52 protein-coding genes and 1 pseudogene (2 of these 53 cut by a window edge) are annotated in these 57,671 nt (G+C 43.8%); 25 read left to right on the forward strand and 28 right to left on the reverse strand.

Features of this window, described 5'->3' with window-relative positions:
* The 9 genes from C7457_RS04130 to rlmB all read right to left on the reverse strand — a co-directional run.
* A protein-coding gene (locus C7457_RS04130) for an EAL domain-containing protein (RefSeq protein ID WP_121170269.1) crosses the window boundary here: on the reverse strand, window positions 1-39 show its 5' end (the start). The gene continues 1,182 nt to the left of window position 1, outside the view; 39 of the gene's 1,221 nt are visible here — the first part of the coding sequence; it begins with the start codon at window positions 37-39; its stop codon lies beyond the left edge, outside the window.
* Window positions 33-1,241, reverse strand: coding sequence for a tryptophan synthase subunit beta (gene trpB, locus C7457_RS04135; RefSeq protein WP_121170271.1), 1,209 nt, complete (start codon window positions 1,239-1,241; stop codon window positions 33-35). The genes C7457_RS04130 and trpB overlap by 7 nt, the downstream gene beginning before the upstream one ends.
* A 15-nt stretch (window positions 1,242-1,256) precedes the next feature.
* Complete coding sequence (locus C7457_RS04140; RefSeq protein ID WP_121170273.1) at window positions 1,257-2,051, reverse strand: GltB/FmdC/FwdC-like GXGXG domain-containing protein; 795 nt, start codon at window positions 2,049-2,051, stop codon at window positions 1,257-1,259.
* A gap of 11 nt (window positions 2,052-2,062) precedes the next feature.
* Window positions 2,063-3,187 carry a class II glutamine amidotransferase gene (locus C7457_RS04145; protein ID WP_121170275.1) on the reverse strand — a complete coding sequence of 375 codons (1,125 nt, stop codon included), beginning with the start codon at window positions 3,185-3,187 and terminating at the stop codon, window positions 2,063-2,065.
* Entirely contained in the window at window positions 3,187-4,476 is a 1,290-nt protein-coding gene (locus C7457_RS04150; RefSeq protein ID WP_121170277.1) for an NAD(P)/FAD-dependent oxidoreductase, read from the reverse strand. The genes C7457_RS04145 and C7457_RS04150 overlap by 1 nt, the downstream gene beginning before the upstream one ends.
* Window positions 4,477-4,503: 27 nt before the next feature.
* Window positions 4,504-4,959 carry a 4Fe-4S dicluster domain-containing protein gene (locus C7457_RS04155; RefSeq protein ID WP_121170279.1) on the reverse strand — a complete coding sequence of 152 codons (456 nt, stop codon included), beginning with the start codon at window positions 4,957-4,959 and terminating at the stop codon, window positions 4,504-4,506.
* A gap of 10 nt (window positions 4,960-4,969) precedes the next feature.
* On the reverse strand, window positions 4,970-6,487 hold the full coding sequence (locus C7457_RS04160) for a glutamate synthase-related protein (protein WP_121170281.1): 1,518 nt from the start codon (window positions 6,485-6,487) through the stop codon (window positions 4,970-4,972).
* 39 nt (window positions 6,488-6,526) lie between these two features.
* Window positions 6,527-8,149 carry a chloride channel protein gene (locus C7457_RS04165; protein WP_121170283.1) on the reverse strand — a complete coding sequence of 541 codons (1,623 nt, stop codon included), beginning with the start codon at window positions 8,147-8,149 and terminating at the stop codon, window positions 6,527-6,529.
* A gap of 84 nt (window positions 8,150-8,233) precedes the next feature.
* Window positions 8,234-8,944, reverse strand: coding sequence for a 23S rRNA (guanosine(2251)-2'-O)-methyltransferase RlmB (gene rlmB, locus C7457_RS04170; protein ID WP_211321812.1), 711 nt, complete (start codon window positions 8,942-8,944; stop codon window positions 8,234-8,236).
* Window positions 8,945-8,995: 51 nt separating this feature from the next.
* On the opposite strand from rlmB, the gene C7457_RS08760 reads away from it, so the two are divergent.
* Both C7457_RS08760 and C7457_RS04175 read left to right on the forward strand, forming a co-directional pair.
* Window positions 8,996-9,133 carry a hypothetical protein gene (locus C7457_RS08760; RefSeq protein ID WP_170137348.1) on the forward strand — a complete coding sequence of 46 codons (138 nt, stop codon included), beginning with the start codon at window positions 8,996-8,998 and terminating at the stop codon, window positions 9,131-9,133.
* A gap of 7 nt (window positions 9,134-9,140) precedes the next feature.
* Window positions 9,141-9,491 (forward strand): hypothetical protein, encoded by a 351-nt coding sequence (locus C7457_RS04175; protein ID WP_121170285.1) that lies wholly within the window; start codon window positions 9,141-9,143, stop codon window positions 9,489-9,491.
* Here C7457_RS04175 and C7457_RS04180 read toward each other — a convergent pair.
* Complete coding sequence (locus C7457_RS04180; RefSeq protein ID WP_121170287.1) at window positions 9,457-11,229, reverse strand: ABC transporter substrate-binding protein; 1,773 nt, start codon at window positions 11,227-11,229, stop codon at window positions 9,457-9,459. The genes C7457_RS04175 and C7457_RS04180 overlap by 35 nt on opposite strands.
* Window positions 11,230-11,346: 117 nt before the next feature.
* On the opposite strand from C7457_RS04180, the gene C7457_RS04185 reads away from it, so the two are divergent.
* From C7457_RS04185 to C7457_RS04195, 3 genes are all read left to right on the forward strand, one after another.
* Window positions 11,347-11,949 (forward strand): Rad52/Rad22 family DNA repair protein, encoded by a 603-nt coding sequence (locus tag C7457_RS04185; protein WP_121170289.1) that lies wholly within the window; start codon window positions 11,347-11,349, stop codon window positions 11,947-11,949.
* Between the two features lie 94 nt (window positions 11,950-12,043).
* The gene (gene gyrB, locus C7457_RS04190) at window positions 12,044-14,458 is read left to right on the forward strand and encodes a DNA topoisomerase (ATP-hydrolyzing) subunit B (protein WP_121170291.1); all 2,415 of its coding nucleotides are present in this window, start codon (window positions 12,044-12,046) and stop codon (window positions 14,456-14,458) included.
* Window positions 14,451-14,852: a gamma-glutamylcyclotransferase family protein gene (locus tag C7457_RS04195; RefSeq protein WP_121170293.1), complete on the forward strand. Its 402-nt coding sequence runs from the start codon at window positions 14,451-14,453 to the stop codon at window positions 14,850-14,852. The genes gyrB and C7457_RS04195 overlap by 8 nt, the downstream gene beginning before the upstream one ends.
* On the opposite strand, the gene C7457_RS04200 is transcribed toward C7457_RS04195, so the two are convergent.
* Complete coding sequence (locus C7457_RS04200; protein WP_121170295.1) at window positions 14,849-15,430, reverse strand: FAD-dependent oxidoreductase; 582 nt, start codon at window positions 15,428-15,430, stop codon at window positions 14,849-14,851. The two genes, C7457_RS04195 and C7457_RS04200, sit on opposite strands and share 4 nt — an antisense overlap.
* An 82-nt stretch (window positions 15,431-15,512) precedes the next feature.
* Here C7457_RS04200 and C7457_RS04205 point away from each other — a divergent pair, with 82 nt between their 5' ends.
* Genes C7457_RS04205 through purB form a run of 4 tightly spaced genes read left to right on the forward strand, consistent with a single transcriptional unit; the run spans window position 15,513 to window position 19,553 of the window.
* Window positions 15,513-15,926: a secondary thiamine-phosphate synthase enzyme YjbQ gene (locus C7457_RS04205; RefSeq protein ID WP_121170297.1), complete on the forward strand. Its 414-nt coding sequence runs from the start codon at window positions 15,513-15,515 to the stop codon at window positions 15,924-15,926.
* A gap of 1 nt (window position 15,927) precedes the next feature.
* Window positions 15,928-16,866, forward strand: a complete 939-nt coding sequence (hemH, locus tag C7457_RS04210; RefSeq protein WP_121170299.1) for a ferrochelatase — start codon at window positions 15,928-15,930, stop codon at window positions 16,864-16,866.
* Window positions 16,863-18,218 (forward strand): protoporphyrinogen oxidase, encoded by a 1,356-nt coding sequence (gene hemG / locus C7457_RS04215; RefSeq protein WP_121170301.1) that lies wholly within the window; start codon window positions 16,863-16,865, stop codon window positions 18,216-18,218. Before hemH ends, hemG begins: the two co-directional genes overlap by 4 nt.
* Window positions 18,219-18,227: 9 nt before the next feature.
* Window positions 18,228-19,553 (forward strand): adenylosuccinate lyase, encoded by a 1,326-nt coding sequence (gene purB / locus C7457_RS04220; RefSeq protein WP_121170303.1) that lies wholly within the window; start codon window positions 18,228-18,230, stop codon window positions 19,551-19,553.
* Here the strand turns inward: purB and rsmA are convergent.
* Window positions 19,550-20,311 (reverse strand): 16S rRNA (adenine(1518)-N(6)/adenine(1519)-N(6))-dimethyltransferase RsmA, encoded by a 762-nt coding sequence (gene rsmA / locus C7457_RS04225; protein WP_121170305.1) that lies wholly within the window; start codon window positions 20,309-20,311, stop codon window positions 19,550-19,552. The genes purB and rsmA overlap by 4 nt on opposite strands.
* Before the next feature lie 144 nt (window positions 20,312-20,455).
* Here rsmA and groES point away from each other — a divergent pair, with 144 nt between their 5' ends.
* The 8 genes from groES to bioF all read left to right on the forward strand — a co-directional run bounded on the left by groES (window position 20,456) and on the right by bioF (window position 28,946).
* Entirely contained in the window at window positions 20,456-20,746 is a 291-nt protein-coding gene (groES, locus tag C7457_RS04230; RefSeq protein ID WP_013537972.1) for a co-chaperone GroES, read from the forward strand.
* 26 nt (window positions 20,747-20,772) lie between these two features.
* Window positions 20,773-22,419 (forward strand): chaperonin GroEL, encoded by a 1,647-nt coding sequence (groL, locus tag C7457_RS04235; protein WP_121170307.1) that lies wholly within the window; start codon window positions 20,773-20,775, stop codon window positions 22,417-22,419.
* A gap of 89 nt (window positions 22,420-22,508) precedes the next feature.
* Entirely contained in the window at window positions 22,509-22,646 is a 138-nt protein-coding gene (locus C7457_RS08765) for a hypothetical protein (protein ID WP_170137349.1), read from the forward strand.
* Entirely contained in the window at window positions 22,633-25,284 is a 2,652-nt protein-coding gene (locus tag C7457_RS04240) for a plasma-membrane proton-efflux P-type ATPase (RefSeq protein WP_121170309.1), read from the forward strand. Before C7457_RS08765 ends, C7457_RS04240 begins: the two co-directional genes overlap by 14 nt.
* A gap of 47 nt (window positions 25,285-25,331) precedes the next feature.
* On the forward strand, window positions 25,332-26,717 hold the full coding sequence (dnaX, locus tag C7457_RS04245) for a DNA polymerase III subunit gamma/tau (protein ID WP_121170311.1): 1,386 nt from the start codon (window positions 25,332-25,334) through the stop codon (window positions 26,715-26,717).
* A complete protein-coding gene (locus tag C7457_RS04250; protein WP_245939580.1) occupies window positions 26,695-27,258 on the forward strand; it encodes a response regulator in 564 nt (187 codons plus the stop codon). Before dnaX ends, C7457_RS04250 begins: the two co-directional genes overlap by 23 nt.
* Window positions 27,242-27,877 carry a trimeric intracellular cation channel family protein gene (locus C7457_RS04255; protein WP_121170313.1) on the forward strand — a complete coding sequence of 212 codons (636 nt, stop codon included), beginning with the start codon at window positions 27,242-27,244 and terminating at the stop codon, window positions 27,875-27,877. The genes C7457_RS04250 and C7457_RS04255 overlap by 17 nt, the downstream gene beginning before the upstream one ends.
* Complete coding sequence (bioF, locus tag C7457_RS04260; RefSeq protein ID WP_121170315.1) at window positions 27,861-28,946, forward strand: 8-amino-7-oxononanoate synthase; 1,086 nt, start codon at window positions 27,861-27,863, stop codon at window positions 28,944-28,946. The genes C7457_RS04255 and bioF overlap by 17 nt, the downstream gene beginning before the upstream one ends.
* Before the next feature lie 13 nt (window positions 28,947-28,959).
* Here bioF and C7457_RS04265 read toward each other — a convergent pair whose 3' ends face one another.
* From C7457_RS04265 to C7457_RS04280, 4 genes are all read right to left on the reverse strand, one after another.
* Window positions 28,960-30,810: a citrate/2-methylcitrate synthase gene (locus C7457_RS04265; protein WP_121170317.1), complete on the reverse strand. Its 1,851-nt coding sequence runs from the start codon at window positions 30,808-30,810 to the stop codon at window positions 28,960-28,962.
* A gap of 12 nt (window positions 30,811-30,822) precedes the next feature.
* Window positions 30,823-32,124 carry an ATP citrate lyase citrate-binding domain-containing protein gene (locus tag C7457_RS04270; RefSeq protein ID WP_121170319.1) on the reverse strand — a complete coding sequence of 434 codons (1,302 nt, stop codon included), beginning with the start codon at window positions 32,122-32,124 and terminating at the stop codon, window positions 30,823-30,825.
* A gap of 90 nt (window positions 32,125-32,214) precedes the next feature.
* On the reverse strand, window positions 32,215-34,422 hold the full coding sequence (locus tag C7457_RS04275) for an NADP-dependent isocitrate dehydrogenase (RefSeq protein WP_121170322.1): 2,208 nt from the start codon (window positions 34,420-34,422) through the stop codon (window positions 32,215-32,217).
* A gap of 55 nt (window positions 34,423-34,477) precedes the next feature.
* Window positions 34,478-36,433: an aconitate hydratase gene (locus C7457_RS04280; RefSeq protein WP_121170324.1), complete on the reverse strand. Its 1,956-nt coding sequence runs from the start codon at window positions 36,431-36,433 to the stop codon at window positions 34,478-34,480.
* Between the two features lie 221 nt (window positions 36,434-36,654).
* Between C7457_RS04280 and C7457_RS04285 the strand changes: the two genes are divergently transcribed.
* The gene (locus tag C7457_RS04285; RefSeq protein WP_121170326.1) at window positions 36,655-37,815 is read left to right on the forward strand and encodes an RtcB family protein; all 1,161 of its coding nucleotides are present in this window, start codon (window positions 36,655-36,657) and stop codon (window positions 37,813-37,815) included.
* A gap of 5 nt (window positions 37,816-37,820) precedes the next feature.
* Here C7457_RS04285 and C7457_RS04290 read toward each other — a convergent pair whose 3' ends face one another.
* The 3 genes from C7457_RS04290 to C7457_RS04300 form a co-directional block, all read right to left on the reverse strand.
* On the reverse strand, window positions 37,821-38,831 hold the full coding sequence (locus tag C7457_RS04290) for a nitrate- and nitrite sensing domain-containing protein (RefSeq protein ID WP_121170328.1): 1,011 nt from the start codon (window positions 38,829-38,831) through the stop codon (window positions 37,821-37,823).
* 61 nt (window positions 38,832-38,892) lie between these two features.
* Entirely contained in the window at window positions 38,893-39,966 is a 1,074-nt protein-coding gene (locus tag C7457_RS04295; RefSeq protein WP_121170330.1) for a DUF445 domain-containing protein, read from the reverse strand.
* Window positions 39,967-40,023: 57 nt separating this feature from the next.
* The gene (locus tag C7457_RS04300; RefSeq protein WP_121170332.1) at window positions 40,024-41,967 is read right to left on the reverse strand and encodes a DUF505 domain-containing protein; all 1,944 of its coding nucleotides are present in this window, start codon (window positions 41,965-41,967) and stop codon (window positions 40,024-40,026) included.
* A 107-nt stretch (window positions 41,968-42,074) separates the two neighbouring features.
* Here C7457_RS04300 and C7457_RS08925 point away from each other — a divergent pair.
* The 7 genes and pseudogenes from C7457_RS08925 to coaBC form a co-directional block, all read left to right on the forward strand.
* Window positions 42,075-43,328, forward strand: a pseudogene (locus C7457_RS08925) (chloride channel protein); the annotation flags it as partial.
* A gap of 123 nt (window positions 43,329-43,451) precedes the next feature.
* On the forward strand, window positions 43,452-43,817 hold the full coding sequence (locus C7457_RS08995) for a CBS domain-containing protein (protein ID WP_338065552.1): 366 nt from the start codon (window positions 43,452-43,454) through the stop codon (window positions 43,815-43,817).
* The gene (gene mutL, locus C7457_RS04310; RefSeq protein ID WP_121170334.1) at window positions 43,818-45,245 is read left to right on the forward strand and encodes a DNA mismatch repair endonuclease MutL; all 1,428 of its coding nucleotides are present in this window, start codon (window positions 43,818-43,820) and stop codon (window positions 45,243-45,245) included.
* Window positions 45,242-46,420 (forward strand): NCS2 family permease, encoded by a 1,179-nt coding sequence (locus C7457_RS04315; RefSeq protein WP_245939581.1) that lies wholly within the window; start codon window positions 45,242-45,244, stop codon window positions 46,418-46,420. Before mutL ends, C7457_RS04315 begins: the two co-directional genes overlap by 4 nt.
* 59 nt (window positions 46,421-46,479) lie before the next feature.
* Complete coding sequence (locus C7457_RS04320; protein WP_121170336.1) at window positions 46,480-47,385, forward strand: zinc metalloprotease HtpX; 906 nt, start codon at window positions 46,480-46,482, stop codon at window positions 47,383-47,385.
* A 4-nt stretch (window positions 47,386-47,389) separates the two neighbouring features.
* The gene (locus tag C7457_RS04325) at window positions 47,390-48,724 is read left to right on the forward strand and encodes a chloride channel protein (protein ID WP_121170338.1); all 1,335 of its coding nucleotides are present in this window, start codon (window positions 47,390-47,392) and stop codon (window positions 48,722-48,724) included.
* Window positions 48,714-49,904, forward strand: coding sequence for a bifunctional phosphopantothenoylcysteine decarboxylase/phosphopantothenate--cysteine ligase CoaBC (gene coaBC, locus C7457_RS04330; RefSeq protein WP_121170340.1), 1,191 nt, complete (start codon window positions 48,714-48,716; stop codon window positions 49,902-49,904). Before C7457_RS04325 ends, coaBC begins: the two co-directional genes overlap by 11 nt.
* An 11-nt stretch (window positions 49,905-49,915) precedes the next feature.
* Here the strand turns inward: coaBC and metG are convergent, their stop codons facing one another.
* The 9 genes in view from metG to C7457_RS04375 are tightly spaced (at most 34 nt apart) and all read right to left on the reverse strand, a layout consistent with a single transcriptional unit that may run on beyond the window.
* Window positions 49,916-51,493 (reverse strand): methionine--tRNA ligase, encoded by a 1,578-nt coding sequence (metG, locus tag C7457_RS04335; protein ID WP_121170342.1) that lies wholly within the window; start codon window positions 51,491-51,493, stop codon window positions 49,916-49,918.
* A gap of 10 nt (window positions 51,494-51,503) precedes the next feature.
* Window positions 51,504-52,322 (reverse strand): 2,3,4,5-tetrahydropyridine-2,6-dicarboxylate N-succinyltransferase, encoded by an 819-nt coding sequence (locus C7457_RS04340; RefSeq protein ID WP_121170344.1) that lies wholly within the window; start codon window positions 52,320-52,322, stop codon window positions 51,504-51,506.
* Entirely contained in the window at window positions 52,322-53,113 is a 792-nt protein-coding gene (gene xth, locus C7457_RS04345) for an exodeoxyribonuclease III (RefSeq protein ID WP_121170346.1), read from the reverse strand. The genes C7457_RS04340 and xth overlap by 1 nt, the downstream gene beginning before the upstream one ends.
* A 3-nt stretch (window positions 53,114-53,116) precedes the next feature.
* Window positions 53,117-53,740 (reverse strand): MotA/TolQ/ExbB proton channel family protein, encoded by a 624-nt coding sequence (locus C7457_RS04350; RefSeq protein ID WP_121170348.1) that lies wholly within the window; start codon window positions 53,738-53,740, stop codon window positions 53,117-53,119.
* On the reverse strand, window positions 53,734-54,531 hold the full coding sequence (locus tag C7457_RS04355) for a tRNA (adenine-N1)-methyltransferase (RefSeq protein WP_121170350.1): 798 nt from the start codon (window positions 54,529-54,531) through the stop codon (window positions 53,734-53,736). Before C7457_RS04355 ends, C7457_RS04350 begins: the two co-directional genes overlap by 7 nt.
* On the reverse strand, window positions 54,524-55,579 hold the full coding sequence (locus C7457_RS04360) for a lytic transglycosylase domain-containing protein (RefSeq protein ID WP_121170352.1): 1,056 nt from the start codon (window positions 55,577-55,579) through the stop codon (window positions 54,524-54,526). Before C7457_RS04360 ends, C7457_RS04355 begins: the two co-directional genes overlap by 8 nt.
* Entirely contained in the window at window positions 55,572-56,315 is a 744-nt protein-coding gene (locus tag C7457_RS04365) for a YebC/PmpR family DNA-binding transcriptional regulator (RefSeq protein WP_121170354.1), read from the reverse strand. The genes C7457_RS04360 and C7457_RS04365 overlap by 8 nt, the downstream gene beginning before the upstream one ends.
* Before the next feature lie 34 nt (window positions 56,316-56,349).
* Window positions 56,350-56,757 carry a nickel-responsive transcriptional regulator NikR gene (gene nikR / locus C7457_RS04370; protein WP_121170356.1) on the reverse strand — a complete coding sequence of 136 codons (408 nt, stop codon included), beginning with the start codon at window positions 56,755-56,757 and terminating at the stop codon, window positions 56,350-56,352.
* On the reverse strand, window positions 56,745-57,671 hold the 3' portion of the coding sequence (locus tag C7457_RS04375; RefSeq protein ID WP_121170358.1) for a TatD family hydrolase. 468 nt of this gene lie beyond the right edge of the window; only the last 927 of its 1,395 coding nucleotides appear in the window; its start codon lies beyond the right edge, outside the window; its stop codon occupies window positions 56,745-56,747. Before C7457_RS04375 ends, nikR begins: the two co-directional genes overlap by 13 nt.

Raw genomic sequence — 57,671 nt, forward strand, 5'->3', positions numbered from 1 at the left:
GGCCTTCCTTGAGGGAAGCTGAGTTATCTCATCTAACATAGACGCATATCCCTGTTTTCCTCAAGTAAATCTCTAACCTGACTTACGTCTTTATCTCCTCTTCCTGATAAATTAATTATTACAGTCTTGTCCTTTAACCTATCAGCGTTCTTTATAACCCACGCTACAGCATGGGAGCTCTCAAGGGCTGGTATTATCCCTTCAGTCCTTGAGAGAATCTGAAAGGCCTTTACCGCCTCCTCATCTGTAACAGCATCGTACTTTGCCCTGCCTATCTCCTTTAATAGAGAGTGTTCGGGGCCAACTCCCGGGTAGTCAAGACCGGCAGAAACAGAGTGAGTAGGAGTAACCTGACCGTCTTCATTCTGAAGGAGGTATGACTTAGCGCCGTGAAAGACTCCAACCTTTCCTGCACAGAGAGTAGCAGCGTGTTTTCCTGTATCTATTCCGTAACCTCCTGCCTCAACGCCAATAAGCTCAACTTCCTCGTCCTCAATAAACGGATAGAAAATTCCTATAGCGTTACTTCCACCACCAACGCAGGCAACTATAACGTTTGGAAGACTTCCAGTCTCCCTTAAAATCTGCTCCTTTGCTTCCTTTCCTATAACGGACTGGAAGTCCCTAACAATCATGGGGTAAGGGTGAGGGCCTACAACCGAACCGATTATGTAGTGAGTTGTCCTTACGTTTGTAACCCAGTCCCTAATAGCCTCGTTAACTGCGTCTTTTAAAGTCCTGCTTCCGCTCTTTACAACCTCAACTTTGGCTCCCAGGAGCTCCATCCTAAAAACGTTTAAAGCCTGCCTTTGAACGTCCTCCTCACCCATATAGACTATACACTCTAGGCCAAGGAAAGCACAGGCGGTAGCAGTGGCAACTCCGTGCTGTCCCGCACCGGTCTCGGCAATAATCCTCTTCTTCCCCATCCTCTTTGCAAGGAGGGCCTGCCCAAGGGCGTTGTTAATCTTATGGGCACCGGTGTGGTTTAAGTCTTCCCTCTTAAGGAACACCTTAATTCCGTTTCCAAGGTATTCCGAAAAACGCCTTGCAAACTGTAAAGGAGTGGGACGCCCTACGTAAGTTGAAAGGAGTTCCTTAAACTCTCTCTGGAAGTCCTCGTCTTCTTTTATCTCAAGGTACTTTCTCTCAAGCTCTCCAAGAGCAGCCATAAGAGTCTCAGGGACATACTTTCCACCGAAAATCCCGTACTTCCCTCTCTCATCAGGATATCTATACAAACTCTCCTCCTAAAGTTACTTAATTAGTCCTGCGGCAATACCCCACCTGTGGGCATACAACCTTCCGTAAGGCCTTGCACTAACGGGAACAATTTTTGTAAAAGGTTCGCTTAAGATCTCGTCCAAAGGTATACTGAAGGCTTCTGAAAAACCTTTGAGCTCCTGAGTTAAAAGTTCCCTATCCTTTGAATCAAGCTCAAAGACTTTTACCTCTTTACCGAGGTAACGCTTAGGAACTTCTCCTCTAACGAAAATTACGCCGCCGTGCATTCCAGTAGCACAGTAGTCTCCAACTATATCCTCTCCGGGCTTTCTGTTAAGACCCAGGAGAATGAGAATCCCTCCGGCCATATACTCACCGAAGAAGTTTCCGGCTTTACCGCCAACTATAAATGTAGGAACAAGGTCTTTATAACCTTTCATGTGAATTCCAACCCTATATCCAACGTCTCCCTCTATGTAAACCTTTCCTCCCCTCATACCGTAACCACACACGTCCCCGGCGTGGCCTCTAACTACAATTTTCCCTTCTCTCATAGTGTTACCAACGCCATCTTGAGCATTGCCGAAAACTTCAATTTCAGGACCGTAGAGGAATATTCCAAGGTCGTTACCTGCCGTTCCGTAAAGGTCAATTTTTACCTTTTCCCTTATTCCCGTTCCTATGTAACGCTGACCGCAGACATCTTTAAGGATTACCTTTTCAGCTCCTCTTGAAACGAGCTCTTTTACTTTAGAGTTAACTTCTCTATAGTGGGCAGTTCCACAAACTATCTCATAAACTCTTTCATCAATCTGCTTAACTTCCATATCTCAACCCCTTAAGCAGGATAACATACATCTTCCTCTTTACAGTGGTTTAAAAGAGCTATTACAGGCTCTCCTGCCTTTGGCATCCAAACCCTGTCAGGTTCAGGACAAATGATTCTAATAGCGGACTCTTCGCTGGCCATGTAGACTGTATCCCCTTTCTCAGCTGCAACGAAAGGACGGAGTTTAATCCTATCGTTAAATCCGATAACTCCATCTTTAAAAGCAAAGAGCATTGCAAAGGGACCGTTAAGCATTGCAGAGGAGTAAACCGTCCTTATCATTTTTGCCATAGTGTAAATTTTCTCCATTCCGATCTCTCTGTAGTGCTCTATATCCTTCCAGAAAGGAGAGGCCATAGCCATAAAGACTGCCCTTATGGGCAGTCTATGTTTCCTAAAGAGAAGGTCAAAGAGGTAGGCTGCAACTTCAGTATCCGTTAAGAGGGTACACTTATACCCGTACATCTCAACGTAGCGTTTGTTCGTTCCGTACGAAGTTATCTCTCCATTGTGAACTATAGCCCAATCAAGGAGAGTAAAGGGGTGAGCTCCTCCCCACCAGCCGGGAGTGTTAGTAGGGAAGCGTGTATGGGCAAGCCAAATGTATCCTTTATACTCCTTTATCTCAAAGAAATCTCCAATTTCGTCAGGATGGCCTACTCCTTTAAAGGCCCCCATGTTCTTACCGCTTGAGATAACGTAAGCCCCTTTGACTTTCTCGTTTATAGTCATTACTACTCTAACTACAAGGTCTTCTTCAGTCTCCATAGGAAGTTTCGCATCTTCCTTCGGCTCAACGAAGTAGCGGTAGAAAACGGGAGGTTTTGTTTTCTTATACAGAGAAGGAACGCTCTTTGTAGGTATCATTTCACTCTTTACAATCTTAAATGAGCGGCTAAGAACTGCATTAACTTCAGACTCACAGTCAATATCATCAAGCATAACGTGAAAGGCGTAAAACTCCTTCATATCCGGGTAAATTCCGTAGGCAGCGTAACCTGCCCCCATTCCGTTTCCACGCTCTTTCATTGAAGAGATGGACTCATATATAAACTTACCGCTTATGGCCTCTCCGTTCCTATTGACTATCCCTGAAAGACCACAGCCGGACATCTCAGAGTAACAGCAAGCCATTATACAGCCCTCCAGTCCTTATAGGCGGTTTTATCGTTCTTTAACTTCTCCTCCCGCCACCACTGGGGAAGGTCAACAAGTCCAAAGTCAAGCTCAATTAACCTCTCTTTAAACTCAGAAACGTCTATTTTCTGGCGAATAAGGTTCGTTAAGATTCCAACCCTGTCAATCTGGCCAACGGCGACAAAACCGACCAAGTTGCTATCCTTGATTACTGCTTTCCTATAAAAACCCTTGTCATCAAACCTATCGTTTACTAAAACTTCGTAAGATGAATCGGGAGGATTAACTATTCCTGCGTTTAGAACGGGAACTGGAAGGAACTTTAAGGAGTTAAGAGGGAGCCCTCCTAAGTACTTCATCCTCTTTCCTGCCATATTCAGACCTGCAACAAATCCCTGCTCAAAGGCAAGGGGAAAGAGGGGAAGGGGTTTCTTCTTACCGTCGGTTACGTCAAGGCACTCTACACAATCACCGGAAGCAAATATATCTTTAACTGAGGTTTCCATGTGGTCGTCTGTTTCAATTCCTAAGTTAACCTTTACTCCTGCAGTTTGTGCAAGCTCCGTATTTGGACGAACTCCAACAGCAACAACAACTGCTCCTGCCTTTAAGACCCTACCGCTACCAAGTTTAACGCCCGATACTTTCTCATCTCCCAAAATCTCAGAAACGCTGTCCTTAAAGATAAACTCTACTCCTTCCTCTCTTAAAAGTTTCTCAACAATCTCCGAACCCTTTTTGTCAATAGCCCTTGCAAGAGCTCTTTCAAGGAGTTCAACGACGGTTACCTTAATGCCCAACTTCGCAAGGAAGTATGCTACTTCAAGTCCTATAAAACCTGAACCTACTATTACAACTTCCTCTAAGCCGTTTTCCTTTATGTAGTTCTTAAAGGAGAGGGCTGAAGAGAGCTCTGTAAAAGTAAAAACGCCCTTCTTATCTACCCCGGAGATTGGAGGAATAAAGGGCTTAGCCCCTGTTGATATGAGGAGTTTATCGTAAGGAACCGTCTCCTCTGAATCAAGAACTACAACCTTTGAGTCAGTGTTAATTTCGACTGCCCTGTGGCCTAAAACTAGCTCAACATTATTACTCTTAAAGAAGTCCTCATCCCTGTAGATTAACTTATCTTCAGGTATATCAACCAGAACATCGGCAATCATCGGCTTTGAGTAGCAGGAGCTCTCATAGGAGATAACAGTTATGGGAGATTCTCTATCAACTTTCCTTATTCCAGTTATACAACCTACCGCAGCAGCGCTGTTACCAACAATGACGTACTTCATAAAGCACCTCTCGCTATTTACTCTTTTCTACCTCTCAAAGTCGTATACGAGAGCTCTGTTAGGGCAAGCCTCAACACAGGCTGGAAATCCTCTATCTTTACAGAGGTCGCACTTAAACGAGTGCCCCTTCTCCTCAGTTATGTACGGATGGGCTGCTCCAAAGGGACAGACTAAAACGCAGTTCCAACAGCCGACACACTTTTCCTCATCAAGGTAAACCTGTCCCTTCTCCCCAACTTGAATTGCACCGGATATGCATGAATCAAAGCAGAAAGGATGCTTACAGTGACGGCACATAACAGATAGAGAAACAGCACCCTTTACCTCTACAGTTGCACGGGGAAGGAGATTTTCAAGCTTATAGGCCTTAAGTGGGTCTTTGGACTTACTGTGAACCATAGTGCACGCCACTTCACAGTAGCGACAGGAGATACAGTTTTCTTCTATTGGATAGACCTTCTTTAGCTTCCTCTTATTTCCCATCTTCTGACCCCTACATTCCTGCCGGCAGAACGCCGAGGATTTTGTTTTCCTGCTCTGTTAAGCCCCAGCTCCTAAGCCTGAGCCTATTACCTCTAATTGACTCAATCGCGTTTATACCCATAGCTCCTAGGAGCTCCTTAATATCGTGAGCCCAGGCCCTTAGTAGGTTATAGAGGTTCTCAGCAACTATATCCGGATTGAGCCTCTTTGCAAGCTTTGGATCGTTTGTAGTAATTCCCCAAGCACACTTACCGGTGTGACACTGCTGACACTGAGTACAACCGGCAGCTAGCTTAGCAACAGTTCCTATATAAACAGCGTCGGCTCCAAGAGCCACTGCCTTTAAAACGTCAACCGCGCTTCTGAAACCTCCGGCTGCTATGAGGGAGACTTCATTCCTTAAACCTTCCTTCCTAAGTCTATCGTCAACAGCAGCGATGGCAAGCTCTATAGGAATACCTACGTGGTCCCTTAAGGACTTGGGAGTAGCTCCAGTTCCACCCCTTACACCGTCAATAACTATTGCATCAGCTCCAGCATGGGCAATTCCGCAGGCAATTGCAGCCACGTTGTGGACTGCAGCAATCTTTACAAAGACCGGCCTTTCGTAGTTGGTTGCCTCCTTAAGGGCGTAAATAAGCTGACGTAGGTCTTCAATTGAGTAGATGTCGTGGTGAGGTGCAGGTGATATTGCATCAGAACCTACAGGTATCATACGGGTCTGGGCAATACCTTCGTTAACCTTCTCTCCGGGAAGGTGTCCACCGATACCGGGTTTTGCCCCTTGACCGATCTTTATCTCAATAGCTGCAGAAGTTTCAAGGTAGTCAATGTCAACTCCGAAACGACCTGAAGCAACCTGAACTATAGTGCAGTCTTTAAACTCCCTTAAAGACTTGTGAAGGCCACCTTCACCGGTGTTCCAGTAAGTTCCAAACTCCCTTGCAGCAGTTGCCATAGCCTTTTGAAGGTTCAGGTTAATGGAACCGTAGCTCATCGCAGAGAAGAGGACGGGTATCTCAAGCTTAAGCTGCTTCCCTATCGTAGTCTTTATTGAGACGCCGTCAGAGTCAAACTGGAGCTGGTCTGTTTTACGGCCTATGAAAGTCTTGAGTTCCATAGGTTCCCTTAACGGGTCAATTGGAGGGTTTGTAACTTGACAGGCATCAAGGAGTAAATGGTCAAAGTAGTTCTTTACGGGCTTATCGTTTCCGGTTGAAGTTAGAATTATCGCTCCTGTCAACATCTGAACGTGAATATCCCTTATTGCCTCAGCAGTCCAGTTGGCATCGGGGTGAAAGGTTGAAGGATTCTTTACAACCTTAATTGCATCTGTTGGACAGAAAGCTTCACACCTCTTACAGTTTACACAGTTCTCATTCCGGTTCATCACCATGTTAAGGTCCTCGTCAAAGTAGGTGGCATCAAAGGAGCACTGGTCAACACAGGATTTACACCTTACACACTTGTAGTCGTCCCTTAGAACCATAAAGGGATAGAAAGCTACCTGAGGTTTTTTAAAAAGCATCTTACACCCCCAGAAGTGGTAAAAGGTATTCTACTACACTTACTTCCTGAAGGTAAGGGCCTTTAAGAAGTCATCACAGCTAAACATCCCAACGTAAGACCTATCCCTCTCAACTACTGGAATTTTACCTCTGTCAAGGAGGGATATGGCCTTTATAAGGTCAGAAAGGGAAGAGTCCTTGTAGATAAAGAAAGGTTCACTGGTCATAACGTCCCTTACTTTAAGGTCCTCTCCAAAGAAGAGGGTTAACCTCAAATCCCTCACAGAGACGATTCCTACCAAACGGTTGTCATCGTTAACAACAGGAATGTACCTCTCTGCCTCCTTTAAAAACCTTTCCTTTAAGAGGGATACTGGAGAGCTCTCATTAACAGGCTCAACAAAGGTTACAAACTTACCAATGGAAACCTCTTTGACAGGGAAAAGTTTTTCTACATCAATACCCTTATGGTAAAGGGTTCTCTTAAAGAACCTTACTTGGGAGAAAGCTCCCAAAAAGTAGTTGGTAAACGCACTAGTAAAAAGTATTGGAACTATTAGTTGATAACTGTGAGTTAGCTCAACTATAATGAGGGAGGAACGGAGGGGAGCCCCAGAGATACCGGTTAGAAATGCAGCGGCTCCTGCAAGGGCAAAAGCTCCGGGAGTGGAAGAGATGAAGGAGCCTACCGAAAAACCTCCAAAGGCTCCGATAAAAATTGCCGGAGCCATAAACCCTCCAAAGACCCCACTCCCAAAAGTAAGACAAACTGCAAGGGCCTTAATAAAGGCAATCTCACCGGCCTTCTCGGGAGAGTAGGCCCCTTTAAAGAGTAAAGTTACCTGTTCGTATCCGACTCCGACAGTCTGAGGGAACATCCACAGGAGAAAACCTACCAAAAGGCCACAAGTTATAACGGCAAAGTACCAGTAGTCCTTAAGGGAAGAGCGTAAATAGGTAAAGAATTTAAGGAGGTTGAGAATTAAAAGGACAGAAGCAGCAGCCAAAACAGACACTACGAGGAAAAGGGGAAGTTCGGAGGAGTCGTAAGAGAGGTGAGGCACCCAAAAAGCCCTAAAGTCTCCCAAGAAGTAACGGGCAACGACGGTTGCCGTAGCTGATGAGACAATTAAAGGGATGAGTATGTAGCTGTTGATTTTACCCAGTACTACCTCTGCACCAAAGAGCACGGCAGCTACCGGAGCGTTAAAGGTTGCCGAGAGGGCAGAAGAGATACCGCAGGTAAGGTAGATGGGAAAGTGAAGGCCATCAACCTTCAGCACTTTATTAACCAGTTCTGCTAAAACTCCTCCCAGCTTTGCAATAGGACCCTCTCTTCCGACTGGAGCTCCAAAACCGATGTTAAAGGAGGTAAAACCGAGAATTAAAAGACCTTTCTTCGGGTCAAACCCTCCCCTCTCAAGGGCAACCTTCCTGGCTATCTCATCAATAGTAACGTTCTCTGGAGAAACTAGGAGTTTCCTTGAAATTAGGAAAGTTATCGAGAAGATGATAGGTATAACAAAAGGGTAGTAAGCGGGCGATCCAAAAGAACTGTTAAATAGGGAATTAAAAAGGGAAATAAGAGCCCTAAAAAGAAAGGCAGAAAGGCCTCCCAGTAAACCTAAAAGTACCGGAATTAGAAAAAAGTGCCTTAAGTTCTGTTTAACTTGACTAATCAAAGTTTTACTATTTTAACAAAAAACACAAATATCCAGCTAAATCTCCTGGAATTCTCTCTTTTCCTGTTCACATACAAAAACACCTTAACGCCTAAAGAGCTCCCAAACGGCAATTGCACAGGAAACGGAAACGTTTAGGGAAGGAGTCTTTCCAACAGTTGGGATAGTAGCTACTTCATCTGAAATACTTAAGAGCTCCTCCCCAATCCCTCTCCCTTCAGAACCCATAATCAAGCATAGGGGTCTCCTAAACTCCACGCTCCTAATATCCTTTCCTCCAGTTTCAACAGAGTAAACCCTTCCTCCTTGACTTTTAAACTTTAAGAGCGATGAACTTAAATTCTCAACTCTAACAACCTTTAGGTGGAAAAGGGAACCTGATGAAGCCTTTAGGGCCACTTCGTTTAAAGGTGCACTTCCCTTTTCAGGTAAAAGGAGTCCAACACCTCCAAAACTTTCAACAGTCCTTGCAATTGTTCCAAGGTTCTGGGGCTCTGTTACTCCATCAAGGGCAACGAAGAAAGAGTTTTTCTTTAGAGTATCCCTAAAGAGCTCCTGTTCTGAGGAATACTCAATAGGTGACAAAAGGGCAACAATCCCTTGATGTTTCTCCTTACCTACAAGTTTCCTTAACTGCTCTTTCTTCGCCCACTGATACTTTACTCCCCTTTCTTTTAGGAAGTTCAGAAACTCAGGTTCAAAGAACTTTCCGTACTGAAGGTAAACTTTCTCAACAGACCTACCAGATTTTAAAGCCTCAACAACCGCATTCTTACCGTAGATTTTCAGTTCCAAAAGTACCTCCTTAGGTGTTATAAATTCTAATTTTCCTATAGAATTACTATTATGAAGGTAAGAGTCAAAAGTTTAATTGAGAAGATAAGAAAAATCCCCAAGAGGAAACTGATAGCGATCTCCATTTCCATTAAGGTTATTGAGGTTGCAGTATCAACCTACATTTTAAAGAAATTCTTCCTTAACTGAGGAGAAGATGGAACTTGCAGAAATATGGGGATGGTGGTTAGTCCTTATCTGCGGAACCTATCTGATTAAACCCTCCATCTGTGACATGGTCCTTGAAATGATGGGAAGGGAGGAGTTCCTATTAATATCGGCCTGGTTTTCACTATTTCTAGGAGTTCCAACTCTAATATTAAACAACTGGAGGGTACCTGAGCTCTCCTTAATTGGAATTCTGTTTACCGTCAATGGGATTTTAAGGCTCCTCTTTGCTAAGAAACTATCAAGGAAGTTTTCCTTTTACAGGAAGTATAAACAGATTCCCCTTTCAATTTCAGCGCTAGGTCTCATTTTTGGCCTCTGGCTTCTCCTTCGCTACTAACAAAAATCCTTTCAGGTTTGTAAGCACCCCAAACGGTAGGAAAGTAGTTCTTAACCCTATTCCTAACAGCTTCCAGAACTAAGGGAGCAGCTATATAGATTAACGGCTGTTGATAGGCTATTATGTAGTAGGCCTTTTTGTAGAGCTCCACCCTCTTTTTAAAGTCAAGGGTCCTTGCTGCCTCTTCAAAGAGTTCGTCCACTTCCTTTTCCCACTCAGTTGCAGGCTCTTTCTGGTTAGGATTCCACATGTGGAGTTGACCGCTACTCATCCACACGTTTCTACCTCCGTTTGGGTCAACAGAACCGGTTAAACCTATTATTACTGCATCAAAGTCGTAAGTGTGGAGGAGCTTCTCAACGAGGGTGTTAAAGTCTAGGGGTTGAAAGTTAACCTTTATCCCAAGCTTCTTTAAATCGTACTTTAGAATCGCTCCAATTTGAACTCTCGCAGGGTTATTGGAGTTTGTAAGGAGGTTTATCTCTACGGTATGACCTTCTGGAGTCTCAAGCCAACCGTCGCCGTTCCTGTCCTTAAGCCCCAACTGTAGAAGGAGCTCCTTTGCCCTCTTTAAGTTGTAGGGAAACTTCGGATAACTTGAGTCCCAGTAGATTTTATTTGCAGGAGTTACGGGAGCGTAGACTGGGTAGCCGAGGCCGTTGTATACGGTAAGGATTATACCCATCCTATCTACGGCATGGGATATAGCCCAGCGGAACTTCCTGTTTGAAAAGAGCTTCCACTTCCATTTGGGAAGGGCTTTAGGGTTCTGGTTAAAGCAGATAAAGTCGGCAGTTAGGGAAGGACCTAAGTTGTAGATTGTGTATCTGCCCTCTCTCTCTTTCTCCTTGAGTTCCGGGTAATCCTCACCGTGAATTGAGTAGAAGTCAACCTCTCCTGCTTTAAACTTCAAAAGCTGAGTATTCGCATCGGGAAGGATAAACTTCACTTTTCTATCCACGTAAGGAAGGAAGTTTCCCCAATCGTCCCTCTTCCAGTAGTTCCTATTCCTCTCATAAACTAAATACTGACCGGGAACGTACTTAACGAGCTTATAAGGTCCCGTTCCAACGAGCTTTTCAGGGGGAGTTGAAATCGTCCAGAACTCTAAAAACCTTCCTTCTTTTACAGGCTTTTCAACTATGTGCTTTGGGAAGATGGGAGCTCCGAGAGAATAAAGGAGAGGGGCAAAGGGCTCTGGGAGTATAAATTCAACTGCGTACTTATCAAGCTTTTTAACTTTAGGGAGTTTCCCACCAATCATAAAGGTATCCTTTGTAGAGTTTGGAATCTTTGGGTTAAAGTAAATACTGTTGTAGGTGAAAACTACATCGTCTGAAGTAAACTCCTTTCCGTCAAACCACTTAACTCCCTTTCTCAAATAGAAAATCCACCTAAGGCCACCATCCTTAAACTCCCAACTCTCTGCGAGGGCTCCAACCGGTTTTAGAGTTTTTAAATCAATTTCAGTTAACCCTTCAAAGAGTTCTCCGACTGCCTCTGTAGAGGAGGTTTCATGAGCGGCAACGAGGTTAAAAGTCTTCGGGTCTGAAGAGGTTGCTGAGTAAAGGGTTCCTCCATATTTTCCTTTTAGGAATGTAACTCTATCTAAATCAACACTCTTCCCTATCTCGTACTTCTCCCTCTTCGCCCTAGGTTCAGCGTAGAAAAGGGCAGCAGCAAAGGGAGAGATAGCTACTCCAGAAAGAAAGAGAAGGAACTTACGCCTTGGATTCATAAGACCTCCAGGTAGTTGAATAAGTATTAATTTATCCTATATTTCACTATAGAAATTCTCAATAGAAAACTCCCTGCCGGAGCTCCTGCCCTCCTTAACCAAATCAATGAGGTCAAAATGGCTCAAAAAGAGAACTACTGGAAAGATATTGTAGAAAAAGTCGACAAAATTTTAGAAAAGGAAGGAGCTTCCGCAGTTCAGGAAGTTCCCGGCAGAGGAAGAACCCTCTACGGTTACAAGCCCCAATCTGTAATAGATGCCCTAAACAGCGTTATAGGAGCCAACAACTGGGGATACAAAATAGTAGAGTACTCTGTAAGTACAGTTGAGAACAGGAAAGGAGAGACCCGCTACCTTGCCTGGGTAAAAATCAGACTCTGGTTGGGGGATACTGAGTCCTTTAAAGAGGCCTTTGGAGGAAGCGAAAACTACACCCCCGGAGATGCCTTAAAGGGAGCAACCACAGATGCAATTCAAAAGGCACTCTCCCTTTTCTCAATCGGAAGGAAAGCTTACAGGGGAGAGCTCTCAGAGCTCCTACCAAAGGCTGAAAAAGAGAAAAAGCTTGAGCTCAAAGCAACTTCAAAGCAGGTTGAGTTTATAAAGAAGCTAGCTGAGGAAACAGGGACCGACATCTCAAACCTAAACTTCAACCTCCTAACTCAGGAATGGGCCTCTAAGATTATTGAGCAGCTAATAGCAAAGAGAAAAGCAAGCTAAATTAAAAACTCTCTTTCGGGCGGTAGCTCCGGCTCTACTTTAAGTAGAGAAAGTTTAAAATTAACCTTACTTAAATAACGAAGAGAGGAGCCAAATGGCAAATCAGGAAAAGTACGACGCTTCGGCAATAAAGGTCCTCGAGGGTTTAGAGGCGGTAAGGAAAAGGCCGGGAATGTACATCGGAGATACAGGAGTTTACGGCCTTCACCACCTGGTCTTTGAAGTAGTTGACAACAGCGTTGACGAAGCTTTAGCAGGCTACTGTACGGAGATTGAAGTAATAATCCACCCTGATAACTCAATTACAGTTGCAGACAACGGAAGGGGAATCCCAGTTGACATACACCCTGAGTATGGAAAACCTGCAGCTGAGATTGTCCTAACTGTTCTCCACGCAGGAGGTAAGTTTGAGAAGAAGGCCTATAAGTACTCTGGAGGCCTTCACGGAGTTGGGGTCTCTGTAGTCAATGCCCTTTCAGAGTGGTTAAAGCTTGAAATTCACAGGGAAGGAAAGGTCTATAAACAAGTTTACGAAAGGGGAAAACCGGTTACCGCTTTTGCCTGTGTAGGTGAGAGCAAGAAGAGGGGAACGATAATTACGTTCAAGCCAGACCCGGAAATCTTTGAAGTAACTGAGTTTAGCTGGGACATCCTAGCAAACAGGTTAAGGGAACTTGCCTTCTTAAACAAAGGGTTAAGAATAACCTTGGTTGACGAAAGGACTGAACCTCCTAAGAAAGAGGTCTTCTACTACGAAGGAGGAATTGTTGAGTTTGTTAAGAAGGTAAACGAGAAGAAAGACCCTCTCTTCCCGGAACCAATCTACATAAGCGGTGAAAAGGACGACATCCTCGTTGAAGTTGCCCTTCAGTACAATTCAACCTACACAGAACAGATATTTAGCTTTGTAAACAACATAAATACTAGAGAAGGCGGAACTCACGTTTCAGGGTTCAGGACGGCACTAACAAGGGCAATTACAAAGTTCATTGAGGAGAACAACCTAATTCCGAAAAACACAAAACTCTCAATAACTGGAGATGACGTTAGGGAAGGCCTTGTAGCCGTTATATCCGTTAAAATTCCAAACCCTCAGTTTGAAGGGCAGACAAAGGCAAAACTTGGAAACTCAGAAGTTAAACCGGTTGTAGCTTCAATAGTCTACGAAAAGCTATGGAACTTCTTAACGGAAAGGCCGGACATCGGAAGGAAGATTGCCGAGAAAGTCATAACTGCAGCAAGGGCAAGAGAAGCGGCAAAGAGGGCGAGGGAGCTAACAAGGAGAAAGAGTGCCCTTGAGGAGTTCTCCCTTCCTGGTAAACTTGCCGACTGTTCGGAGAAGGACCCTGAAAGGACAGAGCTCTTCTTAGTAGAGGGTGATAGTGCAGGAGGAAGTGCAAAACAGGGAAGGGATAGGAAGTTCCAGGCAATCCTCCCCCTAAAGGGTAAGATTATCAACGTTGAGAAGGCAAGAATTGAGAAAGTCCTTTCAAACGATGAGATTAAGACAATTATTACGGCCCTTGGAACTGGAGTTGGAAAGAACTTTGATATAAGTAAGTTAAGGTACAACAAGATAATCATAATGACCGATGCCGACGTTGACGGAGCTCACATTAGAACTCTCCTGCTTACTTTCTTCTTCAGACAGTTTCCCGAAATAGTAGAAAAGGGACACCTATACATTGCCCAACCTCCCCTTTACAGGATTAAAAAGGGCAAGAAGGAGATGTACATAAAGAGCGACTCAGAGCTTGAGGACGTTGTCCTTGAGTTTGCCCTAGATAGTGTGGAACTTCTATCGGGAGAAGGGGAACCTTTACCTGAGGAGGAATCTAAAGAAATAGTTAAAGAGCTCAAAAGGTTAATGGAGATTGTCTCTATTCTATCAAGGAAGAGGGATAAGGACCTAATTAACCTCTTACTTCAAGTTGGGGCCGACTATAAAGAGCTCTACAGGAAAGAAGAGGCAGAGGGTTTAATAAGAAGGTTAAAGGAAAACCTACCTGAAAACTTAAAAGGAACAGAGTTTGAGCTTGTAGAGGATAAGGAACACTGTTCGTTTAAAATCGTAGCTAAAATACCCTTTGAAAAGTACTTAACCAAGGAAGTAGTAATAGACGAGGACCTCTTAATCTCCGACCTCTTTAAGCAGGGAAGGGGAATTAAGAAGAGGTTAAAAGAGAGGATGGGAGCTCCACCTTACAGAGTTAAGGGTAAAAAAGGTGAGGTTACTGAGTTCGGCTCTGCCCAGGAACTCTACAACTACCTTATAGACATAGGAAAGGAGGGAATATACATTCAGAGGTACAAAGGTCTTGGTGAAATGAACCCTGAACAGCTTTGGGAAACAACGATGAACCCTGAAAACAGGACTTTACTCAAGGTAACTGTTGAAGATGCTGTAAGGGCCGATGAGATATTCACGGTCTTAATGGGAGATAAGGTGGAGCCAAGGAGGGAGTTCATTCAGAAATTCGCAAAAGAGGTAAGGAACCTTGATGTTTAACCATCTCCTCTTTGTATACGGAACCTTAATGTCGGGCTTCTCAGCCCACGCCTTTTTACTTGACGCTCAGTTTGTTTCCCACGGAGTACTCTACGGGGCAAAGCTTGTTCACCTTGAGGAGGGCTTTCCGGGAGCCCTTGAAGGGGAAGGGGAAATATTTGGAGAAGTTTATAGGGTTGACGACCTTACACTAAAGGCAATTGACCTCTACGAGGAGTTTAACGAGTTGTTCCCCGAAGAGAGCTTTTTCTTAAGGAAGTTAAAACCTATCAGGCTGATACCCATGAACGAATGGGTTGAGGCCTGGGTTTACCTCCTCAACCCAGACCTTGCAAAGGACTTTACCGAAGTTCCCCTGGGTAACTGGAGGGAATTCATAAAGAAGTTCTTCTAACCGATAGAATCGTGGGGAACGACAACCTTTCCTGCCCACCTTGAAAGGATATCGCAAGCAACGCTAACACCGCCACCGGCTGCAGTTGCTACCATAGTAATCTCTCCAGCAGCGTTTCCACACACAAAAACATTCTCACTTTTTGGCTTAAGTGCTACCTTTCCCGGACGGGGAGATTTTGGATGGGGAATAACCTCAACAAGGTCGGTTTTAACGTTAAACGAGTGAAAACCTGTTGCAAAGACTACAGTATCCGATTCAAACTCCCTTCCATCTGAAAGGATAACCTTAAACTTGTCCCCCTCTTTTACAACCTCACAGACTTCACCTTCAACTAAGTTAACCTCCTCAAACTCCTCAACCTGAGACCTTAAGAATGCCAAATACTCCTCCCCCGTAGTTCCCTTCTTAACCCCCGGAACGTTATTTAAAACTGCCTTTAAAGCATCAGAAGAGTTTGAGTCAACAACTAAGAACTTCTTCCCTTTAGCAAACTCAAACCTCCTTCCTCCATCGGCTAAAGTAAGCGCACAGGAAAGCCCTGAAACACCTCCCCCTATAATCGCCACTGCATACATCCTTCACCTCCCTTATTCTTTACTAATTCAATTTAACTATTTGTGAGATAATTTCATCCCTAAAAGTCTTTGAGGAGAGGAGATGAAGGCATACACAGAGTACTTACTCTTTAACACTAAGAAGAGGAGAGAGCTCATAAGAATTACAGATAAGGTTAAAGAAGCCGTAGAAAAGTCTGGAGTTAAAGAGGGACTCTGCTTAGTTTCAGCGATGCACCTCACAGCAGCAGTAATCATCCAGGATGATGAGGAAGGCCTACACGAAGATATATGGGAGTGGCTTGAAAAGTTAGCACCTTTCCGTCACGACTATAAACACCACAGAACAGGCGAGGATAACGGAGATGCTCACCTTAAGAACCTCCTGGTTCATCTTCAAGTAGTACTTCCTATCACAAAGGGAAAGCTTGACTTAGGACCGTGGCAAGAAATCTTCTATGCAGAGTTTGACGGGCAAAGGCCAAAGAGGGCCATCATAAAGATAATAGGAGAGTAGTTTGAAGGAGGCCGTATTAATTAGCTACATGGGAGCTCCCTCAACAACAGAAGAGATAAAGCCCTTCCTATACAGGCTCTTTTCAGATAGAGACCTGATAAACTTCGGGGTTCCTTCCTTCCTCCAAAAGCCCCTTGCTTACCTAATTTCTACATTTAGAACTCCAAAAGTTAAACCCCAGTACGAAGCAATAGGGGGAGGAAGCCCTCTGGTTAAGTACTCCCTTGAACAGGGGGAGCTCTTAGAAAGGGAAATTGGAATTCCAGTATTTGTAGGAATGCTCTACTCAGAACCCCTTATTTCAAAAGTAGCTAAAGAAATTCTAAAAGGAAGCTTTAAAAAAGTTTATCACATAACGCTCTACCCCCAGTACTCCATAGCAACTGCAGGAGCGTGCCTTAGGGATGGAAGGAAGTACTTAGAAGGAAAAGTTGAACTTAAAGAGGTTAGAAGCTGGGCAAAGAACCCTAATTACGTTGAGTGGATAAGAAGGGCAATAAAGAGGGAATTAAGCGGGCTAAACCCTAAAGAGACTGTGATCCTCTTTTCTGCCCACAGCCTTCCAAAGTACATAGTTGAAGAAAGGGGAGATAGATACCCTCAGGAAGTAAGGGCAACTGTTGAAGCCGTTATGGATGGGTTTAAGGAGTTCCCCTACAGAATCTCCTATCAGAGTAAGGTCGGACCGATTGAGTGGCTTGAGCCAAGCACGGAGGAAGAGTTAAGGAGAGTTAAAGTAGAAGGTTTCAAAAACGTCGTAGTATTTCCGGTGAGCTTTGTCTCTGAACACATTGAAACCCTCTACGAGCTTGACGTTGAGTATGGAGAATTGGCAAAGGAACTCTCCCTTAACTATAAAAGAGTAAAACTAGACCATAGAGACCCCCTCTTAATTGGAGCTCTCAAAGAGGAGGTTGAAAAGCTTAGGGGGCAGAAATGAAAGTTGCGGTAATCGGAGGAGGAATTTCGGGACTATCAACCGCCTTCTACCTTAAAAGGGGCGGTGCAGCAGTCAAGGTCTTTGAGAAAGGGGAGAGATTAGGCGGAAAGATGAGAACAGTTTACGAGGAGGGCTACATAGTTGAAACCGGCCCAAACGGTTTCTTAGATGGGAAACCTTACACTTTAAACCTCGTAAAGGCCCTTGGAATAGAGGAAGAGCTCTACCCAAGTTCAGATAAGTCAAGAAAAAGGTTTATCTACGTAAATGGAAAGCTGGTTAGACTACCTGAAGACCCGATATCATTTATTCTCTCTTCAATCCTATCCCCAAGGGGAAAGTTAAGGCTGATCGGAGAGCTCCTCGTTCCTCCGAAAAGGGACAGTCAGGATGAAACACTTGCCCAGTTTGCAAGGAGAAGGCTTGGGGAGGAAGCTCTAAATAGACTGCTTGACCCTATGGTTGCAGGGATCTTTGCAGGAGACCCTGAGAGAATGAGCCTTAAGGCCGCCTTTCCTGCAATTTATAGGCTTGAAAAGGAGTACGGAGGGCTGATTAAGGGCCTAATAGGAAAAATAAAAGAGTCTAAAGGTAAGAGTTCATCTGGACCTGCAGGACCAGGAGGGAAGTTAACCTCCTTTAAAAGGGGAGTGAGCCAGCTAATTGAAGCCCTTGAAAGTGAGCTGAAGGAAAACGTAGAAACAGGAGTTAGCCCTAAGCTCAGAAAAGAGGGTGAAAAGTGGATAGTTGAAACTAAAAAGGGAATTGAAGAGTTTGACGCCGTTGTAATGTCAACTCCTTCTTACTCAGCAGCAGAGATTTTAAGTGAAGTTGATGAAGAAATCAGTAACCTCCTCTCTCAAATTGAGTACTCTCCAATATCCGTTGTCGCTTTAGGCTTTGAAAAAGAGGGCTTAGAGCACGACCTTGACGGCTTTGGATTCCTCGTTCCAAGGGAGGAAGGAAGGAAAATACTTGGAGCTCTATGGGACAGCTCAGTCTTTCCAAACAGAGCTCCAGAGGGAAAGGCCCTGATAAGGGTAATGATCGGTGGAGCCCGCCAGCCGGAGCTTGCCCTTAAAAGTCCTAAAGAACTTGTAAAGATTGCAGTAGAAGAGCTAATAGAGATAATGAAGATAAGGAGAGCTCCTGAGTTTATTAAAGTATTTAGGCACGAAAGGGGAATTCCCCACTACACACTTGGACACTCAGAGAGGGTTGAAAGGATTTTCAACAGAGCAAGGGAAATAGGTGGATTATACTTCTGCAACAACACCTACACAGGCGTTGGAGTTAACGACTGTACTAAGGCAGCTGAGGAAACTGCAGAAGAAATCTTAAAAAACAGATAGGGAGGTAAGATGATAGCCCGCTATACCTTACCTGAGATGGGGAAAATCTGGGACGAACAGAATAAGTTGAGGAACTGGTTGAAAGTTGAAGTTGCTGCAGCTGAAAGCTGGGCAGAGCTCGGGAAAATACCTAAAGAGGCCGTTGAGAAAATAAAGGAAAAGGTTAAACCCTACCTTGAGGGGGAGAAGGAATTTGACACAAAGAGAATTGCAGAGATTGAGGAGGTTACAAACCACGACGTTATAGCCTTCTTAACCTACATAAAGGAAATAGTGGGGGACGAGGCAAAGTACCTCCACTTTGGAATGACCTCGTCAGACATGCTTGATACCGCCTTTGCTCTCCAGATTAAGCAGGCGGGGGAACTCCTACTTAAAGACATTGAAAGGGTAATGGAGGCCATAAAGAAAAGGGCCTTTGAGCATAAAAATACTGTAATGATTGGAAGAACCCACGGAATCCACGCCGAGCCCATAACTTTCGGCCTGAAGCTGGCAATCTGGTACGACGAGATGAGAAGAAACTACGAGAGGCTAAAGGCTGCAGTTAAGAGGGCTGCAGTTGGAAAGATTTCTGGAGCAGTTGGAACTTTTGCAAACATTGACCCGAGAGTTGAGGAGATGACCTGCAAAAAGCTTGGAATAGACTACGCAAAGGCTTCAAACCAGGTAGTTCAGAGAGATAGGCACGCAGAGTTCCTAAACGCCCTTGCTCTAACTGCTTCATCAATTGAGAAGTTCGCTACCGAAATAAGGCACCTCCAGAGGACTGAAGTTAGGGAAGTTGAAGAACCCTTCAGGAAGGGACAGAAGGGCTCCTCTGCAATGCCCCACAAGAGAAATCCAATACTCTCAGAGAGGCTCTGCGGCCTTGCAAGGGTGGTAAGGAGTGCCTCAATAGTAGGAATGGAGAACGTTCCACTTTGGCATGAAAGGGACATCTCCCACTCATCAACTGAGAGAACAGTCTTCCCAGACGCCTGTATAGCCCTTGACTACATGCTCCAGAAATTCGCAAACCTAATGGAAAACCTCATCGTTTACCCTGAGAATATGCTTAAGAACCTTAACCTCCTGAAAGGTTTAATCTTCTCCCAAAGGGTTCTTCTAACTTTAATTGAGAAGGGAGGACTAACGAGAGAGGAGGCCTACGCTATAGTTCAGGAAAACGCAATGAGAGTATGGAACGAGGGAGTAGAGTTTAAGGAGCTCCTCAAGAAGGACGAAAGGGTCAGGAAGGTTCTAACAGAAGAGGAAATTGAGGAAATTTTTGACCTTTCATACCACACAAAAAACGTTGACTACATCTTTAAAAGAGTCTTCGGGGAGGCCTAAAGGCCTCCTTTATTCAAATACAGAGCCCTAAAGAGTTCAAAAAAAGTTTTTGGAGAAATTTCCTCAGCCCTCTTCTCTTCTAGCCCTGAAAAAGGAGGAGGAAATTTCTTTATTCCTAAGTTCTTCTTTAGTTTCTTCCTCCTCATTGAAAAGGCCTTTTTAAGGAAGTTTTCAAATGCTAAGAGCTCCCCCTCCTCCATATTAAAGCCCGTCGGCTCCATTTCAAAGACGGCAGACATAACTTTTGGAGGAGGAACAAAAGCCTTAGGAGGGACTTTAAAGAGCTTCTTTATCCTGAAAAAGTTCTGAAGGAGAGCAGGAAGGTAGCCGTACTCCTTGCCAGAGGTTGCAGTTAACCTGTCGGCAACCTCGTCCTGAACCATGAAAACCCCTCTTTTCATTACCTTCCTGTGGTCTAAAAGGTTCCTGATTATCCTAGTTGAAACGTTGTAGGGTAAATTTCCAAAGAACTTTAGGTTCTCTCCTAAGGAAGAAAAGTCAAATGTCGTAGCATCGGCGTTAAAGACTTTAACCCTATCACCGAACCTATTCTTTAAGTACTCTGCCCAATCTGGGTCAATCTCAACAAGGTAGAGCTCTAAAGGGTTCCTCTTTAAAATCTCCTCAGTTAGGGCCCCTCCGCCGGGCCCGATTTCAACAACCCTGTCTTCGGGACCTATACCTCCGGCGTCAACTATCCTCTTTATAACTCCCTTATCCTTTAAAAAGTGCTGGCCCAAGCTCTTCTTAAGCCTCAAGTTTCACCTCCCCGAGAAAAGTTAAAAACCCGCCTTTAAAGGGTCAATACCTCTTGACACCGACCTTCTATTTCTTAATTTTATAGGTAGCAATTAGCACTCATCTTAGGTGAGTGCTAAAAACCAGATAAAGGAGGGTGAGGGATGAAGTTAAAGCCACTTTATGACAGGGTAGTTGTAAAGAAGATTGAAATGGAGCAGAAAACTGCAGGAGGAATCATCCTTCCAGATACTGCTAAAGAAGAGTCTCAAATTGGAGAAGTTATTGCAGTAGGAGAGGGAAGACTCCTTGAGAACGGAGAAATCAGACCTCTCAAAGTTAAAGAGGGAGATAAGGTCCTCTTCAGTAAGTACGCTGGAAATGAAGTTAAGATTGACGGTGAAGAGCTCCTCGTAATAAGGGAAGAAGACATCCTAGCAATCGTTGAAGAGTAATTAAAACCAATTAAAGGAGGTGAGGGATGGCTGGAAAAGAGATCGTATTCGGAAATGAAGCAAGGCAGAAAATAAAGGCTGGTGTAGATAAACTTGCAAACGCAGTTAAAGCTACAATGGGTCCTGGTGGTAGGAACGTTGTCCTTGAGAGGAAGTTTGGTTCTCCCGTAGTAACAAAGGACGGTGTTACCGTTGCTAAAGAGATTGAACTAACAGACCCTGTTGAAAACCTCGGTGCTCAGCTCGTTAAGGAGGTTGCTCAGAAAACCGCCGACAAGGCTGGTGACGGAACAACAACAGCTACAGTTCTCGCTCAGGCAATCTACGGAGACGGACTCAAGTTTATCACAGCCGGCGACAACGCCATTGAAGTTAAGAGGGGAATTGACGAGGCTGTTAAGGTAATCGTTGATGAGATTAAGAAGATCGCTAAGCCTGTAGAGACCAAGGAGCAAATTGCTCAGGTAGCTACAATCTCTGCAAACTACGATAGGGAAATCGGTGAACTCATCGCCGAGGCTATGGACAAAGTCGGAAAAGAGGGCGTTATCACAGTTGAAGAGGCTAAAGGTCTTGAGACAACCCTTGAAGTTGTTGAAGGTATGCAGTTTGATAGGGGTTACCTATCTCCATACTTTGTAACCGATCCTGAGAAGATGGAGTGTGTTCTTGAAAAGCCATACATCCTAATCTACGGAAAGAAAATCAGCAACATTAGGGAGCTCCTACCTGTACTTGAGCAGGTAGCAAGGGAAGGAAGGCCACTCCTCATCATCGCTGAAGATGTAGAGGGTGAAGCCCTTGCAACTCTCGTTGTCAACAAGCTAAGGGGTACTCTCCAAGTATGCGCTGTTAAAGCGCCTGGATTTGGTGAGAGAAGGAAAGCAATGCTCCAGGATATTGCAATCCTCACAGGGGGAACTGCAATCCTTGAAGACCTTGGAATCAAGCTTGAGAACGTAACACTTGATATGCTTGGTGAAGCTGACAAGGTAGTTGTTGATAAAGAGCACACAACAATCATCGGCGGTAAGGGTAAGCCTGAAGACATTGAAGCAAGGATCAAGCAGATCAAAGCTGAGCTTGAAAAGGCTACATCTGAGTACGATAAGGAGAAGCTGCAAGAAAGGCTTGCTAAGCTTGCCGGTGGTGTAGCAATCATTAAAGTAGGTGCCGCTACTGAGGCTGAGCTTAAGGAGAAGAAGGCTCGTGTTGAGGACGCCCTCCACGCTACAAGGGCGGCTGTTGAGGAAGGAATCGTTCCTGGTGGTGGAACAGCTCTCCTTGCAGCTGCAATGAAGCTTGACGACCTTGCAAAAGAGCTTGACGAGAAGGGTGAAATTGACAAGAAGCACGGTGTTGAGATCGTTAAGAAGGCAGTTGAAGCTCCACTAAGGCAAATTGCAGATAACGCAGGATACGCCGGCCAAGTTATCGTTGAGAAAGTTAAAGAGCTCATCAAGGAAAAAGGTGTTGAGTGGGGCTTCAACGCAAGGAAGGGCGAATTTGAAAACCTCGTTGAAGCCGGTGTAATTGACCCTGCTAAGGTTGAAAGGATTGCTATCCAGAACGCTGCATCTGCAGCAGGACTACTCCTCACAACAGAGGCTACTGTAACTGAAATACCTGAGAAAGAGGAGAAGACTCCAGGCGGCGGAATGCCTGAGTTCTAAAACTCAAAGCTAAGATAGCTATGGAGGGGCGCCTTCGGGCGCCCTTTTTTATTTTTTAGTGCTAAAATGGAAAGAAAAGGAGGAATAAGGTGACAACTCCTAACGACCCAATTTTTAAGTTCTTCTACTACCTAGGCTACCTCTACATCATCGGTGCTTTCTTAGCGGGAAGCTACATAACCTACGACTGGTTCAAGAATAGGAGAAAGGGAAATGGCGATAATTGATGAGTATAAGAATAAGTCTGTTGAGGAAACCATAAGAGAACTTGAGACCAACTTAGAAACCGGCTTAACGGAAGAAGAAGTTGAGAAAAGGCTTAAGAAGTACGGCTTCAACGAAATTCCCGAAAAAGAGGAACCCCTCTGGCATAGGATATTCAGAAGGTTTTGGGGACCAATCCCCTGGATGATTGAAACTGCAGCAGTTCTATCTGCACTAGTTAAAAAGTGGGAAGACTTTGTAATAATAGTTATCCTCTTGCTGGTTAATGCAGTAGTTGACTTTTGGCAGGAACACAAAGCAATATCTGCCCTAAAAGTTCTTAAACAGAAACTGGCAAGAAAGGCCATTGTCCTTAGAGACGGAAAGTGGATTGAGATAGACGTTAAATACCTGGTTCCTGGAGACATAATCAAGCTAAAAATTGGAGATATTGTTCCTGCAGACGTAAAGCTGGTCGGAGAAGGTTTTATTCTCCTTGACCAATCTGCCCTAACGGGAGAGTCCTTACCGGTAACCAAAAAGAAGGGCGATGTAGCCTACGCCAATTCAGTAGTAAAAAGGGGAGAAACTATAGCTGTTGTAGTTGCAACGGGGCTCAATACTTACTTTGGAAGGACAGTTCAGCTCGTAGCAAAAGCTGAAAGGGAACAGAGGTCCCACTTTCAAGAAATGGTAATAAAGGTTGGAAACTTCCTGATAATAATCGCCTTAATAGTTGTAGCAGTAATGGTAATTGTTGAACTAATGAGGGGAGCAGACAAAATAGAGCTCCTCCGTTTTGCCCTCGTTCTAACAGTAGCATCAATTCCGGTTGCCCTCCCAGCCGTTCTCACAGTAACCATGGCAGTAGGAGCTCTCAATTTAGCAAGGAAACAGGTAATTGTAAGTAGGCTAACGGCAATTGAGGAACTTGCCGGAGTTGATGTCCTCTGCAGTGATAAGACGGGAACTCTAACGAAAAATAAGATGACAGTATCTCAACCTTTTACTTTGGGAAACTTTAAAGTAGAGACTTTAATGCTCTACGCAGCACTTGCCTCTAAAGAGGAAAACAGAGACCCGATTGAGATACCAATATTTGAGTGGCTAAAGGAAAAGGGGTTGTACAGCAGATTAAAAGAGTGCAGACAGCTCTCGTTCGTTCCGTTTGATCCTGTAAGGAAAAGGACCGAAGCAGAGGTTGAGTGTAACGGAGAGAGGTTAGTAATAACTAAGGGAGCTCCCCAGGTTATAGCAGAGCTCTCAGACTTAGGTAAAGAAGAGAGAAAGAATTACTTTAAGAAAGTTGAAGAGTTTGCAGAAAACGGATTTAGAACAATAGCAGTTGCATTTAAAAGGCCAGATGAGAAGAAGTTCCACGTAGTTGGCCTAATCCCCTTCTTTGACCCTCCAAGGGAAGACTCAAGAGAAGCGCTAGAGAAGGCTAAGGAGCTTGGAGTAGAAGTTAAGATGGTAACTGGAGACAACATAGCAATAGCAAGGTACATAGCCAAACTCCTTGGAATAGGCGAGAAAATAGTAAGCGCAAGGGAGCTTAGAGGAGAGGAGGAGAGCTACAAGGAATACTTAATCCTTGCTCAAGTAATTGCAAAAGCAATTATGGAAGTTGAAGGAAAGAGCGAAAAGGAGGCAGAAGAAAAGGCTCAAAGGGTAGTAGAGCTTGTTAAAAAAGAATTGAAAAACCTCCCTCTACCAAAAGGAGCAGTAAGGAGGCACGAGTCTGAGATAATAAAACTGATTGAAGAGGCAAACGGTTTTGCAGAAGTATTTCCAGAGGATAAGTACTTCATAGTTGACAAACTTCAGAAGGCCGGCCACATAGTAGGAATGACGGGAGACGGAGTAAACGACGCTCCAGCCCTAAGGAAAGCAGACTGTGGAATTGCAGTCCACAACGCAACAGACGCTGCAAGAGCTGCTGCAGATTTAGTTCTCTTAAAACCAGGTTTAAGAGTAATAGTTGACGGCTTTCAAATAGCAAGGCAGATATTTGGAAGGATGCAGGCTTATACCATTTACAGAATTGCAGAAACAATTAGAGTTATAGGCTTCATGGGGCTTTCTATTATCTTCTTCCAGATATACCCCGTTACTGCAATAATGATTATTATCTTAGCGCTCTTAAACGATATACCAATCTTAGCCATAGCCTACGATAGGGTTAAAACATCTAAAAAGCCAGTCAGATGGGACATGTATGAGATAAACGTTATGTCATTCTACCTTGGAATAGCAGGAGTTATCTCTTCTTTCGTTCTCCTATTCCTACTCTTAAATTACTGGAAGTTACCCATGGACGTTATTCAGACAATAGTATTTTTAAAACTCGCAGTTAAAGGCCACGGAACTCTTTACAACGCAAGGATTATGGATCACCTTTGGAAAAAGCCTTGGCCCTCTCCTATCCTCTGGGCTGCAACTTACTCTACAAGGGTAATAGGAACGTTAATTGGAGTTTATGGCTTTAACTTACTAACCCCTGTTGGCTGGGGATGGGCACTCTTTATCTGGGGATACGCCTTAACTTGGCTCTTAATAAACGACTACGTTAAACTCTTCGTCTGGAAAATGTACAAGGAGAAAAAGTTCATGTTCGCCCCCGGACACTTTAAACTGCTCAGGAAGGTATTCTCAGCTTAAAAGGTATATAATTAAGGTCTCAAATTCCTTTGTCTGGATAGAACTTCATGAGCTATAGAGCAATTCCGAGGAAGTATAGGCCTCAGTCCTTCAGTCAGGTAATAGGTCAGGAGTTTATTACCGAAACATTAAAGAACGCTATAAAGAGCGGTAGGCTCTCCCACGCTTATATCTTTGCAGGCCCAAGGGGAGTAGGAAAGACGACAACTGCAAGGATAATTGCAAAGGCAGTTAACTGTGAGAACCTTATAGATGGAGAGCCTTGTAATCAGTGTTCCCAGTGCATAGAGATAGCGAAAGGTTCACACCCAGACGTTATTGAAGTAGACGCTGCAAGTAACAGGGGTATTGACCAGATAAGGGAACTGAGAGAATCTGTTCACTACCTCCCTGCAAGGGGAAAGAAAAAAGTCTACATAATTGATGAGTTTCACATGCTCACGAAGGAGGCCTTTAATGCCCTCCTTAAGACGCTGGAGGAACCTCCTGAGCATGCTCTGTTTATCCTAGCTACAACAGAAATTGACAAGATTCCTCCGACAATCCTTTCAAGGTGTCAGAAGTTCATATTTAGAAGGATTCCTGAAGAGTTAATGGTAAAAACCCTATCCCAAATATGTGAGAAGGAAAAGGTTGAGTACGAAGAGGAAGCTTTAAGGTTAATAGCCCTCTCAAGTGAAGGTTGCGTTAGGGATGCAGAAAGCCTCCTTGAACAGGCAATAGCCCTTGGAAACGGTAGAGTTGAAACTAAGAAAGTCTCTGAGTTCCTCGGTATATTAACGGGAAGGGAAGTTAGAGAACTTCTAAGGTTAGGATTTAAAGGGGATAAGACGGAACTCTTTAAGAAACTGAAGAAGCTAGAGGAGGAAGGGTATAACCCTGTTTTCGTAGTTAAACAGCTTTTAGAAGTAACAGAAAAGGAATTTATGAACCCAACCGAACTAACAGAGGAAGAGAGCATTGCCGCCTTTAAGATACTCTCCCAAGGGTATAGGGAAATCTCAAAACACCCCTATCCCTACACCGCCCTCCTCTTTTACCTCTATAAGCTTTCCTACTTTAAAGAGGTCAAGAAGTTAACTGAACTTTTAGAGGGTGGAGTAAAAATAGAAGTTCCAACACAGGAAGGAAAACAGGCGGAAAAAAAAACTAAAAACGAGACTTTAGAGGCCTTTATTGAGAAAAGGATTGATGAAGGAAGTTTTGTTAGAGTCCTTCCAGTAAGCAAGCTTGCCTACAAAATTTTGAAAGAGAGAGAGCAGGAACTTGAAGAGTCCATAGGTAAACCGGTTAAAATAGAAGAACCTAAAGAAAGCGAGAGGAGAAAAGAACCGTCAGAGGAGTCAAAACGGATTATAAGTAAGATAGTTAAAGAACTTGAGGCAAAAGTTCTACTTGTAAAGGTTAAGGATGATGAAAGTTCTAATAGTTGACGATGAGAAAACTATAAGGGAAACCCTTAAGGAGATTTTAGAGGAAGAAGGGTATCAGGTCTTTACAGAGGAAGTTGGAAGTAAAGTTGTTGAGAGAGTAAAGGAGCTCCAGCCCAACCTAATAATCTTAGACCTGTTCCTTCCAGGAATATCGGGAATGGAAGTATTAAAAAAGTTAAACGAAGAAGGACTAACTGAGAAAATTCCGGTAGTTATAGTGTCTGGACACGGAACGGTGGAAACTGCAGTAAAAGCCATGAAGTTAAAGGCCTACGACTTTATAGAAAAACCGATAAAGTACGAAAAGTTCTTAAGTGCCGTTGAGGGGGCTCTTAAGAGAGAGGTCAAACTTGAGAATGAAAAGACCGTTTCAGAACTTACAAACCTTCCCCTAAAGAGGGCAAAGGAGGAGTTTGAGAAGGCCTATATAAAGGAAATCCTAAAGAAGTTTAACGGAGACTTAAAGAGAGCAGCAGCCTTCATGGAAATAGACATATCAAACCTCTACAGAAAACTTAACAAGTATGGCTTCCATCAGTGAAGTTTTAGAAGCAGCAAACTGTATTGGACTTGTAGCTTTCGCCCTTTCAGGGGTCTTTAAGGGGATAAACGCAAAACTAGACCTTTTAGGAGTCTCAATCCTAGGATTCCTTACAGCATTAGGAGGAGGAATAGTAAGAGACATCCTTGTTAACTCAGTTCCTAAAGCCCTAACCGGAATTTCAGATATAACAACTACAGCCCTTGGAATTTTCCTTGCACTTTTACTCTACAAAGTTTTTAGAAAGGACATAACGGGAACTAAGCCTGTAAAGATCATTGATGCAGCTGGGCTCTCTGCGTTCTCCGTAACTGGGTTTTTAGTGGGAGCCCAGTCAGGTCTAAACGGCTTTGGAATAGTCCTTTTAGGAGTTATAACCGGAACCGGAGGGGGACTTATAAGTGAACTACTAACAGGTAAAGTTCCTTCTGTTTTGAAGGAGGACTTCTACGCCTCATGCTCTTTAATAGGAGGAATTCTATTCTTAATCACGTATGGGAAATTCTCTACAGAAGTATCAACCGGAATAACCTTTGTAACTATACTAACCTTAAGGTTAACGGCAATTTTAAAGGGCTGGAGGTTACCAAGGTTTGGACTTTATGAGGAAAGAGATTGAAGAGCTAATAGGAAAAAAACTCTACAGGGAACTGAGGGAAATTGAGACTCCCCAAGGTAAAAGAGTAGTTGTTGAAGGAAGAGAGCTCCTCAACTTCTCCTCAAACGATTATCTAGGCCTTGCAAAGGAGTTTGACTGTGAATGTCTAGAAAAGTGGGGGACAGGAAGCGGAGCTTCAAGGTTAGTTTGCGGGAACTTTAAAGTTCACAGAGAACTTGAGAGGAGACTTGCAGAGCTAAAGAAAACCGAAGAGTGCCTTTTATTTTCAACTGGATATATGGCAAACCTAGGGGTTATCTCAACACTTGCGGGAAAAGGCGATTTAATTCTCTCAGACCGGCTTAATCACGCCTCAATAATAGACGGTATAAGGCTCTCTAAGGCTGAAAAGGTCATCTACCCTCACAGAGATTGGCAGTTCGTAAAGGACTATTTAAAGAAGAACAGAAAGGAGTTTAACAGGTGTTTAATAGTCACAGATTCAGTCTTCAGTATGGACGGAGACATAGCTCCTTTGAATGAGCTCTTTCAGATTAAGGATGAGTTTGATGCAGTTTTAGTAATTGACGATGCACACGCAACAGGCGTTGTTGGGTGGAGTTCCTTAGAGCTTTTCAACGTTGAACCGGATAAAAGAACAGTTATAGTTGGAACTCTCGGCAAAGCGCTCGGAACTTTTGGAGCCTTTGTCTGTGGAAGTAAAGTTTTAAGGGAATACCTAATAAACAAGTGCCGGAGCTTTATCTTCACAACGGCACTTCCTCCATTCATTGCTTGCCAAACTCTAAAGAACATTGAAAAAGTTCCCGAAAGGAGAAAGAGATTAATCAAATTAATCAATTTCTTTAAGAAGCTATCTGGAATAGAGAGCTCCAGCGCGATTTTTCCATACATAGTAGGGGATGAAGAGAAAGCCTTAAAACTTTCAGAGATACTTCTAAAAAAAGGATTCCTGGTTCCCGCTATCAGACCACCTACCGTTAAAGAGAGCAGATTGAGGATAACCGTTACTTCAGAGCATAGTGAAGAGGAAGTAGAAAAACTGTGGAGGGAAATAAAAGGGGGCTAAGAGCCCCCAAAAATTAAGCCTCTTCAGGCCTCTTAACGTCGTAGAGAATATCGTCCCATGGGTGCCTGTAGAGAGGCATGGCAAGGCGCTTCTCATCAAGGATGTGGCCGATAAATCCGATAGAACGGCCGAGGACAAAGAAGGCGTTAAACGCTCCTGCTTCTATTAACTCATCAATTTCAGCTTCACTAAAGCCCAGGTTTCTGAACATATCAACCAATAGAACACCAATTGTTCCGTCAACGTTAAGGATGAGGTTCTCCTTCTTTGAGGTTGTAACCTTCTCAACCTCAAGGGCGTAGTCAAGGAGCCCTGTTGATGGGAAGTTCTCTTTTGCATAGTTCTTAAGGAGCTCCACCCTCTTATCAGGGTTCTTTGTTGACTTAATCCTATGACCGATTCCTGGAATAGGTTTCTTTTCAACCTTCTTCATGTAGTCAACGAACTCAAAGGGGTCCATTCCCTTCTCTTTAGCCATCTTAAAGTACTTGGCAGCTCCGTCAATAGCACCGCCAAACCTTGGTCCGATTGTAAGAAGACCGGTTACAAGGGAGGAGATGAGGTCCTTTCCAGCCCTTGCAGTTACTTTAGCGTTATGGGCACCTGAAACTGCAGGTCCGTGGTCTGCAACGATTTTGATTACCATGTCAATAAAGTCTGAAGCCCACTTTGGAAACTTCCTCTTGAACCATAGAAGCCCAATAACGTCAGCGATTGAGTATCCCTTCTCTACAACTTCTGAGATTGGAATACCGCAGTAAGTAGCCTCCTCTCCTCTATCGTCTGAGATTGTACAGATAAAGTGGGTAGGCCTTCTTACCTTACCGGCCTTCCTTGCCTTGTCGTAATCTTCAGGGATAGGCGGAACTTCAGGTTCCTCAATCTCTCCAATCTCTCCCTTAGCCTTAAGGTCTTCGTAAACGCTCCTTATCAGCTCAGGGATGTCATTGAAGGAATCTGGAACCAGAGCTCCCGCCTCTTTAAGGGCCCTGTTCTTTGCATCGGCAGTTTCTCTATCTGCTCCTGCCTTTGCTCCAGCATGACCAAACTGAACCTCTCCGCCAAAGTGTTTGGCTATAGTTCCAATACACCAGGCAATTAGAGGTTTAGTAATAAGTCCTTTTTCAAGGGCTTCAACAACCCTATATTCAAGCTCTCCTCCAACTTCACCGAGCATAATCATGTACTTTACGGCAGGGTTCTTCTGGTACCTTAAAAGGTGATCAAGAAAGTCTGAACCTGGGAACCTGTCACCACCTATAGCAATACCCTCAACTATACCGTCTGCGTTACGGGCAATTATGTTTGAAAGCTCGTTAAAAAGACCACCTGAACGGGTAACAAGACCTGCAGAGCCGGGCCTGTGGAGTTTTGACTTAACGATATTTTCAAGTGTTCCACCAGCATTTCCAATCCTGAAGGCTCCAGCAGTAATTCCACCGACGGTAGCAGGACCTATTATCCACTTACCTTCCTGCTTTGCCCTTGCAGCCATATCACGGGCAAGCCTTTCAGGAATACCTTCAGCAGTGATAGCTATAGTCCTAATAGTTGGAATGTTGAGGGCCTCCCTCGTTACATCGTAAGCCGTCCTAAAAGAAGCAAAGTTAACTAAAACGTCAGCTTCTGGATGAGCCTCTGCAGCTTCCGTAGTTGAACGGTAAATAGGAATTATTATCTCTTCAGTACCGAAGAAGAACTTTTCAAACTTCCTACTCTGAGTTGGAGCAACTATTGCAACTATTGAAGGAGAACGTCCAACTAAGTAGTCGTAATCAAGCATACGCTGAATAGCATTCCTATTTAGGTTCCAGAAAATAGCCTTCGTATTCCTATCAAAGAGAACGTAATCGGGCCTTGCCATTTTTCCCTCCTCTTATGGATTCTCTGTAAGAGCTTTCTTAACGATCTCTGTCATGTGAGTCTCAGGTCCGTAAACCTCTATTGGAAGGCCAAGCTCTTCTGCGGCCTTCTTAATCTTTGCAAGACCAACTTCGTAGTTAGGCCCACCACGGCGAACGTAAATCTTAACACCGACCTCTTTCAACTTATCTGCGTACTCTTTAAGGGCATCAATAATTCCGTCAAAGGTCTTTGCAACGTCTGTAAAGTTAGCGATAGCACCACCAATGATTAGAATTTTTGGCCTTCCCTGCGGGTCTTTCTTCCTAGTCATAAGGTCAAGGACAGTCTTAACGTACTCCCTCGTCTCTGCCCTTGATGGGTTACCAGAGTACTCACCGTAGTTTGCAAGCTCCTTAACGTAGCCAAGGTCTGCAACCGTATCAGCGTAAACTACTGAAGCTCCACCACCTGCAACGAGAGTCCAGATGCGGCCTTCAGGATTAAGGATTGTAAGCTTTAGTGATGCTCCTGACTTTTCGTCCATTTCCTTAATGTACTTCTCCTCAGGGGAGAGTTCCCCACCGAAACCTGCTGGAAACTCAAGCTCACCCCACTTCCTTCCAACTAAGAACTGGGCAGTATCGTCAACCCTTCCAACAAAGTCAAGGGGATAAACTTTATTACCAACCATTACAAGTGGGTTAATCTCAAGGTAAGCAAAGTGCATATCCCTGAAGAAACGATAGAGACGCTTAACAAAGTCTGCATACTTCTCTTTATCCTTTATCTCAGGAGGAACGTTTTCCTCAATGAGTTTGTCAATTTCTTCTTCCGTTGCAAGGGGAGGAATAACAACTTCCTTTACTTTGTCCCAGTTTTCTTCAACGTCAATTCCACCAAACGCAGACATATAGATGTGGTCACCGTCATACCCTAGTGTCATTGCAACGTAGTACTCATCCTCTGGAGCATGAGGAACGCAAGGCTCAATGAGGAAGTGAGTCAACTTTCCCTTTTTCCCTTTAATCTCAACCTCTTCCTGCATCTTTTCCCTGATCCACTTCTTAACCGTTTCATAATCAACGTCACAGGGTTTTTCCTTTTTAAAGAGAATGAGACCGAGCTTACCCCTCTTACCAAAGAGCATGTCGGGTTTTGCAACTAAAGGCATCTCAAGTAGCCAAGGGTACTCCTGAGGTAACTTATCAAGGTCCGTTTCAGGAGTTACGAGTACAGACTTAAAGTTGTACTCAAACTCAGGAGCAAAATACTCGTTCCAGTGCTTGGCAAGAATCCTCTTGCCGTCGTACTCCCTAATTCCTCTCTGAGCCATCTATCTCCTCCTTTAATTACTTTCATACGAAAAAGGGGGGCAAATCTGCCCCCCTAATTTTACAATTTTTTTACACAATTTTAACAAGGTTTATAGGCTATCTATTATCTCGTTAAACGTCCTTGAGGGCCTCATTGCAGCAGTGGCCTTTTCATCGTCAGGGTGGTAATAACCACCAATGTCCTTCGGAGATCCTTCGGTCGCAGCAATCTCTGAGAGGATTTTTTCTTCATTTTCAATAAGCTTAGCCGCAACCGGCTCAAAGATCTTTGCAAGCTCAGGGTCTTCTGTCTGAGCTGCTAGTTCTTCAGCCCAGTAGCGAGCAAGCCAGTAGTGGCTTCCACGGGTGTCAAGCTGACCAACTTTCCTCTTTGGAGTCTTATCTGTATCAAGGTAGCGCTCAACGGCCTTTGAGAGAGTATCTGCCATTATGAGAATTCTCTTGTTATCGCTACCAGATTGTTTGTATGCAAGCTTTAGAGCTTCAACAAAGGCAAGGAACTCTCCAAGACTGTCCCACCTTAAGTGGCCCTCTTTTACAAACTGTTGAACGTGCTTTGGAGCTGAACCACCGGCTCCGGTCTCAAAGAGTCCACCACCGGCAAGGAGTGGAACGATAGAGAGAGCTCTTGCACTCGTTCCAACCTCAATGATTGGGAATAGGTCTGTTAGATAGTCCCTTAAAACGTTTCCTGTAACTGAAATAGTGTCAAGCCCCTTCCTAAAACGCTCTAACGTAAACTTCATCGCTTCCCTTGGAGGCTTAATGTAGTACTCAACCCCTTCAAGGTCGTACTTATTGAGCTCCTCTTTAACCTTTTCAATCAATTCCCTATCGTGGGCCCTTAATGAGTCAAGCCAGAAGACTATAGGAAGGCCTGTTTCCTTAGCCCTGTTCACTGCAAGCTTAACCCAATCCCTAATTGCAATATCCTTAGTGTGGCAGCTACGGTAGATATCACCTTCCTCTACCTCGTGCTCCATTAAAACGTTCCCTTCCTCATCTACAATCCTGATCTTTCCGTCAGCTGGAGCAAAGAAAGTCTTATCGTGGGAACCGTACTCCTCAGCCTTCATTGCCATGAGACCAATGTTTTGAACAGTTCCAACCTTGGTGGGATCAAACTGACCACGAACCTTAATATCCTCAACGATTTCAGAGTACATGGTAGCGTAGGAACGGTCTGGAACTGTAATTACACAGTCGTCGGTCTCCCCACTTGGGCCCCATCCTTGAAGGCCATTCTTTATGACGGCTGGAATTGAGGCATCAATAATTACGTCGTTAGGCCTGTGAAGGTTTGTAATTCCTCTATCTGAGTCAACCATGTAGAGCCTTGGCTGCTCCTTGTAAATCTCCTCTAGGGTCTTCTTAATCTCCTCCTGCTTTTCAGGAGGAAGCTTTGAGAGCTTATTCTCAAGGTCAATTAAACCCTTATTAGGGTCAAACCCGATTTCCTCAAGTTCCTTTCCGTGTTTCTCAAAGAGCTTCTTATAGTAAACCCTGATTGCATCTCCAAAGATAACAGGGTCTGAAACCTTCATCATTGTAGCTTTAACGTGGAGGGAGAAGAGAATGTCCTTATCCTTAGCATCGTTAATGACTTCCTCAAAGAACTCCCTCAACTTCCTACGGTTCATAAAGGTACCGTCAACTACGTCACCCATTCCAACTTCAATCTCTTTTAGAACTTGAACGTTTCCGTCCTTGTCAACAAACTCGTAGCGGATTTTCCCGTCCTTCTTTATCGTTACGGACTTTTCGTGCTCGTAGAAGTCTCCGCTCTTCATGTAGGCAACGTAAGACTCAGACTTTGGAGAAACGTCCCTCATCTTGTGAGGGTGCTTCTTAGCGTAGTTCTTAACAGGTGGAGCAATGCGCCTATCTGAGTTACCTTGCCTTAAAACCGGGTTGACTACTGAACCAACACACTTGTCATACTTTGCTTTAATTTCCCTTTCCTCATCAGTTTGGGGATTTTCTGGATAGTCTGGAAGGTCATATCCCTGTTTTTGGAGCTCCTTAATAGCTTCAATGAGCTGAGGAAGCGAGGCTGAAATGTTCGGTAACTTTACAATATTGGCTTCAGGCTTCCAAACAAGCTCACCAAGGTAAGCAAGGTCGTCCTGCTGATAACCGAACTGGGCTAAAATCCTTCCGGCCAGAGAAATATCCCTCTGCTCAAGGTTAACTCCAGCGTGCTTAACAAAGTTCTTTATAATTGGATAAAGTGAATAGGTTGCAAGTGCAGGAGCTTCATCAACTTTAGTCCAGATGATAGTTGGCCTCTTTGACATATCCTCCTCCTAATATCGTTTTCAGTTAAAGGGGGGGTATCCCCCCAAATTACTCTTAGCTGTTATTCTTCTTCTCAAACTTCTGCTTAACGTAGGCTAAGACACCACCAGCCTTGATAATTTCAACCTGTCTCTTATTCAGCCCGTGCTTTGTAGGAATTGAGATTCCCTTTGTCCTGTTAATTACTGTAATGATGTTGTCCTCACCGGGAGCAAAGTTTGAAAGGTCAACCTCCAGCCAGTCTCCCTGGTCAATCTTGTCGTAATCCTCCTTGTTAACAAAAACTAGGGGAAGAATTCCAAAGTTAATAAGGTTTGCGTGGTGGATACGGGCAAAGGACTTAGCAATTACAGCCTTAATTCCAAGGTACATTGGACCGATAGCAGCGTGCTCACGGGAAGAACCTTGTCCGTAGTTTTCACCGCCTACAATAAATCCACCGCCTTTTTCCTTAGCTCTCTGGGCAAAGGTTTCGTCAACTACCGAGTAAACGTACTCAGAAATTGCAGGTATGTTTGAACGAAGAGGTAGTATCTTAGCTCCTCCGGGGATAATGTGGTCTGTAGTAATGTTGTCTCCTACTTTAAGGAGGACTTCCCCTTCAAGCTTGTCCCCAAGAGGTTCCTTATAGCCAACATAGTTAATTGTCGGACCTTTATAGATTTCAATCTCATCAGGATCAGCAGCAGGTGCGTAAATCATGGAATCGTCAATCTCAAACTTCTCTGGAAGGAATACCTTAATCTCATCAAGTCCAAGGTCCCTAGGGTCTGTAATTACACCTTTCATTGCAGTTGCAGCAGCCGTTTCTGGAGAGGCAAGGTAAACTTGAGCGTCCTTAGTTCCTGAACGGCCGTAAAAGTTCCTGTTGAAGGTCCTAACAGAAACCCCTCCTGAAGGTGGAGCAAACCCCATCCCAATACACGGACCACAGGCGTTTTCAAGGATCCTAAATCCTGCCCTTAAGAAAACGTCGTAGTAACCTTCTTTATCCATCATTCTTAGAACCTGCTTTGAGCCTGGAGAGATAGCCGCAGAAACCATAGGATGAACCATTTTTCCGGTTCTCTTAAACATCTCTCCAACGGTTTTAAGGTCACGGTAGGAGGAGTTCGTACAGGAACCAATTGCAACCTGATGAACTCTTAAACCTTCAACCTCTTTAACTTTCTTAACGTTATCAGGCATGTGGGGACAGGCAATTAAAGGCTCAAGTTCTGAAAGGTCAATATCTATAACTTCATCGTAGGTTGCATCAGGATCAGCCTGAAGGGGTCTCCACTGGGCTTCCCTTCCCTGAGCCTTCATGAAGAGGTAAGTCTGCTCGTCACTTGGAAAGATAGAAGTTGTAGCTCCAAGTTCTGCACCCATGTTTGTGATTGTTGCCCTCTCAGGAACAGTAAGGTATTTAACTCCTTCACCACCATATTCAAAAATCCTTCCAAGACCTCCTTTAACCGTAAGTCTGCGGAGGAGTTCAAGGATTATGTCTTTAGCAGAAACGAAAGGCCTTAACTTTCCATAGAGGTTAACCCTAACAACTTTTGGCATTGTTAAGTAGAAGGGCTCTCCAGCCATTGCAAGGGCAACGTCCATTCCACCTGCACCGATTGCAAGCATTCCGATACCACCAGCAGTAGGAGTGTGGGAGTCTGAACCTAGAAGAGTTTTGCCAGGAACTGCAAACCTTTCAAGGTGAACTTGGTGACAGATACCGTTTCCGGCTTTACTGAAGTAGACTCCGAACTTAGCAGCGGCAGTCTGGAGGAAGAGGTGATCGTTTGCGTTTTCAGGACCACCAGCTTGGAGCGTGTTGTGGTCAACGTAAGAAACTGAGAGTTCAGTTTGAACCTTTGGAAGACCCATAGCCTCAAAGTGAAGGTAGGCCATAGTTCCGGTAGCATCCTGAGTGAGGGTCTGGTCAATCCTTATTGCTATGGGCTTTCCTGGGGTCATGTCCCCTTCAACGAGGTGAGTCTTAATAATCTTTTGAACGATGTTCAGTCCCATTTTTCCTCCTTATTAAAAAGAACTTTTAGTTTTCTTTAGTCATCTCACTTGGTTGCAAAAATTATGTAAAAATTTTGTAAAAATTTCAAGCATGCCCGAATTCTTTAGGAGAAGTTGAAATTTTTCAAACTCCTCAAAACCTTTACAGCTTACCCCCTACTTCTACTCAGGAAAAGTGAGCAGCATAATTTTCTAAGGGAAACCTAAAGAGGAGAGAGGGAATGGCCATCGAACCGACGGTTATTGAGGGAAGAGTTCCGATTTACGTATATGCAAAGGAAATTGAACCGGAAGTTAGAGCTCAGATTGAGAGGTTAAAGGATTTACCATTCTTTAGGAATAAAATCGTAATAATGCCAGACTGCCATGCTGGCAAAGGCTGCGTAATAGGTTTTACCGGTTACTTTGATGAGGTCGTAATACCAAACATCGTTGGAGTTGACATAGGGTGCGGCGTCTACACTTACCCTCTAGGTAAAAAAGTAAACGTAAACTTGCCAAAGTTTGATGCCTTCGTTAAAGGGAAAATTCCCACCGGGTTAACATCAAGAAGTAATAAGAACGCCAAAAAGCTACCTTTAAGTAAGGAAGACAAAGAGCTCCTATCAGAGATTCGCTCAGTTCTCATAAATACCTACAAAATTGACCTAAACGATCCTTTACTACAGGTCGGAACGCTGGGAAGTGGAAACCACTTCCTTGAACTTGGAGTTAGCGATGAAGGGGAACTATACTTAACGGTCCACACAGGTTCAAGGAACTTAGGATTAAGGGTCTGTAATCACTTCCAGAGGAAAGCAAGGGAGTATACTCAGAAAATTATGCCTGACCTTCCGAGCGACCTCTCATTCTTACCTCTAAATAAAGGAGGAAGAGAGTACTTAAGGGCGATGAGATTTGCCCAAAGGTACGCGGACCTAAACAGAAGAACGATTTTAAAGATAATCGTAGAGGAGTTCTTCAAAGAGGAGTTTAAAGAGGAGAAGTTAATTAAGAGCGTTCATAACTATATAGACCTTGATAGGGACATGTGCGTTAGGAAGGGGGCAATCTCAGCCCATAGAGGAGAAAGGGTCGTAATACCCTTTAACTTAACAACCGGGCTAATCATAGGTAGAGGTAAAGGTGTTAAGGAGCTTAACTGTTCTGCCCCCCACGGTGCAGGAAGGAAATTAAGTAGAAGGAAGGCAAAAGAGCTCTTTTCAGTTTCAGACTTTAGGAAGGCAGTTGAAGAGGCGGGAGTTTACTCTTCTACCGTTTCAAAGGAAACCCTTGATGAAGCTCCCTTTGCCTACAAAGACCCTGAAGAAATACTGGAGTTTCTCCCAAAGAGCGTAGAGATTGAAAAGTTCGTAAAACCTATATATAACCTAAAAGGTTAGGGGGACTACTCCCCCCTACCCCTCAAAGATGCTATTGAAACTATTAAAATAACTGCAATAGCAACAACCGACACGACAAGAACGCCGTTAAATCTACTCTTTGCCTCAAACTTAACTTCTTTAATTTTTCCAATTAAGTCCTTAGCTATAAAGAGCTCCACCTTATGCATAAGGTCTATCTTCTGAGTAATTATCCTGAACCACTGATTAGGATCAACGTTGAGAGCCCCTTTTGTAAAGGGAGATGTAAGTGCAAGCCTTTCGTAGTCGAGAACCTGCTCTGATGGTCCGGAGGAAACGACCGTCTTTTTATAAAAGTCTATTACTCTCTCTGGAGCAGCCAAGGAGAAGGACTTTATAAATGCCTTTTGCTGAGCCAAAAGGTCAACGAACTTAGTAAACAGCTTAGAATCTGGGAACATTTTATTGGCAAAAGCCACAGAAAGGACGGCCCTTTCAAGACCTGCTTTATCCTTTGCATACATAAAGTTAGTGTAAGCTAAGAGCTCGTTAGCAATTTCAGCATTTTTAGAGTTCTTAGCAAGAAGAGCTACCGAGTCAATAAGGTCGCTGTTAAGCTTTGTGTAGAAGTTAATAGCATCCTCAAGGGAAATCTGGAGAGAGTCAACTTTTACTCTTACCTGGCTTAAGTTATCAAGGCCGTTCAAAATAACCGATAAAAAGAGCTTTTGAGCCTCTCCTGAGAGGGATGAGACGAACTCCTTGTTCAAGTACTTCTCAAGCTCTTTAATCTTAAGGTCTGTGAGCTTCCTCTGTTCCTGGAGCTCTTCCTTAAAAGTCTTCCCTCCACTTCCCAGAAATCCTGCAGTTCTTCCCCTTTCCTTCTGAAGTTCATGAACGAGCTCAGAGATTTTGGTTGACAAAATAACGCTCTTCTCAAGGGATTCGGCATTCTTTAACGAATGCCGGGCCTCAGTAAGGAGAAAGTAAGAGAGAGTAAAGATAGAGAAGAGAGAAACCAGAGATAGTAGGATAATTCTGTGTTTAAAACTCACTCCTGCCTCCCTTAAAAAGTTTTGGTAAAACTATAACCGAGGAGGCAGGAGCAAGCAAGTTTTAAGCTACAGGATATGCAAATTCCGGCCTTTCCTCAACCAGTTTGACTTCAGCGGCTTCCTTAGGAAGAGGAACGACCTTAACCCTTTCAACCCACCTCTCTGGAAGGTGGAGAACCCTCTTTCCTATCCTTATCGTTGCAGGGGCAACCCTAGCTCTATACTTAATTCTCACTCCCCAAACTTTCCTGCCGAACTTATTCTCAAACTCGCCGGGACCTTCAATTTCAATATCTTTAGCACTACCGGGGAAGTAAAGTCTCTTAGCGTAATGTCTGTTCCTTCCCTTGTGGAAATAAACGAGCCATAAGACCTTTCCTTCCTTATACTTAGCTTCTGTTGGAATGTACCTCTCAGCCTTCTCCTCTTCCTCTAGGAGCCTCTGGACGTACTGCTCAATTGTCTCATCTTCCCTTACTTCGTTCTCAGTCCAGACTTCAAACTCAACTTTCCAACCTTTAACTTCCGCAACTATGTTAGCAAGCTTAACGTTTCTCTTCTCTTCCCTTTCAACAAGCTCGTCTATCTTGTCAAGGATATCTGAAAACCTCTCCCTAAAATCGGAGAGTTTAGTAATAGCAACGATTAGGTCTCCCTGTTTCTTTAACCTTTCAAGGGTCTCTTCACTATCTGCCAACACCATTGCTTTCCTGATTTCACAGAAATTGCGGCGGAGCTCCTCAAGGATTTCCGGCGAGAGCTTTAGATCAACTACGCTCTCAAGGATTTCCTTCATTACTTTCTCTGGAATTTCCTTTAGCCTCTCCTCTATAGTCAGGTTGTCACTTCCCCAAGGCCTGTACTCTTTATCCCAGCCCTTGTACCTAGCAACGTAGTTAGCAAGTCTAACAGTTACTCTGTTTTCCTCACACGCAACTTCCCTTAACTCTTCAACTATTGAACCAAACTTCTTCCTCCAGAAAGGAGAATAGGTTAAAGTACACAGGTAGTCAGAACGCTTCTTTAAATCTGTAAGCTGTTCAGGCGTTTCAACTTCAAGCATCTCATCTCTGATTATGCAGTTAATACGTCTAATGTCCTCCGGTCCTTCAACCCTTCCGTAGATTACAGCCATCTCTCCCTCCACTAAACTTGGTTTATTATTGGGAAGGGGGAAAATCCCCCTTCTCTTTTAATTAAGCTTTTCAAGGGCCTCAAGGATTAAAAGGCCTGCCTCGTTAATTGAGCTCTTACCGACGAGGTTTGAAGCCCTAAGAATAACCATTTCCTCTTCAAAGGTATCAGGGTCAAGGCCGGAGAGCTTAATAGCTTCCTTAACGTTCTTCGGAAGAACCCTAACTTTCTTCTCCTTAACGTAGAGGGTTCCGACCTTCCTGAGAGCTTCCAAAACCCTAACTGCAAGAGGAGTAATCGGGTTAGCAAGGCCCTCAGGAGTTCCAGAGAGTGCCTTCTTAATAAGCTTTCCAGCCTCAGTAAGGATTATCGCTTCGTTTTGAAGGATATCTATGTAACCCCTAGCCTCAAGCTTATTGAGGGCGTACTCAACCTCTTCCTTCCAAGTCTCATCAAAGGCATCGTAAACGTCCTTAACGAAGAACCCCTTTTCAGGTATCTTGTGGAGAACTTGAAGTTCAAACCTTGTTATGTGAGGAAGCCTCCTAATTTCATAGGCCATCTGTGCGTACATCTTACCTGCTTCGGTAGCTTCACCTCCACCGATAAGGTAAGACTGAACTCCCTTGTTGTACCAGTCAACGTTTGGAGCGGCAAACTCCTTGTTCGTGATTGTTATTGCCTTAACTGCAACGGCAGGTATTTCCCTGAAACCGCGGGTCTTCATATCCTCAAAGACCTTCTTACCATAATCGGTAAGGTAGTGAACCTTCTTTCCTTCGTAGTTTTCAGAGCGAATCAGGTTAAAGGACTCTAGAGTATAAAGGGACTCCTGAACTATGTCGTACATCTTCTTATACCACTCATTTCCTTTCTCGTAGAAGGACTTAAAGAGCTCCTCTACAGTCTTAACCTCGCTGAACTTCTTCCTGATCTCTTCCTTCTTCTGGTAGCCTAAATCCTGGTAAAGTCTTCTTCCGTAGTACTCAATCAAGTGTTTGTACTCTTTAAGGGGTTTATAGAAGAGGTAGTGAACTAGTTCATCAACTGTTGGAAGAGTTGATGGATCCTGCTCGTGGTGTTTCCAGACCTCTTCAATTCCTCTAAGGAGCTCTGCATCAAGAATTTCAACGTTAATTGACTTAACCGGCCTGAAACTCCTCTCCTTCCAAATCCTGTAAGCTTCAAGGAGGTGCTCTCCAGCTGGAAGGGGATTACCTTCATCGTCAATTAGAGCAAGCTCAAAGAGGACCTCTTTCTCCTCTTCAGTTACAGAATCAAACCCTTCATAGACCGCTCTTTCAAGCGAGTCCATAATGTCTTCAGAAATTACCGTTTCAAGGGTTGGTGCAATAGTTTCACAGGCTGCCTTTATCTCTCTACCAAGTGGAGTAAGGGCGTAAACGTCGGATGTTGGAACTGAAAAGGCTAAAAGCCTCATAGCTCCCATTAAAATCGGGAACCTTCCTCCCGCCGGAAGCATTGAAGACTCTGCAGGTCCAGCAGGCATATCCTTAATGTACTGGCATAGTTCCCTATCAATAATTAACCTAGGGTGGGCGTTTTTAAAGACTTCGTAAACGTCCTTAGCGTACTGGTTAACTGCCTTGAAAGTCCCTTTCTTCTCTACTTTCCTCTCTTCAATGAAACCTCTCTTTTCAAGCTGTTCCTCTGTTAAAGGCCCTGGAATATCGTTGTTTTCAATGGCAGTTTCAATCATCATAAGGACTTCCGATCCTAACCACCTAAAATCATCATCCCACTTTGAAGGATGGGGAATAAGCCCCTTCTCAACCATTTCATCAAGGATGTTTGCAAGAACCCTTCCCCAGTAAGTAAGGGAATACTCAAGGGGACGAACGTACCTTAAGAGGTTCATCCTCTCAAGTTCTAAGTAAGGAGGTTCCTCACTTTTAATAAAGAGCTGACACGTAGGAGCTTTATTTTTCTCCTCCTCCCTCACTCTCAAAAGCGCAAGGGCATGTTCTTTTCTAATTACCATTTCTCTCCCTCCTATCTTTATTTCTACAATTGAAGTTATATCAAATGGCTTTTTAAGTCAACTACAGAAAAGTTGAAAGGTGTTGAGAAAGGGTTTATCATAGAAACATGATAAAGGAAATTTACGAAATAAGAAAGCTCTTATTCCTATCTGCAATTACTGGAGTAATAATAGGTCTTTTTGCCGTACTTTTCCTCAAATCGCTAGACTACAGCACCCACCTCTTCCTCGGAGAAATTGTAGGTTACACTCCTCCAAAACCGACAGGAGAAGGAGGAAGCGGAACTTACAGTTTCTTTATTGAACACAAGTACCTCCTCCCTTTTACTACTGCTTTAGGATGCCTTATTACAGGAGCTCTAGTTTACCTCTTTTCACCGGAATCAGCAGGCATCGGAACCGACGTTGCTATTAAGGCATTCCACTACAAACTCCCTATTAACATAAAAACGTCCATTTTCAAGCTCATAACATCAGCAATTACAATAGGTTCAGGAGGTTCCTCAGGAAGGGAAGGCCCCATGGCCTTAATTGGAGCCGGAATTGGAAGGTAGTTCGGCGAAGTCCTAAAGCTTGATAGCAGGGAGAAGAACATCCTCTTAGCAGCTGGACTAGGAGCTGGAATAGGAGCTGTGTTTAGGGCTCCCTTTGCCGGTGGAATTTTAAGCGCCGAAGTTTTCTACAAGGAAGACTTTGAAGTTGAAGCTCTAATACCAGGATTTATAGCTTCAATAGTTACTTACTTAGTGGCTGGAAGCTTTATAGGGTTCAAACCTCTATTTTCAACGTCAATTCCATTTCCAAAGTTCAACTCTGAGAAAATTGCAGGGTACATCGTCTTAGGGATAATTTCTGCACTCGTTGCAAAGTGTCTTATCTATTCCTTCTATTGGATAAGAGGAATTTTCAACAGACTAAAACTTCACCCTATTTTAAAGCCAGCCTTCGGAGGCTTCCTCGTAGGTTTAATTGGCCTTGTTACTCCCCTTGCAGTTGGTAACTCCTACGGATGGATTCAGATCTTTATGAAGGACGGTTTAATCTACCTATCGCTCTCAAAAATTTTATTAAGCATTCCTTTAGTAATCCTAGCCCTTTCAATAACGTTAGGTTCAGGCGGTTCAGGAGGTGTATTTGGCCCTTCACTCGTCATTGGAGGACTAACAGGAACAAGCTTAGCCTACACATTTAATCAAATGCTGGGAACCAATTTCTTTGATGTAGAAACGATGACTATCGTTGGAATGATATCAGTCTTTACTGCAGCAGCAAGCGCTCCCTTTTCTACCCTTATCCTCGTATCCGAAATGACTCAAGGGTACAACATCCTTCCTTACGCCCTAATTTCAACTACGATCGCCCACAACATAGCCGGTAAAGAGAGGACTGTATTCCAGTACCAAGTTTTAAACAGGCTGTACTCACCGATCCATAAGGATGAACTGAAAGCCTTTATCCTGAAATCTGCAAAGGTTGAAGAGGTAATGACTAGAGAAGTTATAACCCTATCACCTGATGAGCCTGTAACAAAGGCAAGGAAGGTAATGGCAGAGAAGTTTATAGCCGGAACTCCAATAACCGTTGGAAAGAAAGTGGTAGGAATAATAACCACATCTGACGTCCTAAAGGTTCCCCCTGAAGAGTTGAAGGAAACAAAGGTAGGTCAAATAATGACCCCAAATCCAAGGTGTGTCCTTCCACAGTGGAACCTCCTTGAGGTTATAAGAATGTTCGTAAGCGAAGGCTACGGAAGGGCTCCAGTCGTTAAAGACTTTGACAGCATGGAACTCGTCGGAATAATTTCTAGGGCCGATATAGCCCGTTACCTAGTTAAAAGGGGAATCATTTAAATGATTAGGAAACTACCTCAAGAACTTATAAGGAAAATCGCCTCAGGGCAGATCGCAGAGAGCCCAAGGTCGGTTTTAAAGGAGCTTATCGAGAACGCCCTTGACTCGGGAGCTACCTCTATAAAGGTTGAAATTGAGAGCCCCTTTTCCTTTAAAGTCGTTGATAACGGAGAGGGAATCGGTTATAGGGAGCTCCCCCTAACAGTTGAGAGGTTTGCAACCAGCAAGATAGAGAATTTTGAAGACTTAAAAAGCTTAAGGACTTACGGCTTCAGGGGAGAGGCTCTCCACGCAATCTCCCAGCTCTCCCATCTTACTATAAAGAGCAGGAAACTGGACGAGCCCGTTGGAGGAATTCTAAGGGTAGTTGGGGGAGAGGTTAAGGAGTACAGACCCTTTCCATTCAAAGGAGGAACATCCGTAGAGGTTAAGGAACTCTTCTTTAATACTCCTGTAAGGAGAAGGGCAACCTCAAAGGGAGAAAAAGGATTAATGTTAAAAACTGCAAAGGTCTATGCAATGTGCCATCCAGAGGTTGAGTTTAAGATATCTTCCCAGAGGTTCTTCAGGAGCTCCCTACCTGAAAGGCTCTACAGAGTTACAGGAATTCAACTCCAACAGGTATCTTCAAGTAGAACGAAGCTCTTTTTCAACAGGGAAGTTAGAGGGATAAAACAGGTATTTGTTAACAAAAGGTCCGTAAAGGTTCCTGAGATTGAGAAAATCCTAGACGAGAAGAGGTTAAAGTCTTACATCCTATTTATTGAAATAAGCCCTGAAGCTGTTGATTTCAACGTAACTCCAACGAAGGAAAGGGTCCTAATTGAGGATAGAACGATTTTCAGAGAAGTTGAAGAACTCTTAAGAGAAGAGTTATCACTGCCAAAAGTTTACGCATTAAGGGACAGTTCAAAGGTAGTCTATGAAGTCCCTCCAGAGCCGATAGGTTCGGACGGAACTGTAATAATTGCCCACGATAGAGAAAACTACTACTTCTTTGACCAGCACCTAATCCACGAAAGAGTTAACTACGAAAGACTCTTAAAAATGCTGAAACGGGGAGAAATTCCTCTCACAGAAGTTCACCCACCAGTAGAACTTCCTCTAGAACTGGCCGAAGAGGTGGAGAAGTTGGGAGCTCTCTACTACAGAGAAGGAAACAGGATTTTTGTCTATAAAATACCCGAAATCCTTAAGCCGGAAGACTTTTCTTTCCTTGAAGAAAGGGGAAGCGAATCGGTCTCAGACGTTGCCTGTAAGAGAGCTCTCAAAGCAGGCTACAGAATAGAAAACTGGAAGGACTTTAAAGAGCTCTTTAAGGAGTTCCTCCAGTGTGAAAACAGAGAAACCTGCCCCCACGGAAGGCCAATCTACTATAAAATTCCTAAAAAGAGGATTTACAGTCAGATTGGAAGGACGTTAAGGTGAAGAGAGAACTCCTGGCAGGAATAACGACTTTCCTCACAATGTCCTACATCCTGGTTGTTAACCCGGCAATCCTCTCAAGCGCTGGAATGCCGAAGGATGGAGTTCTCTTCGCAACTGCAGTCTCTTCAGCCTTTGCAACGTTTCTAATGGGAGCTTACGCAAAACTCCCCTTTGCCCTTGCCCCTGGAATGGGACTTAACGCCTACTTTGCCTATACGGTCTGCGACCAGATGGGCGTAAGCTGGAATACTGCTCTTGGTGCAGTGTTTATAGAAGGAATCCTATTTATAATTGGAGCTCTCTTTGGAGCAAGGAGAGCGATTTTAAAATTAATTCCAAAGAATATGGCCTACGGAATATCGGGAGGAATAGGTCTATTTATTACTCTAATCGGATTAAAAAACGCAAACCTCATTGAAAGTTCAAAGGAAACTATCCTAAAACTTGGAAACGTTACCTCCCCTGAAGCCCTTATAACTCTCTTTACCCTCCTCCTCATAGCTTTACTGGTAAATAAAAGAATTCCGGGAAGTTTGCTAATTGGAATAATTGTTTCAACGTTTCTAGGAATAGCCTTTCGAGAGGCACACCTTCCCAGCCATCTCATCGGACTTCCAAAACCTACAGCTGCAATGCAGATTGACTTTCAACACTTAATCTCAGTTTCAATTCTTCCTGTTGTCCTAGCCTTCTTAATTGTTGACGTCTTTGACACTGCAGGAACCCTATCAGCCTTGTGTACAAGACTCGGAATACCATTAACGGACAAAAGAGTTGAAAGAGCTCTAATGTGCGATGCAGCAGGAACTACAGTAGGAGCTTTCCTTGGAACTTCAACGGTGACAACTTACGTAGAAAGCGCTGCTGGAGTAGCTGCAGGGGGAAAGACCGGCTTAATGGCTATAACGGTTGGAGGTCTCTTTCTACTTTCGCTCTTCCTCTATCCCTTAATTGAGGTAGTACCTACTTTTGCTACCTCCCCAGTTCTCATCTACGTTGGGTTCTTCATGGCCCAGAGCCTAAAGAATATTGAATGGGAAAAGTTTACAGAATCCTTCCCGGCATTTATAACTTTTATTGGAATTCCCTTTACTTTCAGTATCTCTAACGGAATCTTAGCAGGATTTGCCGTTTACGGAGCTCTGAAGTTCTACGAAAAGTTAATCAAACATTAAAGAACATCCTATATTATTTTATTAATCTAACACCATAAAAAACTTAAAGGAGGAAACGTATGTGGAACAGTTTAAAAACGGCAATACTCCTGGGATTCCTAACGGGACTCTTACTGCTGTTTGGAAAGCTCCTAGGCGGAAACGCCGGAATGGTTGTAGCCCTCTTCATGGCTGCACTAATGAACTTCGGAAGCTGGTTCTTCTCGGACAAGATAGTCCTATCCATGTACGGAGTAAGACTTTTAGACCAGGAAGAAGCACCTTGGCTCCACGAAACTGTTGAGAAGCTAGCAAAGAACGCTGGAATTCCAAAACCGAAAGTCGGAATAGCACCAATGGACGTCCCTAACGCCTTTGCAACTGGAAGGAACCCGGAACACGGAGTGGTTGTTGTAACTCCAAAAATAGTAGAACTCCTTGATAGGGATGAACTTGAAGGAGTCCTTGCCCATGAAATTTCCCACATAAAGAACAGGGATACCCTGATTCAGGCAGTTGCTGCAACAATTGCCGGTGCAATTACAATGCTTGCAAACATGGCCCAGTGGTTCTTAATGTTTGGAGGAACGAGGGAAGAAGAAGAGGGAAATGGCTGGCTTGAAACGATAGGTCTAATTTTCATGGTAATCCTTGCCCCAATTGCTGCAGCCATAATTCAGATGGCCATCTCAAGGGCAAGGGAGTACAAAGCAGATGAGACTGGAGGAATAATTTCCGGAAAGCCTGAAGCCCTTGCAAGCGCACTTAAGAAGCTTGAAGACTACTCAAGGAGAATACCCGCTGAACTTGTAAAACAGGAGGTTAACCCTGCAACAAGCCACCTCTTTATAGTTAACCCCCTTAAAGGGGACTTTATAGCAGAGCTCTTTTCAACCCATCCTCCGACTGAAAAGAGAATTGCAAGGCTTTTGGAGCTTGCTAGAAAGCTTTTTGGTAGAATAAGGGAAACTTTCTGGAGATACTAAGGGGTTGTCCCAAAAAGAAGATTGGAACATCCTCCTTTCCTTCATAAAAGGATGCGCAAGGACAAACTTTAAATACCGATTTGACCTATCCTCAATCTCAATATTCTTCGGCCGGTGGATTCCCTTCGCCTTCACAGTGGGGATTACCACCGGCGCTATTGCCTCTTTAATGGACGTTTTAATAGTTGAAATTAACAAACTCCTGACTCAAAACCCTCCCCTTCTGCTGCTTTATCCCCTCTTGATCTCTTCAATTACTGGATTTGCCCTCTCCGTTGACCCGATAGTAGGAGGTCCGGGAATTGGTTACGCAATACTGCACCTAAAGACGAAACTCTACATTCCACTAAGAACAGTTCTGCTAAAGCTGATTACCTCAACTTTAGCACTTTCTGGAGGTTTTATAGCAGGAAGGGAAGGCCCTTCCTTCTTCATCGGCGTTGCTCTAGGGGAGTGGTTGGGGAAAGCTCACGGTATTGGAAGGAAGTATAAGAATTTGCTGGGCCTAATAGGGGGAGGAGCCTTTACAGGAGCTCTCCTTAAAGCTCCTTTAGGAAGTTCAATATTTGCAATGGAACTTGAGGAGATGTACAACCTTGATTACCGTCCCTTTGTCCCGATGATTGTTGCCTCAATAATCAGCTATCTAACTTTTTCCTTCTTTAGAGGGGAAAGTACCTTTATCTACCTCTCTAAAGAGCCGGTATGGGAACTCAGAACGATACCCTACATATTAGTTATGGGACTTATAATTAGCCTTATAATCTACGTATACACTTTCATCTTCCACACGTGTAACTGCTCAAGTAAGTTCTTTGATACGAAAAGTAGACCCGTCGTTGGAACGGCCCTTGCAATTCCGGTAATGCTGATTCTTTACCTAACAACAAAGGATACGGATCTCCTATCCGCCCCTGCCCACATGGGAATAGTTTCAAAACTTGCACAGAACGTATTTCCCATCGGCGTGGATATCTTAATAGTTGTTGCAGTAATACTAGTAACCAGCTTTACACTTGCCTTTGGAATTCCAGGAGGACTCGTTCTTCCCAACCTCCTGATTGGAGCGGCAGTCGGCAATATCTTTGGGCATTTTTTCCCCGAAGAAATAGTAACATTTACCCTTGCAGGAATGGGAGCGGCCCTTGCTGCAGGAGCCAAAACTCCCCTTGCAGCAATAGTCATGATTACGGAGATGACCCATGCAGACGTCGTAATTCCAATGACAGCTGCAGTAATAGCCAGCTATACTACAAGTTTTGGTTTCAGCCTCTACCTTGGGCAGGAGATAAAGTTAAAACCGATGTCTGAAGGAGAAGAGGGAAAAAGTGAAGGTTAAAGGAAAGAAAATAGTCCTTGGAATAACCGGAAGTATAGCCGCCTACAAGGGAATTGAAGTGGTGAGGGAGCTCCAGAAAAGGGGAGCTACCGTTAAGGCTGCCATTACCGAGGCGGGAAAGAGCTTCATCGGAAAGTTAACACTTGAAGCCCTAACAGGTTATCCGGTTTACGATAAAGTGATTCCTAAAAGTGGAACCGAAATAAGACACACTTCACTTGCCCAGTGGGGTGAACTCCTAGTCATAGCTCCTGCAACCGCAAATACTTTAGCAAAGATAGCCTACGGAATAGCAGATACATCCGTTACAGAGCTTGCCCTTTGTTTTGGAAGAGGCATAGTCGCCCCGGCAATGAACGTTAGGATGTACGAAAATCCAGTCACTCAAGAAAACATGAAGAAATTAAGGGATTTAGGTTGGGAAATAGTTGAACCCAAAAGCGGATACCTTGCTTGTGGAGAGACTGGTAGAGGAAGGCTTGCAGAAGTTAGGGAGATAGTTGAGGCCGTAGAGTACTGGTTCTACCCAAAAATTCTAAGTGGGAAAAAAGTAGTAGTAACTGCAGGGCCAACTAGGGAGTATATAGACCCTGTAAGGTTCATCTCTAACCCTTCAAGTGGAAAGATGGGCTACGCCATTGCAAAAGTTGCTGCAGCAATGGGTGCAGAGGTTACTCTGATAAGCGGGAAAACATGCCTTGACGTTCCCTACAGGGTAAAGAGAATTACCGTTGAAACAGTTGAGCAGATGAAAGAAGCTGCCCTTAAGGAGTTTGAGAAGGCCGACGTTTACATATCGGCAGCTGCAGTTGGAGACTACACCCCCGTTAAAAGGAGTAATGAGAAGATAAAGAAAGGAGAAGGGGAGCTAGTTCTAAGGCTGAAGAGGACCACCGATATACTAAAACTGATTGGTCAGAGGAAAAGAGAAGATCAGGTTGTAGTAGGATTTGCTGCTGAAACGGGGAACCTAGTTAAGAACGCAAAGGAGAAGTTAAGGAAAAAGAACCTTGATCTAATAGTTGCAAATGACGTAAGGAAAGGAGTGTTCGGGAGCTCTGAAACGGAAGTTTTTGTTCTTAACAGTAAAGGTAATTTCACAGAGATAAGGGGAAGTAAGGAAGGAGTAGCTGAGGGAATTTTGAAACTGGTAGCTGAAATTATGAAAAGGAGGGGCTAAAGCCCCTCAAGTTAACCCTTCTTCGTCTTTGCAATGCGAACTTCACCGGTATCCTTGTCGTACTCAATCCTTGGGAAGAGAATGCCGCCCTTTTCTACCTCCTTTCCAGGCTCCATTCCACCCCACTCTTCAAACTCTGAAACCCTCAGATCTTCAACCTTCCTATCAAGCCTTAGAAGGTCGGCCATCCTCTGGGCGGAAGAGGGCATGTATGGATAGAGGAAGACAGTTATAAATCTTAAGGATTCAACCATGTTGTAAAGAACCGTATCAAGCTCCTGGTCCTTTCCCTCCTTATTGAGGGTCCACGGAGCTCTCCTATCTATGTAGTAGTTAACAAATCCAACAAACTGCCATATCTCATCTAAAGCCTTTGAAAGTTCAGCCTTCGGTATCATCTGAGCAACTGCCTTTAAAGTAGCAGAGGCCTTATTTTTAATCTTAACGTCAAGGTCATCAAAATCTCCCTTCGGCTCAGGAATAACGCTCTTCCTGTACTTCTTGAGCATTGAAAGGGTTCTGTTAAACAGGTTTCCAAGGTCGTTGGCAAGCTCTCCGTTAATCCTGGCAACGAGCTTTTCATAGGAGAAATCCCCATCAAGACCAAAAGAGACTTCCCTAAATAGGAAGAAACGAACTTGGTCAACTCCAAACTTCTCAATTATATCAAAGGGATCTACAACGTTCCCCTTTGACTTACTCATCTTCTCACCTTCAACAGTCCACCAGCCGTGGGCAAAAACCCTCTTAGGAAGCGGAAGGCCTGCCGACATCAAGAATGCCGGCCAATATACGGCATGGAAGCGCAGGATATCCTTACCTACAAGGTGAAGGTCTGCCGGCCAGTAACGGTTAAACCTTTCGGTATCGTCTGGATAGCCAACAGCCGTTAAGTAGTTCGTTAGAGCGTCAAACCAAACGTAAATTACGTGTTTAGGGTTAACTGGAACCGGAATTCCCCAGGTAAAGCTCGTCCTTGATATTGAAAGGTCCTTCAAACCCTGCTTTACAAAGTTAACTACCTCATTCCTCCTAAACTCAGGAGCAATAAAGTCTGGGTTCTCTTCGTAGAACTCTAAGAGCCTATCCTGATACTTACTTAACCTAAAGAAGTAGCTCTCCTCCTTGACCCTAACAACTTCCCTCTTACACATAGGGCATAGACGCCCATCTATCAAGTCCTTTTCAGTGTAGTAGGTCTCACAGGGAATACAGTACCAACCTTCGTACTCTCCAAGGTAGATATCCCCGTTCTCGTAGCACTTCATGAATATGTGCTGAACGGCTTTAACGTGTTCAGGATCGGTAGTTCTGATAAAGTGGTCATAAGAGATGTTTAATTTCTTCCAGAGCTCCTTAAAAACAGGGACGAGGAAGTCAACAAACTCTTTTGGGATCATCCCCCTCTTCTCTGCCGCCTGCTGAATCTTCTGGCCGTGTTCGTCGGTTCCAGTTAAGAAAAAGACGTCCCTACCTAGAAATCTGTTAAAGCGGGCTACAACGTCTGCAGCAGTAGTTGTATAGGCGTGTCCAAGGTGCGGTTTATCGTTAACGTAGTAAATTGGAGTTGTTACGTAGAACTTCTCCACAGTCTCCTCCTTAAACAGGAACGTTAAACTCCCTCAAGACCTCATTCAGTGAAGTCTTCTTATCCGTTGACTCTTTACGCTTTCCAATAATAAGAGCACATGGGATTTGATACTCTCCTGCAGGGAACTTCTTAACCCTAGTTCCGGGAATTACAACGCTCCTTGCAGGGACCCTTCCATTATACTCAACCGGTTCATCTCCCGTAACGTCTATTATCTTTGTTGAAGCTGTTATAACAACTCCTGCCCCTAAAACTGCCTCCTCTTCAATTACAGCACCTTCAACAATTATGCACCTTGAACCTATGAAACAGTTATCCTCAATAATTACAGGCCTTGCATTTGGAGGTTCAAGGACACCGCCAATTCCAACTCCTCCGGAAAGGTGAACGTTCTTCCCTATCTGAGCACATGAGCCAACCGTGGCCCAGGTATCAACCATAGTTCCAGAACCAACGTACGCACCGATGTTAACGTAGGAAGGCATTAAAATCGCTCCAGGTTCAATGTAAGAGCCGTACCTAGCTGTCGCAGGAGGAACTACTCTAACTCCCAACTTTTCCCATTCCTTCTTCAGTGGAATCTTATCGTAGTACTCAAAGGGACCAACTTCCATTACTTTCATATCGCTTATTGGGAAAAAGAGGAGAATGGCCTTCTTAACCCAGTCGTTAACTTTCCAGTTTCCAACACTAATCCTCTCAGCTACTCTAACCTTTCCTTTGTCTAAAAGATCAACTACTTCTCTAACAGCTTCTTTATACTTCTCATCCTTTAAGAGCTCCCTGTTTTCCCAGGCCTCCTCAATCATCCTCTTTAGCTCTTCCATCATCTACCTCCCTTTAAATCAAATGTAGCATAAACTGGAGCGTGGTCTGAGGGTAGGATTTTACCCTTTCTCTTCCTTGGTTCAACATCAATGTCACACTCAACTGCCCTTTCAAGGAGAGGCTTTGTCACGAAAATATAGTCAATTCTTAAGCCCTGATTCCTGCTAAAAGTCCCAGTCTCTATGTCCCACCAGGTATACTTTTTCTCGTCAGGATGGAAATTCCTAAATAGGTTGTAGAGCCCGAAAGATAGGAGCTCCTTTAAGGCTTCTCTCTCATCTTCCATAAAACCTACTCTTCCTCTCCAGATTTCCGGGTCGTAAACGTCAATTTCAGTCAAAGCTACGTTAAAGTCCCCTAAAACTATCAGTAAATCCTCCGGAGAGAAGTTCTCTTCCAGGAAGAGCTTTAACTTCGTAAGGAAGTAGATCTTGTAAGCGTGCCTCTCAGTTCCCTTAACTCCACCCCTTGGAACGTAAACGTTAACCAGGGAGAAGTTTGGAAACTTAACGGTTATTATCCTCTTCTCATCCTCTTCTCCATCCGGCCAGCCCTTTATAACCTCTTTAGGTTCAATATCTGTACAGACTGCAACTCCGTTGTAAGCCTTTTGAGAGTGGACGTAACAGCCGTAACCTACCTTTTTGAAGGAACGGAAAGGGTAAAGTGAAGGCTCTACTTTTACTTCCTGAAACCCTGCACAGTTTATTCCCTTAGACTTAATCCAGTTGATTACCAGATCTCGCCTAACCCTGATTGAATTTACGTTCCAAGTGGCAACTCTCAGCATTACTTATTTCTTCAAACCTTTAAAGTTATTGGCAATTAAGATCCCTGCACTCTCAAGCTCGGTGGCAATCTTATCAAGTTTCCTCTGAAAGATGTTGTACATAACTATTGCAGGAATTGCAACAACGAGGCCAAAAATCGTTGTTAAGAGGGCCTGAGCAACGCCGGCGGAGAGCTCTTGAGGGTTACCTATTGCTCCTCCTCCAGCGTTCAGAACTCCAAAGATCTTTACCATCCCTATAACAGTTCCTAGAAGTCCAAGGAGTGGAGAAACGGCAGCAATCGTTGCAAGGAGAGTTAACCCCCTTTCAAGCTCACTTAACTTCCTCTTTGCGCTTACCTCAAAGGAACTTAAGAAGTTTTCCCTAGTAGGAATCCCCATATTCTTAATTGCTTCATAGATAACCTCTGTTAAAAAGCTCCTCCTCTTCTTACAGAGCTCAACGGCATCTGGAATGTTCCCCTGACTCAGGAACTCAACGATAAGCCTTAAGTCCTCTTTAGGAAGGAGCTTACTTAACCTTAGAACCAGAAACTTTTCAATTATTATTGCCACTGAAATAACGGAAAGGAATAAAATTACGTACCCAACAACTCCTGCTTTCTGAAGGATCTCCACTCCTACCACTCTACCTTTACCCCCTCAGGAAGTTTCCTTGCAAAGATCAAGTAGGCTGTATGGGCAGGCATTCTATCTTCAGGTCTAAAACGTTCAGGAACAGTCTTATACTTCCTGAGAAGGATCTCGCAAACCTCAACGTCCATAAAAGGTAGTTCCTTCAGTTTTTTAAGAGTTTCAATAACCTGATTGGCAGTTGGAACTAAAATTCCTAAAAACCTTCCAGTCTTTAAAGCTTGATAAGCCTTATCAATGTAAAGCCAGGGTTCCCTTAGGTCAAGGAAGACTGCATCTGCGTCCTTTTCGTCAAACCCCTCTCCAGCATCCCTGTGCTTAACTTCAACTCTCCCATCTAGGCCCAACTTCCTCAGGTTTGAAAGGGCATTCTTTATGAACTCCTCCCTCTTTTCGTAACTTACAACTTTACCGTTTGGTCCAACCGCCTGGGCAAATACTGCTGTTAGAGCTCCACTTCCAATTCCGCTCTCAACAACCAGGTCTCCAGGCTTTACATCAAGCCTTAGGAGAATGAAAGCTGCGTCCTTTGGGTAAACTATCTGGGTCAAACGGTTAAGTTTATACATAATAAACTCGTAGAGGGAACAGGGAAGGAGTACATACTCAAACCCTTTATGTGTCTTAACGGTTGAGCCGTAAGGAAGGCCTACAAGAGTTGAGAGTTCTAATTTTCCCTTTTCAGTATTAAACTCTCCCTTAGTAAGGGAAAGGTTAAGGAAGTACTTCTTTCCCTTTTCCGGATCAAAAAGGATTACCGTATCGCTCTCTTTCACCCTATCCATTACTGTTTATCTCTCCCTTTTCCGCCTTAACTATTATTATTGCCTCTCCTCTATAAACCACGTTACGCCTAAGTCCGTTCAGTTTCCTTATTAATGAAGGGGAAACTCCAAAGGTCCTTGCAATCTTAGTAATCCTTTCAGATCTTCTAGGTGAATAGAGGAAAATTTTCTTATCTTTATAGTACTTTAAAACTGCAAAATTACCAACTTTCCTCTCAGGAACATAGACGTAGTAACCTGAAGGTACAACTTTTCTCTTAAACTGTCTGTTAAACCTGTAGAGTTCTCTAAAGGGAACTCCGAGCTTACGTGAAATCCTGTATAAACTCGTCCTTGAAGCAACTTTTATTTTTATCAACCTTTCCTTAGTAGGCCTATTTAAAAAGCCTTTCTCGTGGATCAAAGAGAGAACTGCATAAAACTTTGGAACGTAGTTTAAAGTCTCATCCGGAAGTTTTGTTAAATCCCAAAACTCATCTGCTCCTAGTTTCTTTAACCTCTCCTTTATCCTCCCAGGACCTGCATTATAGGCAGCAATGGCAAGGTCCCATCTGCCAAACTCTTCGTAGAGTTCCTTCAAGTACTTTGCAGCAGCCCTTGTTGACTTCTCAACGTCAAACCTTTCATCAATGAACCAGCTAACTTTAAGGCCAAGCCTCCTTGCAGTTCCAGGCATGAGCTGCCACAAACCGGCAGCTCCAGCCTTTGAAACTGCCCAAGGTTTTCCATTGCTCTCTATAACTGCTAATAGGGCAAGGTCTTCGGGCAATCCCTCTTCTCTTAGTATCCTCTTAACAATTGGATAGTAAACCTTAAAATTATCAACCTGGGAAAAGAGCTTTAACCTGTTCCACTTATTTTCGTAGTACGACCTCCAAAACTGAAAGTAGGGCTCATCCCATGGAATATTGAGGAGGGAAGAGCACTCCCTCTTCCCCGAAAAGCACATTAAAAGCTCAGTTGACTCCGATAAAACAAAGCCTTTTAAGTCCTCCCCGTAAGACGAAGAAAACGTAAAGAGAAGGAGAAGGGGGAGGAGTTTACGCATTATTCATAACCTCTTCAGGCATATCAAAGTTTGAATAGACCTCTTGAACGTCATCAAGCTCTTCAAGGGCCATGAGGAGTTTAAGTACCTTTTGGGCGTTTTCCCCTTCAACCCTCGTCGTTGTCGTAGGAATCAAGTCAAGTTTAGCCTCTTCAATCTCTATCCCAGCATCAATTAGTCCCTTCCTTACAGCTTCAAGGTCACTAGGATCTGTGTAGATTACAAAACGTCCATCTTCGTTAACTACATCTTCAGCTCCAGCATCAATGGCAGCCATCATAACAGTCTCTTCGTCAAACTTCTCTGCCGAAACAGTAATTACTCCTTTCCTTTCAAAAAGGTAAGAAACGCAACCGGAAGTTCCTAAGTTTCCACCATGTTTTGAAAAGACGTGCCTTACCTCTGAAGCGGTCCTGTTCCTGTTGTCGGTAAGACACTTAACAATTATCGCAACTCCACCTGGACCGTATCCTTCGTAAGTAACCTCCTCGTAAGTCTCTCCCTTAAGCTCTCCAGTTCCTCTCTTTATAGCCCTTTCAATATTCTCCTTTGGCATATTGAACTTACGGGCTTTCTCTATTGCTGCCCTTAAACGGGGGTTTTTCTCAGGATCTCCTCCCCCTTCTCTGGCAGCGACAGTAATCTCACGGGCAAGCTTTGTGTATATCTTTCCCCTCTTGGCATCCTGAGCGGCCTTTCTATGACGAATGTTCGCCCACTTGGAGTGTCCAGCCATCCTCTAACCTCCTATATCTGTTTGGCCAGAAAATTTAGGGCTCAATACCGGTAAATACCAACTTCCCGTGCTTTACTCCTTTAAGAGTCAAAAGCCTATCAGAAAGTTCCTTTAACTCACCAACTTTCCCCTTTACAGCTATTACCTCAAGACAGTGGTGGTGGTCTATGTGGATGTGCATCGTTGAAATTATGTTATTCAAGTAACTGTGCTCAATATCTGTAATCCTTTCGGTAAGCTCCTTTTGATGATGGTCGTAAACTAAAGTAATTGTTCCGAAGGCAAATTTATCCTCCTTCAAGTCCTCCTCTATGAGAGCTGCTCTTATTAAGTCCCTAACAGCTTCAGAACGGCTAACGTAACCTCTCTTCTCTATAAGTTCTTCAAACTTAGTAAATAGCTTCTCATCAATAGAGACTGCAAACCTTACTAACTTTGCCAATTCCTAAACCTCTTATATGGTCTTATTCTATAGGGAACTCCCAGAGTCTCTGCCAATTTCTCAAAGTCGTCTTTATTAAAACCGGGATAATCAACAGCCGTAATTGTAACTTTAAAACCTTTACTGACCGCATCTTTAATAAACTTCAGTAGACTCTCCCAACTTCCTTTTCCAAAGGATGGCCTTACTACTTTATAGTACTCTTCAGGACTTGAAGCGTTAACGCTAACGCTAAAAGAATCCACAAGGCCTTTTAGGTGATCTAGTAAATCCTCCCTACCAGTTATGAGGTAACCAAGACCGCAGGTATCAACCCTTATGGGAGTATCCTTTGAGAACTTTTTAATCCACTTTGCTATTTTCGTTAAGTCATCAAACCTTTCAAAGGGTTCACCGTAACCGCAAAAGACTATCTCATCGTAAACTTTTGGATTCTTAATCCTGTACATGTACTCTTCAGCTATGGGCTCCCTTTTGAGGTTTAAGTTATAGCCAAGTATGTAATCCTCAACTCCCCTAAAACAGAACTTACACGAACAAGGACATCTTGTACTAAGGTTTATATAGAGCCGATTACCTACCTTATATACAAGCCTCTCCCTCTTCTCCTCATCAGTTAAAGGGATACCAAACAGCCTCTTAGCATTAACGGTAGTTATCCTGTCGATATCGCTGAAAGAGAGGTTCAAATATTCAGAAATGACCTTTGCTGTATAAGCAACGTAGGTTGGTTTATTTCTCCTGCCCCTTACCGGCTGAGGTGCAAGGTAAGGTGAATCGGTTTCAACTAAAAGTCTTGAAGAGGGAACGTACCTCAAAGTTTCCCTCAACTCTTCGTTCCTAGGATAGGTAACGGGACCGGCGTAGGAGATGTAGAGTCCCTCATCAAGAGCTGCTTCAAGGAGAACTTTTTC

Origin of the sequence: Thermovibrio guaymasensis (assembly GCF_003633715.1) — a bacterium.
GTDB lineage: Bacteria > Aquificota > Aquificia > Desulfurobacteriales > Desulfurobacteriaceae > Thermovibrio > Thermovibrio guaymasensis.

Coding starts and splice junctions, on each gene's coding strand:
- C7457_RS04140 (WP_121170273.1), bottom strand. CDS start 2,051: ATGGAAGTTAAGCAGATTGATGAAAGAGTTTATGAGATAGTTTGTGGA.
- C7457_RS04145 (WP_121170275.1), bottom strand. CDS start 3,187: ATGGCTTGCTGTTACTCTGAGATGTCCGGCTGTGGTCTTTCAGGGATA.
- C7457_RS04150 (WP_121170277.1), bottom strand. CDS start 4,476: ATGAAGTACGTCATTGTTGGTAACAGCGCTGCTGCGGTAGGTTGTATA.
- C7457_RS04155 (WP_121170279.1), bottom strand. CDS start 4,959: ATGGGAAATAAGAGGAAGCTAAAGAAGGTCTATCCAATAGAAGAAAAC.
- C7457_RS04160 (WP_121170281.1), bottom strand. CDS start 6,487: ATGCTTTTTAAAAAACCTCAGGTAGCTTTCTATCCCTTTATGGTTCTA.
- C7457_RS08760 (WP_170137348.1), top strand. CDS start 8,996: ATGAAGGTAAGAGTCAAAAGTTTAATTGAGAAGATAAGAAAAATCCCC.
- C7457_RS04175 (WP_121170285.1), top strand. CDS start 9,141: ATGGAACTTGCAGAAATATGGGGATGGTGGTTAGTCCTTATCTGCGGA.
- C7457_RS04180 (WP_121170287.1), bottom strand. CDS start 11,229: ATGAATCCAAGGCGTAAGTTCCTTCTCTTTCTTTCTGGAGTAGCTATC.
- C7457_RS04185 (WP_121170289.1), top strand. CDS start 11,347: ATGGCTCAAAAAGAGAACTACTGGAAAGATATTGTAGAAAAAGTCGAC.
- gyrB (WP_121170291.1), top strand. CDS start 12,044: ATGGCAAATCAGGAAAAGTACGACGCTTCGGCAATAAAGGTCCTCGAG.
- C7457_RS04195 (WP_121170293.1), top strand. CDS start 14,451: ATGTTTAACCATCTCCTCTTTGTATACGGAACCTTAATGTCGGGCTTC.
- C7457_RS04200 (WP_121170295.1), bottom strand. CDS start 15,430: ATGTATGCAGTGGCGATTATAGGGGGAGGTGTTTCAGGGCTTTCCTGT.
- C7457_RS04205 (WP_121170297.1), top strand. CDS start 15,513: ATGAAGGCATACACAGAGTACTTACTCTTTAACACTAAGAAGAGGAGA.
- hemG (WP_121170301.1), top strand. CDS start 16,863: ATGAAAGTTGCGGTAATCGGAGGAGGAATTTCGGGACTATCAACCGCC.
- purB (WP_121170303.1), top strand. CDS start 18,228: ATGATAGCCCGCTATACCTTACCTGAGATGGGGAAAATCTGGGACGAA.
- groES (WP_013537972.1), top strand. CDS start 20,456: ATGAAGTTAAAGCCACTTTATGACAGGGTAGTTGTAAAGAAGATTGAA.
- groL (WP_121170307.1), top strand. CDS start 20,773: ATGGCTGGAAAAGAGATCGTATTCGGAAATGAAGCAAGGCAGAAAATA.
- C7457_RS04240 (WP_121170309.1), top strand. CDS start 22,633: ATGGCGATAATTGATGAGTATAAGAATAAGTCTGTTGAGGAAACCATA.
- dnaX (WP_121170311.1), top strand. CDS start 25,332: ATGAGCTATAGAGCAATTCCGAGGAAGTATAGGCCTCAGTCCTTCAGT.
- C7457_RS04250 (WP_245939580.1), top strand. CDS start 26,695: ATGATGAAAGTTCTAATAGTTGACGATGAGAAAACTATAAGGGAAACC.
- C7457_RS04255 (WP_121170313.1), top strand. CDS start 27,242: ATGGCTTCCATCAGTGAAGTTTTAGAAGCAGCAAACTGTATTGGACTT.
- bioF (WP_121170315.1), top strand. CDS start 27,861: ATGAGGAAAGAGATTGAAGAGCTAATAGGAAAAAAACTCTACAGGGAA.
- C7457_RS04265 (WP_121170317.1), bottom strand. CDS start 30,810: ATGGCAAGGCCCGATTACGTTCTCTTTGATAGGAATACGAAGGCTATT.
- C7457_RS04270 (WP_121170319.1), bottom strand. CDS start 32,124: ATGGCTCAGAGAGGAATTAGGGAGTACGACGGCAAGAGGATTCTTGCC.
- C7457_RS04275 (WP_121170322.1), bottom strand. CDS start 34,422: ATGTCAAAGAGGCCAACTATCATCTGGACTAAAGTTGATGAAGCTCCT.
- C7457_RS04280 (WP_121170324.1), bottom strand. CDS start 36,433: ATGGGACTGAACATCGTTCAAAAGATTATTAAGACTCACCTCGTTGAA.
- C7457_RS04285 (WP_121170326.1), top strand. CDS start 36,655: ATGGCCATCGAACCGACGGTTATTGAGGGAAGAGTTCCGATTTACGTA.
- C7457_RS04295 (WP_121170330.1), bottom strand. CDS start 39,966: ATGGCTGTAATCTACGGAAGGGTTGAAGGACCGGAGGACATTAGACGT.
- C7457_RS04300 (WP_121170332.1), bottom strand. CDS start 41,967: ATGGTAATTAGAAAAGAACATGCCCTTGCGCTTTTGAGAGTGAGGGAG.
- C7457_RS08995 (WP_338065552.1), top strand. CDS start 43,452: ATGACTAGAGAAGTTATAACCCTATCACCTGATGAGCCTGTAACAAAG.
- mutL (WP_121170334.1), top strand. CDS start 43,818: ATGATTAGGAAACTACCTCAAGAACTTATAAGGAAAATCGCCTCAGGG.
- C7457_RS04320 (WP_121170336.1), top strand. CDS start 46,480: ATGTGGAACAGTTTAAAAACGGCAATACTCCTGGGATTCCTAACGGGA.
- C7457_RS04340 (WP_121170344.1), bottom strand. CDS start 52,322: ATGGAAGAGCTAAAGAGGATGATTGAGGAGGCCTGGGAAAACAGGGAG.
- xth (WP_121170346.1), bottom strand. CDS start 53,113: ATGCTGAGAGTTGCCACTTGGAACGTAAATTCAATCAGGGTTAGGCGA.
- C7457_RS04355 (WP_121170350.1), bottom strand. CDS start 54,531: ATGGATAGGGTGAAAGAGAGCGATACGGTAATCCTTTTTGATCCGGAA.
- C7457_RS04360 (WP_121170352.1), bottom strand. CDS start 55,579: ATGCGTAAACTCCTCCCCCTTCTCCTTCTCTTTACGTTTTCTTCGTCT.
- C7457_RS04365 (WP_121170354.1), bottom strand. CDS start 56,315: ATGGCTGGACACTCCAAGTGGGCGAACATTCGTCATAGAAAGGCCGCT.